The sequence below is a fragment of the Marinobacter bohaiensis genome (genome assembly GCF_003258515.1).
Taxonomy (GTDB): Bacteria; Pseudomonadota; Gammaproteobacteria; order Pseudomonadales; family Oleiphilaceae; genus Marinobacter_A; species Marinobacter_A bohaiensis.
In genome coordinates, this window is the sequence record NZ_QGEH01000001.1 from 1 (window position 1) to 56,584 (window position 56,584).

Annotated in this window: 53 protein-coding genes (1 of these 53 cut by a window edge); 26 read left to right on the forward strand and 27 right to left on the reverse strand. The window is 64.5% G+C overall.

Features of this window, described 5'->3' with window-relative positions:
- The 6 genes from DKK67_RS00005 to DKK67_RS00030 all read left to right on the forward strand — a co-directional run.
- Positions 1-1,068: type VI secretion system Vgr family protein (locus DKK67_RS00005; RefSeq protein ID WP_162628691.1), on the forward strand; the 1,068-nt coding region annotated here is incomplete at its 5' end.
- Positions 1,069-1,082: 14 nt separating this feature from the next.
- Positions 1,083-1,646 carry a DUF4123 domain-containing protein gene (locus DKK67_RS00010; RefSeq protein WP_162628692.1) on the forward strand — a complete coding sequence of 188 codons (564 nt, stop codon included), beginning with the start codon at positions 1,083-1,085 and terminating at the stop codon, positions 1,644-1,646.
- 12 nt (positions 1,647-1,658) lie between these two features.
- Entirely contained in the window at positions 1,659-5,723 is a 4,065-nt protein-coding gene (locus DKK67_RS00015; RefSeq protein WP_111493184.1) for a hypothetical protein, read from the forward strand.
- Positions 5,716-6,771, forward strand: coding sequence for a hypothetical protein (locus DKK67_RS00020; protein WP_111493186.1), 1,056 nt, complete (start codon positions 5,716-5,718; stop codon positions 6,769-6,771). Before DKK67_RS00015 ends, DKK67_RS00020 begins: the two co-directional genes overlap by 8 nt.
- Before the next feature lie 227 nt (positions 6,772-6,998).
- Positions 6,999-7,478: an acyl-CoA thioesterase gene (locus DKK67_RS00025; RefSeq protein ID WP_111493188.1), complete on the forward strand. Its 480-nt coding sequence runs from the start codon at positions 6,999-7,001 to the stop codon at positions 7,476-7,478.
- A gap of 91 nt (positions 7,479-7,569) precedes the next feature.
- On the forward strand, positions 7,570-8,436 hold the full coding sequence (locus DKK67_RS00030; RefSeq protein WP_111493190.1) for a DNA ligase: 867 nt from the start codon (positions 7,570-7,572) through the stop codon (positions 8,434-8,436).
- Between the two features lie 80 nt (positions 8,437-8,516).
- Here DKK67_RS00030 and DKK67_RS00035 read toward each other — a convergent pair whose 3' ends face one another.
- Together DKK67_RS00035 and DKK67_RS00040 are read right to left on the reverse strand one after the other, a co-directional pair.
- The gene (locus tag DKK67_RS00035; protein ID WP_228160473.1) at positions 8,517-9,692 is read right to left on the reverse strand and encodes an ABC transporter substrate-binding protein; all 1,176 of its coding nucleotides are present in this window, start codon (positions 9,690-9,692) and stop codon (positions 8,517-8,519) included.
- Positions 9,693-9,706: 14 nt separating this feature from the next.
- Positions 9,707-10,324 carry an ANTAR domain-containing response regulator gene (locus tag DKK67_RS00040; protein ID WP_111493192.1) on the reverse strand — a complete coding sequence of 206 codons (618 nt, stop codon included), beginning with the start codon at positions 10,322-10,324 and terminating at the stop codon, positions 9,707-9,709.
- 415 nt (positions 10,325-10,739) lie between these two features.
- Here DKK67_RS00040 and DKK67_RS00045 point away from each other — a divergent pair, with 415 nt between their 5' ends.
- Positions 10,740-13,379 carry a nitrate reductase gene (locus DKK67_RS00045; protein ID WP_111493194.1) on the forward strand — a complete coding sequence of 880 codons (2,640 nt, stop codon included), beginning with the start codon at positions 10,740-10,742 and terminating at the stop codon, positions 13,377-13,379.
- 52 nt (positions 13,380-13,431) lie between these two features.
- Here the strand turns inward: DKK67_RS00045 and DKK67_RS00050 are convergent, their stop codons facing one another.
- Positions 13,432-14,127 carry a hypothetical protein gene (locus tag DKK67_RS00050; RefSeq protein WP_111493196.1) on the reverse strand — a complete coding sequence of 232 codons (696 nt, stop codon included), beginning with the start codon at positions 14,125-14,127 and terminating at the stop codon, positions 13,432-13,434.
- A gap of 321 nt (positions 14,128-14,448) precedes the next feature.
- Between DKK67_RS00050 and DKK67_RS00055 the strand changes: the two genes are divergently transcribed.
- Genes DKK67_RS00055 through DKK67_RS00065 form a run of 3 tightly spaced genes read left to right on the forward strand, consistent with a single transcriptional unit; the run spans position 14,449 to position 17,760 of the window.
- A complete protein-coding gene (locus DKK67_RS00055; protein ID WP_111493198.1) occupies positions 14,449-14,910 on the forward strand; it encodes a (2Fe-2S)-binding protein in 462 nt (153 codons plus the stop codon).
- A gap of 3 nt (positions 14,911-14,913) precedes the next feature.
- Complete coding sequence (locus DKK67_RS00060) at positions 14,914-17,109, forward strand: xanthine dehydrogenase family protein molybdopterin-binding subunit (protein ID WP_111493200.1); 2,196 nt, start codon at positions 14,914-14,916, stop codon at positions 17,107-17,109.
- Between the two features lie 12 nt (positions 17,110-17,121).
- Positions 17,122-17,760: an Isoquinoline 1-oxidoreductase subunit gene (locus DKK67_RS00065; protein ID WP_111493202.1), complete on the forward strand. Its 639-nt coding sequence runs from the start codon at positions 17,122-17,124 to the stop codon at positions 17,758-17,760.
- Positions 17,761-17,773: 13 nt separating this feature from the next.
- Here DKK67_RS00065 and DKK67_RS00070 read toward each other — a convergent pair whose 3' ends face one another.
- The 4 genes from DKK67_RS00070 to DKK67_RS00085 are packed head-to-tail and all read right to left on the reverse strand — an operon-like array spanning position 17,774 to position 20,226.
- Positions 17,774-18,640 carry an energy transducer TonB gene (locus DKK67_RS00070; protein WP_111493204.1) on the reverse strand — a complete coding sequence of 289 codons (867 nt, stop codon included), beginning with the start codon at positions 18,638-18,640 and terminating at the stop codon, positions 17,774-17,776.
- Positions 18,637-19,050, reverse strand: a complete 414-nt coding sequence (locus tag DKK67_RS00075; protein WP_111493206.1) for an ExbD/TolR family protein — start codon at positions 19,048-19,050, stop codon at positions 18,637-18,639. The genes DKK67_RS00070 and DKK67_RS00075 overlap by 4 nt, the downstream gene beginning before the upstream one ends.
- Entirely contained in the window at positions 19,047-19,463 is a 417-nt protein-coding gene (locus DKK67_RS00080) for an ExbD/TolR family protein (protein WP_111493208.1), read from the reverse strand. Before DKK67_RS00080 ends, DKK67_RS00075 begins: the two co-directional genes overlap by 4 nt.
- Positions 19,450-20,226, reverse strand: coding sequence for a MotA/TolQ/ExbB proton channel family protein (locus DKK67_RS00085; RefSeq protein ID WP_204355692.1), 777 nt, complete (start codon positions 20,224-20,226; stop codon positions 19,450-19,452). The genes DKK67_RS00080 and DKK67_RS00085 overlap by 14 nt, the downstream gene beginning before the upstream one ends.
- 208 nt (positions 20,227-20,434) lie before the next feature.
- Between DKK67_RS00085 and DKK67_RS00090 the strand changes: the two genes are divergently transcribed.
- Complete coding sequence (locus DKK67_RS00090; protein ID WP_162628693.1) at positions 20,435-22,807, forward strand: sensor domain-containing diguanylate cyclase; 2,373 nt, start codon at positions 20,435-20,437, stop codon at positions 22,805-22,807.
- A gap of 56 nt (positions 22,808-22,863) precedes the next feature.
- Positions 22,864-23,760 carry a DMT family transporter gene (locus tag DKK67_RS00095; protein ID WP_111493212.1) on the forward strand — a complete coding sequence of 299 codons (897 nt, stop codon included), beginning with the start codon at positions 22,864-22,866 and terminating at the stop codon, positions 23,758-23,760.
- On the opposite strand, the gene DKK67_RS00100 is transcribed toward DKK67_RS00095, so the two are convergent.
- Both DKK67_RS00100 and DKK67_RS00105 read right to left on the reverse strand, forming a co-directional pair.
- Positions 23,753-24,520: a sulfite exporter TauE/SafE family protein gene (locus tag DKK67_RS00100; RefSeq protein ID WP_111493214.1), complete on the reverse strand. Its 768-nt coding sequence runs from the start codon at positions 24,518-24,520 to the stop codon at positions 23,753-23,755. The two genes, DKK67_RS00095 and DKK67_RS00100, sit on opposite strands and share 8 nt — an antisense overlap.
- 46 nt (positions 24,521-24,566) lie before the next feature.
- Entirely contained in the window at positions 24,567-25,673 is a 1,107-nt protein-coding gene (locus DKK67_RS00105; RefSeq protein WP_228160474.1) for a transglycosylase SLT domain-containing protein, read from the reverse strand.
- Positions 25,674-25,844: 171 nt separating this feature from the next.
- On the opposite strand from DKK67_RS00105, the gene DKK67_RS00110 reads away from it, so the two are divergent.
- The 3 genes from DKK67_RS00110 (at position 25,845) to DKK67_RS00120 (ending at position 28,771) form a co-directional block, all read left to right on the forward strand.
- Complete coding sequence (locus DKK67_RS00110; protein WP_111493216.1) at positions 25,845-26,384, forward strand: glutathione peroxidase; 540 nt, start codon at positions 25,845-25,847, stop codon at positions 26,382-26,384.
- Between the two features lie 78 nt (positions 26,385-26,462).
- On the forward strand, positions 26,463-27,971 hold the full coding sequence (locus DKK67_RS00115) for an amidase (protein WP_111493218.1): 1,509 nt from the start codon (positions 26,463-26,465) through the stop codon (positions 27,969-27,971).
- A 203-nt stretch (positions 27,972-28,174) separates the two neighbouring features.
- The gene (locus DKK67_RS00120) at positions 28,175-28,771 is read left to right on the forward strand and encodes a hypothetical protein (protein WP_111493220.1); all 597 of its coding nucleotides are present in this window, start codon (positions 28,175-28,177) and stop codon (positions 28,769-28,771) included.
- Between the two features lie 59 nt (positions 28,772-28,830).
- Here DKK67_RS00120 and DKK67_RS00125 read toward each other — a convergent pair whose 3' ends face one another.
- The 4 genes from DKK67_RS00125 to DKK67_RS00140 all read right to left on the reverse strand — a co-directional run bounded on the left by DKK67_RS00125 (position 28,831) and on the right by DKK67_RS00140 (position 32,915).
- Entirely contained in the window at positions 28,831-29,943 is a 1,113-nt protein-coding gene (locus tag DKK67_RS00125; RefSeq protein ID WP_111493222.1) for a HupE/UreJ family protein, read from the reverse strand.
- Positions 29,940-30,911 (reverse strand): tetratricopeptide repeat protein, encoded by a 972-nt coding sequence (locus tag DKK67_RS00130; RefSeq protein WP_228160475.1) that lies wholly within the window; start codon positions 30,909-30,911, stop codon positions 29,940-29,942. The genes DKK67_RS00125 and DKK67_RS00130 overlap by 4 nt, the downstream gene beginning before the upstream one ends.
- Positions 30,912-31,128: 217 nt before the next feature.
- Positions 31,129-31,371, reverse strand: a complete 243-nt coding sequence (locus DKK67_RS00135) for a hypothetical protein (RefSeq protein WP_111493224.1) — start codon at positions 31,369-31,371, stop codon at positions 31,129-31,131.
- Between the two features lie 14 nt (positions 31,372-31,385).
- Positions 31,386-32,915 (reverse strand): DUF4331 domain-containing protein, encoded by a 1,530-nt coding sequence (locus tag DKK67_RS00140; protein WP_111493226.1) that lies wholly within the window; start codon positions 32,913-32,915, stop codon positions 31,386-31,388.
- A 212-nt stretch (positions 32,916-33,127) separates the two neighbouring features.
- On the opposite strand from DKK67_RS00140, the gene DKK67_RS00145 reads away from it, so the two are divergent.
- Both DKK67_RS00145 and DKK67_RS00150 read left to right on the forward strand, forming a co-directional pair.
- Positions 33,128-33,685: an RNA polymerase sigma factor gene (locus DKK67_RS00145; RefSeq protein WP_111493227.1), complete on the forward strand. Its 558-nt coding sequence runs from the start codon at positions 33,128-33,130 to the stop codon at positions 33,683-33,685.
- Positions 33,682-34,377: an anti-sigma factor gene (locus DKK67_RS00150; RefSeq protein WP_111493228.1), complete on the forward strand. Its 696-nt coding sequence runs from the start codon at positions 33,682-33,684 to the stop codon at positions 34,375-34,377. The genes DKK67_RS00145 and DKK67_RS00150 overlap by 4 nt, the downstream gene beginning before the upstream one ends.
- 7 nt (positions 34,378-34,384) lie before the next feature.
- Here DKK67_RS00150 and DKK67_RS00155 read toward each other — a convergent pair whose 3' ends face one another.
- Positions 34,385-35,785 (reverse strand): HDOD domain-containing protein, encoded by a 1,401-nt coding sequence (locus tag DKK67_RS00155; RefSeq protein WP_228160476.1) that lies wholly within the window; start codon positions 35,783-35,785, stop codon positions 34,385-34,387.
- A gap of 158 nt (positions 35,786-35,943) precedes the next feature.
- On the opposite strand from DKK67_RS00155, the gene DKK67_RS00160 reads away from it, so the two are divergent.
- The 3 genes from DKK67_RS00160 (at position 35,944) to DKK67_RS00170 (ending at position 38,465) form a co-directional block, all read left to right on the forward strand.
- The gene (locus DKK67_RS00160; RefSeq protein WP_111493231.1) at positions 35,944-36,951 is read left to right on the forward strand and encodes a methionine ABC transporter ATP-binding protein; all 1,008 of its coding nucleotides are present in this window, start codon (positions 35,944-35,946) and stop codon (positions 36,949-36,951) included.
- On the forward strand, positions 36,951-37,616 hold the full coding sequence (locus DKK67_RS00165) for a methionine ABC transporter permease (protein ID WP_111493233.1): 666 nt from the start codon (positions 36,951-36,953) through the stop codon (positions 37,614-37,616). The genes DKK67_RS00160 and DKK67_RS00165 overlap by 1 nt, the downstream gene beginning before the upstream one ends.
- Positions 37,617-37,682: 66 nt before the next feature.
- Positions 37,683-38,465, forward strand: coding sequence for a MetQ/NlpA family ABC transporter substrate-binding protein (locus tag DKK67_RS00170; RefSeq protein WP_111493234.1), 783 nt, complete (start codon positions 37,683-37,685; stop codon positions 38,463-38,465).
- A 75-nt stretch (positions 38,466-38,540) separates the two neighbouring features.
- On the opposite strand, the gene DKK67_RS00175 is transcribed toward DKK67_RS00170, so the two are convergent.
- Both DKK67_RS00175 and DKK67_RS00180 read right to left on the reverse strand, forming a co-directional pair.
- Positions 38,541-39,194: a peroxiredoxin gene (locus DKK67_RS00175; RefSeq protein WP_111493236.1), complete on the reverse strand. Its 654-nt coding sequence runs from the start codon at positions 39,192-39,194 to the stop codon at positions 38,541-38,543.
- Between the two features lie 154 nt (positions 39,195-39,348).
- Complete coding sequence (locus DKK67_RS00180; protein ID WP_111493237.1) at positions 39,349-40,701, reverse strand: alanine/glycine:cation symporter family protein; 1,353 nt, start codon at positions 40,699-40,701, stop codon at positions 39,349-39,351.
- 210 nt (positions 40,702-40,911) lie between these two features.
- Between DKK67_RS00180 and DKK67_RS00185 the strand changes: the two genes are divergently transcribed.
- Positions 40,912-41,838, forward strand: coding sequence for an alpha/beta fold hydrolase (locus DKK67_RS00185; RefSeq protein WP_111493239.1), 927 nt, complete (start codon positions 40,912-40,914; stop codon positions 41,836-41,838).
- A gap of 19 nt (positions 41,839-41,857) precedes the next feature.
- On the opposite strand, the gene DKK67_RS00190 is transcribed toward DKK67_RS00185, so the two are convergent.
- From DKK67_RS00190 to DKK67_RS00195, 3 genes are all read right to left on the reverse strand, one after another.
- Complete coding sequence (locus DKK67_RS00190; RefSeq protein ID WP_111493240.1) at positions 41,858-42,298, reverse strand: VOC family protein; 441 nt, start codon at positions 42,296-42,298, stop codon at positions 41,858-41,860.
- Positions 42,299-42,549: 251 nt separating this feature from the next.
- Positions 42,550-42,711 carry a hypothetical protein gene (locus DKK67_RS21460; RefSeq protein WP_162628694.1) on the reverse strand — a complete coding sequence of 54 codons (162 nt, stop codon included), beginning with the start codon at positions 42,709-42,711 and terminating at the stop codon, positions 42,550-42,552.
- Between the two features lie 276 nt (positions 42,712-42,987).
- Complete coding sequence (locus tag DKK67_RS00195) at positions 42,988-44,022, reverse strand: GAF domain-containing protein (protein ID WP_111493241.1); 1,035 nt, start codon at positions 44,020-44,022, stop codon at positions 42,988-42,990.
- A 185-nt stretch (positions 44,023-44,207) separates the two neighbouring features.
- Between DKK67_RS00195 and DKK67_RS00200 the strand changes: the two genes are divergently transcribed.
- From DKK67_RS00200 to DKK67_RS00210, 3 genes are all read left to right on the forward strand, one after another.
- A complete protein-coding gene (locus tag DKK67_RS00200; RefSeq protein WP_111493243.1) occupies positions 44,208-44,639 on the forward strand; it encodes a CBS domain-containing protein in 432 nt (143 codons plus the stop codon).
- A 208-nt stretch (positions 44,640-44,847) separates the two neighbouring features.
- Positions 44,848-45,684 (forward strand): S-formylglutathione hydrolase, encoded by an 837-nt coding sequence (fghA, locus tag DKK67_RS00205; RefSeq protein WP_111493244.1) that lies wholly within the window; start codon positions 44,848-44,850, stop codon positions 45,682-45,684.
- A 144-nt stretch (positions 45,685-45,828) separates the two neighbouring features.
- Positions 45,829-47,895, forward strand: a complete 2,067-nt coding sequence (locus DKK67_RS00210; protein ID WP_111493246.1) for a bifunctional metallophosphatase/5'-nucleotidase — start codon at positions 45,829-45,831, stop codon at positions 47,893-47,895.
- Positions 47,896-47,926: 31 nt separating this feature from the next.
- On the opposite strand, the gene DKK67_RS00215 is transcribed toward DKK67_RS00210, so the two are convergent.
- The 7 genes from DKK67_RS00215 to DKK67_RS00245 form a co-directional block, all read right to left on the reverse strand.
- Entirely contained in the window at positions 47,927-48,778 is an 852-nt protein-coding gene (locus DKK67_RS00215; protein ID WP_111493248.1) for a DUF6279 family lipoprotein, read from the reverse strand.
- Positions 48,779-48,788: 10 nt separating this feature from the next.
- Complete coding sequence (locus DKK67_RS00220) at positions 48,789-49,157, reverse strand: thiol-disulfide oxidoreductase DCC family protein (RefSeq protein WP_111493250.1); 369 nt, start codon at positions 49,155-49,157, stop codon at positions 48,789-48,791.
- 79 nt (positions 49,158-49,236) lie between these two features.
- The gene (locus DKK67_RS00225) at positions 49,237-50,202 is read right to left on the reverse strand and encodes an NAD(P)H-quinone oxidoreductase (RefSeq protein WP_111493251.1); all 966 of its coding nucleotides are present in this window, start codon (positions 50,200-50,202) and stop codon (positions 49,237-49,239) included.
- A gap of 4 nt (positions 50,203-50,206) precedes the next feature.
- A complete protein-coding gene (locus DKK67_RS00230; RefSeq protein ID WP_111493252.1) occupies positions 50,207-50,887 on the reverse strand; it encodes a type 1 glutamine amidotransferase domain-containing protein in 681 nt (226 codons plus the stop codon).
- Positions 50,888-51,028: 141 nt separating this feature from the next.
- Positions 51,029-51,832, reverse strand: coding sequence for a phosphotransferase (locus DKK67_RS00235; protein WP_111493253.1), 804 nt, complete (start codon positions 51,830-51,832; stop codon positions 51,029-51,031).
- 48 nt (positions 51,833-51,880) lie between these two features.
- Positions 51,881-53,017, reverse strand: a complete 1,137-nt coding sequence (locus DKK67_RS00240; RefSeq protein WP_111493254.1) for an HD-GYP domain-containing protein — start codon at positions 53,015-53,017, stop codon at positions 51,881-51,883.
- Positions 53,018-53,150: 133 nt separating this feature from the next.
- Positions 53,151-53,594: an acyl-CoA thioesterase gene (locus DKK67_RS00245; RefSeq protein ID WP_111493255.1), complete on the reverse strand. Its 444-nt coding sequence runs from the start codon at positions 53,592-53,594 to the stop codon at positions 53,151-53,153.
- Between the two features lie 243 nt (positions 53,595-53,837).
- Between DKK67_RS00245 and DKK67_RS00250 the strand changes: the two genes are divergently transcribed.
- Complete coding sequence (locus DKK67_RS00250; RefSeq protein WP_322873896.1) at positions 53,838-54,863, forward strand: GGDEF domain-containing protein; 1,026 nt, start codon at positions 53,838-53,840, stop codon at positions 54,861-54,863.
- On the opposite strand, the gene DKK67_RS00255 is transcribed toward DKK67_RS00250, so the two are convergent.
- Positions 54,787-56,190, reverse strand: coding sequence for an MATE family efflux transporter (locus tag DKK67_RS00255; RefSeq protein WP_111493257.1), 1,404 nt, complete (start codon positions 56,188-56,190; stop codon positions 54,787-54,789). The genes DKK67_RS00250 and DKK67_RS00255 overlap by 77 nt on opposite strands.
- 253 nt (positions 56,191-56,443) lie before the next feature.
- Here DKK67_RS00255 and DKK67_RS00260 point away from each other — a divergent pair, with 253 nt between their 5' ends.
- Positions 56,444-56,584, forward strand: partial view of an alpha/beta fold hydrolase gene (locus DKK67_RS00260; protein ID WP_111493258.1) — the 5' end (the start) only. It continues 723 nt past the right edge of the window; only the first 141 of its 864 coding nucleotides appear in the window; its start codon is at positions 56,444-56,446; the stop codon falls past the right edge of the window.

Consider the following 56,584-nt stretch of genomic DNA (forward strand, 5'->3'; position numbering starts at 1 on the left):
ATCCCCGGCGACAAGACCTGGCGCCCCAAGACGCCGAACCGCCCGATCATGGACGGCCCGCAGATCGCGATCGTCACCGGCCCGGCCGGCGAAGAGATCCACTGCGATGCGCACGGCCGGGTCAAAGTAAGATTTCCCTGGGATCGCTACAGCCAAAATGACGAACACAGCAGCGCCTGGCTGCGGGTCAGCCAGGGCTGGGCCGGGGGCAACTACGGCTTCATGGCCCTGCCGCGCATCGGCCACGAAGTCATCGTCTCCTTCCTGGACGGGGATCCGGACCAGCCGATCATCACCGGGCGCACCTACCACGCCACCAACACGCCGCCCTACGCGCTGCCGGAGCACAAGACAAGAACCACCCTGAAAACCCAGACCCACAAGGGCGAAGGTTCCAACGAACTGCGCTTCGAGGACGAGGCGGACAAGGAACAGATCTACGTCCACGCCCAGAAAGACCTGGACCTGCTCACCGAGAACGACCGCACCGAAGTGGTCCACAACAACAGCCACCTGACTGTCGACCAGGACCGTTACACCCAGATCCAGGCCAACGACCACAGCACCGTGACCGGCGAGAAGCGGGAGAAAGTCGGGGCAGACCACAGCTTCGACGTCACCGGCAGCCTCCACATCAGGGCCGGCACCGCCTGGCTCAGCGAATCCGGCCAGGAACTGCACGTCAAGGCCGGCCAGAAAGCCGTCATCGAAGCCGGCGCCGAAATCACCCTCAAAGGCGGCGGCAGCTTCGTCAAGATCGACCCCAGCGGCGTGGCACTGAGCGGCCCCGCGATCAACCTCAACGCCGGCGGCTCGGCCGGGAGTGGCTCGGGGCAGGCGGCGAAGGTGCCGGAGGTGCCTCAGGGGTTGGCGGCGCATACGGGGGCGAAAGTAGAGCCCGTGGCTCTGGCCGAAGTCGCCCAGCGCGCCGATGCCAAACCGGTGGTTGCGCACCGCCTGAAACAGGGCCGGATTCAGCGTACAGCCTTGGTCGAACAGTGCCAGGAACAGCCGGACGGTACGTGCCCGCTCAGTGATTGCCCCTGTGGCAAATCGGCCACGGCATAGAAGGGCTGATGATCATGAAGCCGAAGCTGAACAGCAAGACCGTGTTCGTCATTATCGAGGGTCATCCAAAGCGGCCCGTATTACCTGTTTTGTACGAACTGGAGCCAAAGCCTCAATGGCAGTATCTGTTTGCGGACACCGAATGGAGTCCCTACCAATCGGAAAGTCCCTTCCTGGTAGCCACAGAAGCCGGCTCCGCTTTTCTGAGCCATGTCATCTCCGAAATGCAGGATCCTGACGGTTGGCGCGGCCTGATCCTGGAATCTTCAGAGGATTTTGATGCGGTTATGGGCTGGGCCCGGCAGCGCCTGACGGTTGCCTTTGATCCGCCCCGCACGGGCTTGCTGCGTTACTACGATCCGCTCATCTGGCATGAGCTCTGTTCAGTGAATGAAACGGCCAGCCGCATGATCCAGCAGGGGCACTATTGGTTGGAGGAGGGCGATTCAGGCCAGTGGCGCTCCATCGAATACCCGGAACCCGTTTCAGATCCAGCAGGGCCCAGCCTCAGCCCGGTTCAGCTCCAGGCGCTTTCAGCCCTCGCCAGCCGCCGCAACAGCGGCCAGTCCCCCAGTTAAAGGAAGACAAGGATGTCGGAAAATCAATCGAGCCAAGCGTCTGCCAGCACCGGTCCGGCCTGTGAAGGCGAGAACCTGATCATTGAAGTGATTGGCAAACAACACCCTGAAGGTCAGGCGTTTCGCCTTTACGACACCACGGACATGGTTCAGCAGGAATGGCTGGAGAGCCAGGTCAAACAGGAAGAGCTGGACGATAGCATCCTGCACGTCTGGCCGATGAAAGGCGAGGCCGACAAAAACGTCTGGCTGGAGATAGCGGCTGACGAAGGTGCGCCGATCCGGGTGCCGTTTCTGAAGGAGGAAGGGGCTGTTGAGCGGCAGGAAGAGCGCCAGAAGCATGTGATCCTTCCCGTGGTTCCGGCGACATTGATCCAGGGCGTCACTCTGAAGGAAAGCAACCCAGCCCATCACGTCATGCTGCGTGCAGGTTTTCTCTATTTATTTCATCAGGGAAAACTCTGGAGAGAAATTGAAATCCGAATCTCCGAACAGGGTGTGACCACTTACCACGACGTTCCAATATCGCAGTACCGTGCAGATGGTGGGTTCGAGTACGGTTCCCGAAAAGCGACGGGCAAGGGTTTGTCGGAGATCTGGTTGCCTGCCCGCATAGATGGTGCTTGGCTGGATATCCAGGTGGCCTACAGTGAGTTTCAACTGCCTTCCGCCCGTTTGAGCTATTTCGAGAAAACAGGCCGAAATCGAGAAGACCGGTTCAATCTCATTAATCTTGAGATCAGAGCGCCGGAGACTGAAGAGGGTGAAACGCGCCGGCTCGGCACCGGGCCTGAACATGCTTTTCTCGCCGAGAAACTGGATCCCCAGCGGTCTCGCAAACCGGCAGCAGAGTGGCAGTGTGACCGCCCTGAACGCTACCTGTGTGATGTTAATGGTGAATACCCCACAACGAGTTGGAATGACGCCAAAGCCATACACCAAAGGCAAGAGTCCCAAGAGCCACAGGATGAGATATATGACGACGAACGCCCGGAAATGGGCGCTTTATCGCTTTGCCTTGAAAGAACCTTGGAAGAACTGGAAAGCAGCAACGACAACGCAGACGAAGCAACGCAAGAGGATCAGAGCGATAACGCCGGGGCTTCGGAGCCTTCACTCTGGGAATCAGGCGGTCAGTGTGTTCCTGACGCTTTGCAGGATGCACGGGATCGAGGCATTGGATGCATCTCGGTAGACGATGGCATTTATCGTCTACGCTATCTTACCCAGCGAAAGTTGATTGCTGACTGGTTCAACAGTGCGGCGGTAAGAAGGGCCAAATGTCGGCCCTATTTCGATTCGGCATTTCTTGTCCATTCCACCATCGTGCCTTCCGACTTCGATGGTAAGCCAAACCCTCTCCACAAGTTTATTTCGGAGCTGTCTTCAACCGGCCGCAATGAAATTGATCGTTCGGTTGCGAACTCTGAACGGACGATGGCGCAACGGTATTTTGAGCATCTCCAGCGTGACTTATTGGTCGCCGTTAACAATATTGGAATACAAAGCGCGTTGACCGATATGTTTACGTGCGATGGTTTCGACTACGCCGGAGCGTTTCAGTTCGTCAGCGGTATCATGAAGGATCTGGTAAAAGACTCTCGCGAAGCCGATGCACTGAACCTGCACAAAGGCGACACCTCAGAAAACGATGCAAAGCAATGGTTTCGAGGCTTTTGTCGGGGCGAGAACAGTGCTTCGCTCTATAGCATTCTTTTCCCCAAGGCAACTCCCGAAACGCTCGAATCCCCATACGTTGTGCCAGGTGAGCTGGAAGAAAACGATGGCAGCGGTCTGTTTCGCGGGACCGAGCTAGCGAAGTTGGAGAATGCGGACTTGCCTAAGGTGGAAGACGTCCAGTCGTTTCACGGTCTCGAACTCGTTGCGGCCGCAAGTGAGGGCGCTTTCACGTCGATGCTGGCATTCTATGTGCGGGCTGGCAGTGGGATTCTGATGAATATCCACGGCGAACTTTGGTCAGCCATTCATGACGCGGAGAAAAAGCTGACCGATGATCCTGAATTCAAGAAGAAGCGCCAGGAGTTGGCGGACCTCGACAAGCAGCTGAAAGAAGTCAATGACGAGCGAGGGAACCTGAGGAAACAAAGAGCGGACGCTAGAAATACCGTCGCAAGAGCCGATGAACTGTATGAAGAGCTTGGCGAACAAAAAAGGAACTTGCAGCAAGCCAGACAAGTAAAAGCAAGGCAGTTGAACGCGATCAATAGCAAGGCCATAACCGCAAAGATGCGTTTGTACGCAGGATCCTTACAGCAGATTCGAGCCTCACTACCCAAATTTTGGGGTGAAATGACGTTTGAGCGACTTTCCAAGGCTCTGCAAAGTGATTATTACGTGATTGGCTGGCTGGATGATTTGGCCGATGAATCGAACATGAACCAAGGTGTTCGAGTTTTTGGTGACATCTTTGATGACAGCACCGGAGAACGAACGGCTGTCGCATCGACCAATCGAAGGCGGGCGAACGCTCAGGGGATTGACTCGGAAGTGCCAGAAGAAGCGCGGCTTCTCGTCTTACCGAAGAGTGCCAAGGCGGCAAAGGCTCTGTTCGAACTCAGCAGCAAGGAAAGTGCGGTCATCGCGGCAGAGAAACAGGCAGAGGCGGCCAGGAAGGCTTTCGTTGAAGGGGGAGAAGCGAGTATCAACGCCCGGCAGCGTCTTCAAACTGCAACTGAACAACTTGATGAGGCAAGTAAAAAATTCAAGTCGCTTACATCACGGATGGGTTCGCTGCGAGAGGATATAGATGCTCCGAAAAAGGTCATTGCCGAAACTAGGGGTGGGGTAGCATATCGCTCTTTGAATACTCCTGTTTTGCCGGCATTTGTCATGTTAGTAGAGGCATATAACGTTACCGCTAACTCAAGCTCCTTTTCCGCCCTAACCAGGAAGCGGGGCGGAAACAGAGCTATGGCGGGGATGGGGAGTGCTTTGTACGATTTTACTGTTACGGCAAGCATTCTTGCAGAAAGATTCAAGAACGCGATACCAGCACAACTTGGCCGGACGAGTCGATTCGTTACGGCTATTTCAGCAAAGTTGGACAGAAATGTTGGCGGTTTGGTCGGAATAGTGCTGGAAAAGTTGGTGGGCGGACCGGTTGTTATGAGAGCTGCACTGGGTGCAGCAGGCGCTTTTGCTACCGGCGTTATATTTTTGTTCGATGCTTCTCATGCTTTTGACATGGGCAACACCGGTCTCGGCATTAGTTACAGTCTGCTTGCTGCCGGCAGTTTCGCTATGGTGATCAACGGCATTTTTGGCGCGGGCCTTATACTGGGCCCCATATGGTGGCTGGTCATTGGAATTGCACTATCGGTTGCGGGAGCACTTGGTGTTTGGTGGTTTAGCGAGGATCCAATCGAGACCTGGATGCGTCACGGGCCGTTTGGTGATTTGACGGAACTGGCTTTTCTTAAAGATCCTGACGAAGCGTACTACCGATTGATCAGTTTGTTAATGGGAGTACGAATATCTCTTGAGCCGAACGATAAACGCTCTGACGTGCTAAATGGAACCATCGAGAGCGAAGGTAAGCTCCTGGAAGCACAACTTGCGGCAGATTCCTGTTTGCGGATTGAGAGTTCCATTCCTGGTTTGTTCGAAGATGCCGAGCACAAAAGAGTGGACGCTTACTTGCGTCTGATAGAAAAAGTTGATGCACACGTCGATTCCAACCCCTCTGAAAAAACGGGTCGAGGCCGGGTTGAATTGCCTCCAGGGGAACGCCTTATTGGGGGCGAGGAACTGAAAAGGTATGCCTTGTATGAAGAGAAGATAGATAACGGATGGCTTGTTTATTTAAAGGCTCCCCAGCCCCGTAGAGTTGAAAATAGAACCTGGTTTGGAGGCACACGAACAAGTTTGTATACCTATGTTTGGAGCGTAAGGGCCCAGATTCACGTCCAGGACGAAGGGCGTGAGGTGGTATTCCCGGCACCGCCACCAGACGATCCATTGAAGTATGATAAGACAGATCTGGACCATACAACGCCGGACTTTTCGGAAACGGGCAAAGATTTCTGGTTCGATGAGAAGGTTAATCAAAATGGATGATTTGGCGGCAATGAAAGACGGGGTTGATGGTTATTATGGGAATTCAGCCTACCATCCGGATAAGCTGCCACGGCAGCGGCCGCAACTCTCGGATCCCAATCAGTCGGCGCTAAAACGCATGACGGCAGTCCGCTTACCGTGGGGGCATGCAGAAGACGTTGTACCCGACAGAGTTTATAACGTCGCAACGCCGGAGTTGCTGCGTAAGATTGAGCAACATGGCAGTTTGCTCGACAGCATTAATGATCAGGGGGAAATGGATCATGAGTGCTTCCGTTTTGCGCCGCTGGCCAGGCGAGTTCTGCTCTTGGATCTAGCAGAGGGATTTTCCAGGCTTGCCTTGAAGATTTTGTTTCCTCTTACCATTGCTACCGTATTGTTAGGTTGGTTTTCTTCTTCGGAAATGCATTACTGGCAACGAACGATAGGTGATTGGGATTTTTTCGTTTGGCTGTTTGGTATACCCGGAGGAATTTGGTTAATCTCACGCCTGCTTATTAAGTACTGTCTCCGCTGGGTGTTGAAAGCCGGAAAAGGTCCTATATGGGAGCTCAACAGACGCACCGGTATCGTGACCGTCTGGAAGTACCCATTCAAAATCCCGTTTATTCCGCGCGGCAAACCAGATGCCAAACAGTTCCCGTTTATCGAGTTCGATGCCTGGGTCAGCGCCCGAGCAGACCGCTATGGTGCGTTGAACCGGCTGCGGCTTTTCCACCGGTACAGCCAGTGCGAAGTCGACATAGGAGCGGCGACGGGCGATCACAGCCTGCCCGAGTCCTGTTATGCCATGTGGGATTTTATCCAGAACTACATGGACGTCAGCCGACCCCTGCCTGATATTCCGGTATTGGAACCCTATCGCCACAAGGACCCGGTGACCGCCGAGCACGATCGTCAAACCAACCGCCCGGAACGCTATTGGCGTGATATGGACGATGAGACGTTCAAGGCCTGCGAGAGCGAAATGAACCTCAACGTGCGAATGATGAGCATGCTGAGCCGGGAAAATATTATGGCCGGCAAGGTCGTATACTCAAGTAGTTAGGCCATGCGTTTTTATGGCGAGCAAAGCGAGCACGGGAAGTTCGTTTTGCTTCCCACCCCGTTAATGATCTCAGTCGGCAAGCCGAAGGCCGTTAAACCGTTGCTTGGCCCGCGATATTCCTCGAAACTGTAGCCACCTCGCAAAACCCGCCCCCATAACCGATCCTTACCGCTATGGAAGCGGACAAACCCGCATCAGACAGCCGTCAACAACAGAGGCCAACCGCCATGCCCGGAACCCAACGTGAAGTAACCCTGAGATTCCTTGCCGAGCCGACCGACCAGAACTTCGGTGGCAAGGTCCACGGCGGGGCTGTGATGAAGTGGATCGATCTGGCGGCCTATGCCTGCGCCGCGGGGTGGAGCGGTAAGTACTGCATCACCGCCTACGCCGGCGGGATCCGGTTCGTGAAGCCGATCCTGGTGGGCAATCTGGTGGAGGTGAACGCCAAGGTGGTGCTCACCGGGAACACGTCCATGCACATCGCCATCGATGTGGAGGCCGGGCACCCGACGGAAACGGAGCGTTCGACCACCACCCGCTGCATCGTGATCATGGTGGCGGTGGACGATCAGGGCCAGCCGAGTCCGATCCCGGCCTGGGTGCCGACGGATCCGATCGACATCGAGCAGCGGGATTCCGCCCAGCGGCTGATGGACATGCGCAAGAAGCTGCAGGAGGAGACGGTGCACGTGCACGGGCTTTGATCGCCGCCTGTAAACTGCCGATGGGCAGCCGGCCTCACGGAGGGGGCCGCTGACCACACGCGTTTTCATTCAATGACACAGGGAGTGTGCCATGACCCATACCCACCCGCGCCCGTGGGCGCCCTTTCTTGTTCTCGTTCTCGTTTTTCTGTTGGCCGGGCCGGCGATGGCCGGTGTCCCGCAGCTCACGTTGGCCCAGGTGTACGAGCAGGGCGTGCCCCTGGAAGACTACTGGGTCAGCGAAAAGCTGGACGGCGTGCGCGCCTATTGGGACGGTGACAAGCTCGTCTCGCGCCAGGGCCACCGCTTTCACGCGCCCGACTGGTTCACCCGGGATTTTCCGGACACGCCCATGGACGGCGAGCTCTGGTTGGGGCGCGGCACCTTCTCTGAGCTGTCCGGGGTGGTGCGTAAGCTTGAGCCGGTGGATGCCGAATGGCGCCAGGTCCACTACGAGATCTTCGACCTGCCGGCGCATCCCGGGCCCTTCTCGGAACGCGTTGCGGCGATGCAGCGCCTGCTGCAACCCTCGCCATCGCCCTACCTGTCGATGATCGAACAAACCCGGGGCACCACTCACGCGGCGCTAATGGGCCGACTCGACGATGTGGTGGCCGCTGGCGCCGAAGGGCTGATGCTCCATCGCGGCGACAGCCGCTACCACGCCGGCCGCAACGACGATCTGTTGAAGGTGAAAAAGTACCAGGACGCGGAAGCCGATGTGGTGGGCTATTCACCCGGCAAGGGCAAATACGAGGGCATGCTGGGTGCGCTGGTGGTGGAGCGGTCGGACGGGCGGCGATTCAAGCTGGGTACGGGCTTCAGCGACGAGCAGCGGGCGCATCCGCCGGCGATGGGGGCGACGGTCACCTACAAGTTCTACGGCTACACATCCACTGGCCTGCCGCGTTTCGCCAGTTTTATGCGGGTGCGTGACGACGAGCCAGCGGAAGAATAGTCGCCGGGTTGGGAGCGGTCGGGGCAGGGCGCTTTCAGAGGTTTTTAAGCGGTTCTTCAGAGGGTTCACCGCACGGCGGGCTAGCCCGGCCAGCGGTGAATCTGCTCGCCGATCAGCGTATCGCCCGCCACGTTGACCGGCCCTTCGCGGCCTTCGATGACGTGGCTGAGGTAATGATTGCCCTCGGTCTTGGCGTCCACCTTGGGCGTGTCGATGCCGGCATCCCGGGCAGCTTCCCGGAAGATGGCCGGTTTGACGATGGTGCGGATGTCCTCGGCACTGGCGTCGTCGAGTTGGCCCCAGCGCGCCAGGCGCGTGGTGAGCCAGTGAGCCTGGGACAGCCAGGGGAAGTTCGCACTGTCGCGGAAGAAGTGCTGGTGCAGGCGCGGGTGGAACAGTGAGAACGGGTGACCGTCCAGGGCCTGGACCTGGTTACCCAGGTAGCGTTCGTCCGAGAGGATGTCGCGCAGGGCCGGATGGTGGTCCGGGTCGTCCAGCCACTGGCAGGCGCGCAGCAGCACGCGGATCAGCCGGCGATGGATCTCGGGATGCTGTTCGGCCCAGTCCTGCCGCATGCCCAGCACTTTCTCCGGGGAGTTCTGCCAGATCTGGTGACCGGCGTGCAGGATGACGCCCAGGTCCTGCCATTCCAGCAGGCTGTTCCAGGGCTCACCCACGCAGCAGCCCTCGATGGCACCGGCGCGGAACGCGTCCATCATCTGGATGGGGGAAACCGGAACGATCTGGATGTGCTGGCGGGCGTCCGGGCCGGCCGATGCGACCCAGTCGCGCAGCTGCAGGTCGTGACTTGACCAGGGCGCGACCGACGCCAGCTGGATCGGCGAGCCGCGACGCTGGGCCACATCGACCAGCGCGCGGGCCGAGGCCAGCGGGTCGTTGCGATCGGCGCCGGCGGACACCAGCTTGGGATAGAGGGACGTGGACACGGTGATGCCGTTGCCGTTGCGGCTCAGCACCATGGCGGTGGTGATGGGCACGCGCGGGCGATCCGTGGCCAGGGACATGGCCAGCGGCATGGGCGCCAGCATGTGGGCGCCGTCCAGCAGGCCAAACGACACCTTGTCGCGCAGGGACGCCCAGGACCCTTCACGGACCAGCTCCACGTCCAGGCCTTCGCGGAAGAACAGCCCCAGTTCGTGGGCGATGATCAGCGGCGCACTGTCGAGCAGCGGAACGAAGCCCAGCCTCAACTTGAAGCCCTTGCGGCGGTGCAGCGGAATCGGGTCGGCCACCATCGGTACCTCCCGCGTCAGGATGCGCGCTGGAGGTTGCCGGCGTCATCCTTGCCGAGCATGTCGATCACCCGCTGGGCAATCTGCCCCATGCGCAGGCTGTGGTCCATGGCGGCTTTCTGCAGCACGCGGTAGGCCTCGGCCTCGTCGCACTGTTCGCGTTTCATGATCAGGCCCTTGGCGCGGTCGATCAGCTTACGCTCTTCCAGCTGTGTGCGGGTCTCCTGCAGCTCTTCGCGCAGGGACTGGAACGCCTCGAAGCGGGCCACGGCGGTGTCGATGATGCCGCGCACGTGCTGCGGCTGGATGCCGTCCACCACGTAGGCGCTCACACCGGCGCGCACGGCGGCCTGGATGGTGTTGCGGTCGCTCTGCTCCTGGGCGAAGAACACGATCGGGCGCGGCGCATGGTCGTTGAGCGTGCTCATGTTTTCCAGGGTGTCGCGGTCCGGCAGGTCCATGTCGATGATGACCATGTCCGGCTCGTCGCGGGCCACCGCAGCGGTCAGACCGACCGCGTTGGGGCGGTGGCTGATGACCTCGTGACCTTCCGCCTCAAGCGCCTTGCGGACGGTGTCGGCCCGCTCGGTGTCGTCGTCGATCAACAGGATTCGGAGTGGGTCAAAAGCGTTCATGGCTATGTCCTCGGATGTCTGTCCGGGAATAAGCAACTTCCTGACCAGATCCCGGGGTTATTTCAGTAAGTCCCTGAAATGCTGATTTTTTACGATAATTGAGAAAGTCAGGGGTTGGCGCCGGGCCGGTTTTGGCTGATCCAAACCGGTTCAATTTTGGGCGCTTTGCACTGTTTTGGGTGCTGGCTGGGCCGATTTGCCCGGGAATCGTGGGGTTTCGTCTGGCCTTAAACTTGCTTTCGAGAGGGACAGATGCATTTTGCGCAGGCTGCGGCGACAATCGCCGGCCGGCGCCGACAAGGTCCAGGCAACGAAGCCCGGGCGTGACGAGGCCAATATTCCAGGCCGTCGTCGCGCCCGGGTTTTTTTATGGGTGCCGGGCCGGGAGCAGCAAAGGTCCGTGAGTAACGAGGCAATGACAACCTGCAAAACCACCTGTCCCTACTGCGGCGTCGGCTGCGGCGTACTGGCTGATCCCAGAGGCGCGGTCCGTGGCGACGACAGCCATCCGGCCAACCGTGGGCGCCTGTGCGTCAAGGGTTCCAGCCTGCACGAGACCCTCGGTGACCACGGGCGCCTGCTGGCGCCGCGTGTCGATGGGCACCGGGTGTCCTGGGACCAGGCCATCCAGGCCGGCGCCGACGCCATCCGCGAGGCGGTCGAAACTCACGGGCCGGGGTCCGTGGGCTTCTATCTGTCCGGCCAACTGCTTACCGAGGACTACTACGCCGCCAACAAGCTGGCCAAGGGCTTCATCGGCACGCCCCACGTGGATACCAATTCGCGGCTGTGCATGTCGTCCGCCGTGGCCGCCCACAAGCGGGCCTTCGGGGCGGACGTGGTGCCGGGCTGCTACGAGGACCTGGAGCTGGCCGACCTGCTGGTGCTGGTGGGCAGCAACGCCGCCTGGAACCACCCGATCCTGTTCCAGCGTATGAAGGCCGCCGCGCGGGACGGCCGGCGCGTGGTGGTGATCGACCCGCGCCGCACCGCCACCAGCGATCTGGCCGACCTGCATCTGAGCCTGCGTCCGGGCAGCGATGCCCTGCTGTTCAACGGGCTGCTGGCCTGGCTGGCGGAACAGGGGCGGCTGGACAAGAACTATATCGACGATCACTGCGAAGGCTTCGACCGTGCGCTCGCCGCCGCGAGAGAGAGTGCGCCCAGCGTGGCCGCGGTGGCGGCCGGGTGCGATCTGGACGAAGCCGAGGTGTTGCGGTTCTTCCAGTGGTTTGCCGAGCACGACCGCACCGTGACGATGTTCTCCCAGGGCGTGAACCAGTCCAGCTCGGGCACCGACAAGGGCAACGCCCTGATCAACTGTCACCTGGCGACCGGTCGGGTGGGCAAGCCCGGGGCGTCGCCGTTCTCCATCACCGGCCAGCCCAACGCCATGGGCGGTCGGGAAGTGGGTGGCCTGGCCAACACCCTGGCGGCACACATGGATTACGACGAGCCCGCCGACCGGGACCGGGTCACGCGTTTCTGGCAATCGCCGGGACTGGCGGGCGGGCCGGGCTACAAGGCCGTGGACCTGTTCGACGCGGTGCATCGCGGCGACATCAAGGTGCTCTGGATCATGGCGACGAATCCGGCGGTGAGCCTGCCCGACAACGACCGGGTGCGCGAGGCGCTGGAACGCTGCCCCACGGTCATCGTCTCCGACTGCGTTGCGGACACCGACACCGCCGCCTACGCCCGCATCCAGCTACCCGCCGCCGGCTGGGGCGAAAAGGACGGCACGGTGACCAATTCCGAACGCTGTATCTCCCGGCAGCGCGCCTTCCTGCCGCTGGCCGGCGAGGCAAAACCCGACTGGTGGATCATCAGCCGGATGGGGCAGGCGCTGGGCCATGGCGCGGCGTTCGACTATCAGGCGCCTGTGGATATCTTTCGGGAGCACGCGGCGCTGTCGGCGTTCGAGAACGACGGGCAGCGGGCCTTCGACCTGGGCGGCCTGAGCCGGATTCCGGCCGCCGATTACGACGCGCTGGCGCCGATCCAGTGGCCGGTCAACGCGCAGCATCCGGAGGGGGGCGCGCGTCTGTTCGGCGACGGCCGGTTCGCTACCGCGGACCACCGGGCCCGGTTTGTTGCCATAAGCCCCGAATCACCGCATCAGCGCCCGGACGCGGACTACCCGCTGATCGTCAACAGCGGCCGCATCCGCGACCACTGGCACACCATGACCCGCACCGGCCGTGCCGCGCGTCTCTGGCAGCATCGCGCCGAGCCGTTCATCGAGGTGCATCCCGACGATCTGGCCCGGCTGGGTCTGGAGGCCGGGCAGTTGGGCCAGCTCGACGGACCCTGGGGGCGTTTCGCCGGCCGCATCCAGTCGGTACCGGAACAGCGCCGGGGCGAGGTGTTCGTGCCGATCCACTGGAACCGGCAGTTCGCCAGCGACGCCCTGGCATCCCGGCTGATGGGCGCGGTGGTGGACCCCGTATCGGGGCAACCGGAGTCCAAGCACGGCGTGGCCCGCCTGACGGCGCTCAACACCCGCTGGGAAGCGCGCCTCCTGTGCAGTCCGGATTTCCCCCGCTACTGGCAGGCGGAGCAATGGGCCCGGGTGCCGCTGGATGGCTGCGAAAGCTGGTGGCTGGCCGGGGAACAGACACCCGACTGGCCGGACTGGGCCGGACGCTGGCTGGGCGGGCGGCCCCAGATTGAAATGGCTGATGCCCGGGTCGGGCGCTACCGGGCGGCCCGTTTTCATCAGGGCCGGTTGTTGGCCCTGCTGATGGTCGAGCCCGCCGGGTGCGCGTTTCCGGATCTGGGTTGGCTCGCCGGGTGTTTCGCCCGCGAATCACTGTCGGTGAACGAGCGCCGCGCCATCCTGGCCGGGCGCGATGCCGACCAGCCGGACATCGGCCCGGTGGTGTGCAGCTGCTTCCAGGTGGGGCAGAAGCAGATCGAGGCGGCGGTCGAGGCGGGTGCCGACTCGGTCGAGTCCCTGGGGGACAAACTCAGGTGCGGGACCAACTGTGGCTCCTGCCTACCGGAAATCCGCAAATGCCTGGCCGAGCCGTCGGTGACGCAGGAAGCCGGGTGAATAATCCCCGTTTATAGAGAAAGGGGCTCAGGAGCAGGAAGGGTGAGGGACGCTAGCGGTGCGTCAGCATCGACAGCGGCACCCGGTAGCGCGCGCCACGCCAGCGGCCGGTGCCCTGCACCGTGCAGGTACGGCGATTGACTCGAATCACCCGCCCTTCCCGGGGGCGCTCCTCATGACCGAAGCGCACATCATCCCCCACCGCAAACCGGCGGCTGTCGGCTTCCGCGGCGACCAGATCCATCCCCTCCCGCGGTAAAACGATGCCCCGACCTTCGCACTGATCGACCAGGTGATGGCGCACCGCGCGGGCGCCGCCGCTGGCGTGCAGTTCATCCAGGATCTTGTAGAACGCCGCGTTGTGAACCGACCCGTGCCGGCGCCCGCCGCTGATGCTCTGCAGCAGGTGCGCGAACTCGTGGCAGCAGGTGTGGGCAAGCAGGTTGGCGGTGGACACCTCGCCGTCGAAGTAGCCGCGCCGCTGGATTTCGCGGGTGGAGAGCCAGCCCTGGCTGCTGTGGGCTTCGAACTTGGCGGCCACCATGCGCTGGCCGTAGGTGATCAGGTGCTCGCCGTTGGCCGGATCGAAGCGGTGGTAGGTGGCCTGTCCGCGGCCGGCGCGGCAGGTCAGCTCGCTCTTGCGTGAGCGCTGGCGGACCCAGTCCCGGGCCGGTTGCCAGAGAACGTTTTCGGTGGCGCGGCCCATAAGCTGGGCAATCTGCTGTGCGGTTTCCGGGCTGACTGGCATGAGCTCGATGGTTAGGTGTGATCGGTAGGCGTGACTCCCGAAAACGATAATCGCCCCGGGTCGTCGAGGCAACCCCGGAAGTCCGGCTGGCTTGTCCAAACCTGCTGCAGGATTTGCCAAGGATTGGGTTTGTAAGCGCTACGTCGCCTGACTAGCTTTAAAGGAACGCTCCAAACAGCAATGACTGGCCGAGCATGCTTTCTGCCCCGAGCCGGGATCCAGCCAGTCGTTCCCGATAATAAAAGAGCCCGACGGTTGCCGGTGTTGGCCTTTTTCGAGGGCAGCGCCGATCAGTCGGGCCGTTCCTGATGGGAGGCCGTTATGGCATTCACGTTCCAGCTCAATGGCAAAGAGGTGACCGCGGACGTCGAGCCCGACACCCCGTTGCTCTGGGTGCTCCGCGATCATTTTGGACTGACCGGCACCAAGTTCGGCTGCGGCATCGCCCAGTGCGGCGCCTGTACCGTCCACATGAATGGGCTCACCCGGCGTTCCTGCATCACGCCCATCTCGCAGGTGGACGGTGGTCAGGTGGTCACCATCGAGGGGCTGGGCGGGCGCGAAGCCCAGGCCGTGCAGGATGCCTGGGTGGCGCTGGACGTGCCCCAGTGCGGATTCTGCCAGTCCGGTCAGGTGATGTCCGCCGCCGCCCTGCTGCGGGAAATCCCCAAGCCCACCGATGACAACATCGACCAGGCGATGGCCGGCAATATTTGCCGCTGCGCCACCTATGTGCGCATCCGCAAGGCCATTCACCAGGCGGCGCAGACGCTGGAGGGCTGATCCATGACGTATCCATTTCGCGTTGAGACGCCGCAGGAGCGGGGGCTGACCCGTCGCGGTTTCCTCAAGGGCTCGGCGGCGGTCGCCACCAGTCTGGTCATCGGGGCCCACCTGCCGGGGCGGGCGTTCGCAGAAGCGGCCTCATCGGCGGCTGATAGCGGGGCCATGGCGCCCAACGCCTTCGTCCGGATCGATCCGGACAGCACGGTGACGGTCATCGTCAAACACATCGAGTTCGGCCAGGGGCCGGTGACCGGCCTGGCCACGCTGGTGGCGGAAGAGCTGGACGCGGACTGGGGCCAGATGAAGGCGGAACTGGCCCCGGCCAATACCGAAAAGTACACCAACGCGCTGTTCGGCTTACAGGGCACCGGCGGCTCCACCGCCATGGCCAGTTCCTACGAGCCGATGCGCAAGGCCGGGGCGGCGGCTCGGGTCATGCTCGTGCAGGCGGCCGCCAAGCGCTGGCAGGTGGAGCCTTCGGCGATCACCGTCGAGAGGGGCGAAGTCCGTCACGGTGATCACAGCGCCTCGTTTGGCGAACTGGTGGCGGAGGCGGCGCAGGTAGCGCCTCCCAGCGATCCGCCGCTGAAATCACCGGACGACTTCAAGCTGATCGGCACCCAGCTGACGAAGCTGGATTCCCGCGACAAATCCGACGGCAAACAGATGTTCACGCTGGATCGTTATCCCGAGCAGCTGGTGGTCGCCACCATCCTGCATCCGCCGGTCTTCGGCGCCACCGTGGCCTCTGTGGACGATGCCGACGCGCGGGCGGTGAAAGGGGTTATCGACGTCAAGACCGTGCCCGCCGGCGTGGCCGTCTACGCCGAGAACACCCACGCCGCATTGAAAGGCCGCAAGGCGCTGAACGTGTCCTGGGATGAGAGCCAGGGGGAAACCCGCTCCACCCAGCGGATGGAGCAGGATTACAGCCAGGCCGTGAAACAGCCGGGGCTGGACGCCCGGCTTGAAGGCGATGTGGAGGCGGCACTGGCCTCCGCCGACACCGTGATCGAGGCGGAATACTACTTCCCGTTCCTGGCGCACGCACCGATGGAAACCCTCGATGCTGTGATCCGCTTCCGGGAGGGCCTGGTTGAGGCCTGGATGGGGACGCAGATCCAGACCATGGACCATGGCGCCATCGCCCAGGTGTTCGGCGTGCCGCCGGAGAAAGTGTCGCTGTACACCGAATACGCCGGCGGCAGCTTCGGCCGCCGGGCGCAGCCGGGCGGCGAGTTTGCGGCGGAAGCGGCCCAGGTGGCCAAGGCGCTGGGCTCGGAGCGCCCGGTCAAGCTGATGTGGACCCGGGAAAACGACATCCAGGGCGGCCGTTATCGACCGCTGGCGGTGCATCGCCTGCGCGGCGGGCTGGACAGCGACGGCAACATCGTCGCCTGGGATCAGCAGATTGCCGTGCAGTCCTTCATGAAAGGCACCGCGTTCGAGCAGTTCATGATCAAGGACGGCATCGATGCCACGGCGGTGGAAGGCTCCAAGGAACTGCCGTACGGGGTGCCCAACCTGCGGGTGGGGCAGCATCTGATGGACAACGGCGTGTCTGCGCTCTGGTGGCGGTCCGTGGAACACACCCACAACGCCTACGCCAACGAAACCTTCCTCGATGAGTTGCTGGAACGAGCCGGAACCGATCCGGTGAAAGGTCGTCTGGCGCTGCTGGGTGACAAGCATCCGCGCCACAGCGGCGTGCTGAAAAAGGTGGCCGACATGGTCGACGCCGCCGGCAGCGTGCCGGACGGGCGCGCCCGAGGGGTGGCCGTGCACAAGAGCTTCGGCAGTTTCGTGGCGCAGATCGCGGAAGTGTCCGACAACGGCGCGGGCGAACCGCGGGTGCATAAGATCTGGTGTGCGGTGGACTGCGGCGTGCCGGTCAATCCGGACGTTATCCGCGCCCAGATGGAAGGCGGCATCGGTTATGGCATCGGCGCCGTTCTCTACGACGCCATCACCCTCGGCGACGGCGGCCGGGTGGAGCAGGCCAACTTCGACCGCTACCGCTCCCTGCGCATCAACGAGATGCCCGATGTGGAGGTGGAAGTGATTCGCTCCGCCGAACCGCCCACCGGTGTGGGGGAGCCCGGCACACCGCCCTCCGGCCCGGCCATCGCCAACGCCTGGCGACGGCTGACCGGCAAGAGCGTTTACCGGTTACCCCTGGTTCCGATCGTCAGCTGAGGAGGCGACACCATGACTCGTACCATCATAGCCATCGCCTGTGCCGCCCTCGTGTCGCTGGCCCTGAGCCTGAAAATCGGCTCCGCCATTGCCGCTGACGAACCGGTGGCGAAGAGCGAAACACTGCGCTCGCCCGAATCGTTTGCCGACATCCAGGAGCCTGCCGAGCGCTCTGTCGCGATGTTCAACGAAATGGGCAAGGTGCTGACCCATCCCCGCTGCGTGGCCTGCCATCCCAAGGGCGACACGCCGCTGCAGGGCATGAGCCTGCAGGCGCACCAGCCACCGGTCGTCCGGGGCGTGGGTGGCATGGGCGCTGCGGGCATGCGCTGCTCCACCTGCCACGGCGAAGAGAACGTGGCCTTCGACACCGCCGAGGGCTCCATTCCCGGACACCCGGGCTGGCGGCTGGCGCCGGCATCCATGGCCTGGGAGGGCAAGAGCCTCGCCCAGATCTGCGAGCAGCTCAAAGACCCCGAACGCAGTCACATGACGCTGGAGGAACTGCAGAAACACAACGCCGAAGACGGCCTGGTCGGCTGGGGCTGGCATCCCGGAGAAGGGCGGATTCCCGTGCCCGGGACCCAGGCCATTTTCGGGGAACTGACCCAGGCGTGGATTGATACCGGGGCGGTCTGTCCGGAGGGCTGAGCGCGATTGGCGCCTACCGCAACTGATACCGGATCGGGATGGTAAATGCGAAGCTCTTGCCCTGCATGCTGTCCGGCACGGCCGGTAGCGGGTCGCTGGAGCGGATGATCTCCAGCGCGGCTTCGTCCAGGATGCGAAAGCGGGAACTGTTCGCGATGGACGCGGAGATCAGGTCGCCGTGGCGATCGAACTCGAAGCGCACCACCGGTGTGCCTTCCTGTCCACGGCGCCGCGCCCGGCGTGGGTATTCGTAATGCTGCGCCAGGTGCCGGTTGAGTTTCGACAGGTAACTGTCCTCGGCGTCGGAGCGCCCGGCGGTCAGCTCCACCTGTTGCGGCTGGGACGCACCCGGCTCGCCTTGCGTTGACGAGCTGGATGTCTTCTCGGCCGTTGTCGCGCTTGGGGCGGTTGCGCTGTCGGTCGTCGCCCGGGCGGTTTGTTCCGGCTCTGGCTTGGGCTCCGGTTTTGGATCGGGCTTGGGTTCCGGTTTGGGCGTGGGCTCGGGCGTCGGCTCCGGCTTGGGCACTGGTTTCGGATCCGGCTTTGGCTCGGGTTTTGGTTTAGGCTCCGGTTTCGGCTCTGGCTTTGGCTTGGGTTCCGGTTCCGGCTTGGGTTCGGGTTTGGGTTCAGGTTCAGGCGGCTGTTCCGCCTGCGGTTCCGGTTTGGGTTTCTGGGGTTCCGCCGTCGGTTCGGGGTCGCCGGTGGCGGCCTGCTCGGCGTTGGGGCTGGCCAGGCTGAGACTGATAACGGCCTGTGCCGTAACGTTGCCATTGCCTTTGGGCGCCGGGATGGTCTCCGACGAGCGTGCGAACAGGTAGCCCACGCCCAGGGCGATGGCCAGGGCGACAATGGCGAAGACGAAGCGGATAGCGGTGCTCACAGTCTGGGCTCCGTCAGCAGGGTGACCTTGTCGTAACCGGCCTGTTCCAGGGTGTGTAGCAGGCTCTCCAGATCGTCCAGGGTAATGCCGGCGTCGGCCGCAATACGCAGCGGCCGGGCGGCATCGGGCCTGGGCAACTGCTGCAACAGTTGCTCGCGTGGGACGACCTGCTTGCCGATCTGCCAGTCGCCGTCGGCGGTGACCATCATGTCGGCTTTCGGCGCACTGCTTTCGCCTTCCTCTGCCGTGCCCGGCAGCGTCGGCAACGGATCGTCGGTCAGGTGCCCCGCCACGATGAAGAACAGCAGCAGCAGGAAGACCAGGTTAATCAGCGGCAGCATCGCGTCTTCCACGCGATCGAGCAGGTTACGGCCGTCACCGTCCTGGGATTGGGGGAGCAGTGGCTTCATTGGGGATCGTTTACGTCTGTATCGCTCTGTGAGGTCCGCCGCCAGTGGGTGTTTATGCCCGCTGACTGGAGCTGGGTCAGGCCTGCGGTGAAGGTGCCCAGCGGGACGTCGCCTTCGGTTTCCAGGTTCACTTCGCGTTCGCCGGCGCGCAGCAGGGCTTCGGCCAGCGACGTCGCGCTCAGGGTGCGTTCATTCCACTGGATCCGGCCGTCGGCTTCCATAACCAGCTCCGGCAGGGGCTCGCCTTCTTCACCGCCGCCGCTGGTCCCGGTGCGGTTGTCCAGATCCAGGTGGCTGGTGGGCGCCAGGCGCGACGTCACCATAAAGAACACCAGCAGGATAAAGACAACGTCGATCAACGGGGTCATCCGGATCGGCAGGCGCCGACGCGGACGGGGATCAACCAGCTGCATGGGCGAACCGCTTCTCCTCGCCGGCTTCCCTGAGTTCGACCTGCTCCTGCCTGGTTTCGCTCTGTACCTGCGGTTGAGGGGCCTGGTGCATGTCCTCGGTGACCGACAACACCCGCACCAGCAGGTCGTTCATGTGGCTGCTCAGGCGGCGCAGGCGGAACTCGATCCAGGCGGCCATGGCCGCCATGGGGATGGCGATGACCAGGCCCGCCGCGGTGGTCATCAGCGCCTGGTAAATACCGCCACTGAGCTGGCTGGCACTGGCGCGCCCTTCCGTGGACGCCATGGTGCTGAAGGCCTCCATCATGCCCATCACCGTGCCCAACAGGCCCAGCAGGGGCGCCAGGGCGGCGATCACTTCAATAATCTTGAGAGGCGACTCGAACGGCTGCAGGGCGCGCTGGGCAAGGCGTGCGATATTTTCACGCTGCTGGGTTTCCGACGCGCTGCCCAGGGCGCCGCGCATGGCCGTTTCGACCAGGGCCGGCAGCGGGTTGAACCGGTTCAGGCCGGAGCGGGTGGCATGGATGTCGTCAGCCAGTTCCGGGGAGGGCGCGGATTCCCACTGATCGACTTCGGCGCGAATCCGGCGTGAGCTGCGCGGCGCAAACAAGGCGCCGACCAGTACGACGTAGATGAAGGTCGCCAGGCCAATCAAGGCGAGGACCAGAAGCACGCCCATGACCGGGCCGCCGTAATCCAGGAGCTGACTGATGGGGCCAAACTGACCTGCGGCGCTGACAGTGGCGGATGATTCAGGCACGGTGGATTCTCCCGGGAATAAAAGCTGAAGTTCAAATAATAACGATTCTTATTAGACTACGCTACCTAAAGGATACAGGCAGGTCATGACGGGTCTGTTAGACTGGGTATCGAAGGTTAAGGGTCGGAGATAAGGCGAACCCGGCCCGGTGATGCCCGTTCGCCGGCCGTGCCGGCGGATGACGACAGCAGTAGGTGGAGGTACATCATTGATTGACAGGATTCGACGCTGGTTCGATAGCCTTAAGAACCGGGCCGTCGTCATGGTCGTCCTGCTTGTCGTCCTGATCACCGTAACCGCGACGGTGATCGCCGTCTCCCTTGGCCAGTCGGAACTTGAAGCCCAGGCCCGCAACCAGCTACAGACCCACGCGATGATCATTGCCGACGACGTGGACGAGAAGCTGGCCGAGCGCTTTGATGCCATCACCCGGGTGGCCGCCGGGCTCACCATGTACGAAGAGGCGCTTTTCAGCCGTGCCCAGGTGATCCTGAACCGCCAGACGGCCCTCAACTCGCTGTTTCACCGACTCTATCTCATCAATCACCAAGGCCATGTCCAGGCCGTGCTGCCTGAGGACAAGCCCGCGCGCGGTATCGATGTGTCGGATCGTCCCTACTATCGCCAGACCCTCCAGCAGATGACCACCCTGATCTCGAAGCCGATCTTCTCTCGCGACGAGGGCGAGCCGGTGGTGGTGGTAACGGCACCGATCTTCGATCACAGCCAGCGCCTGATCGGTATCCTGGCCGGGTCGATCAAGCTGAGCGAAGACAGTTTCCTGGGGGCCCTGGCTGATCTCAGTATTGGCCAGACCGGTTTTGTGGCGATGGGCACCCGCTCCGGGGTGATCCTGGTGGAGCCGTTCGATTATCCGGACCTGGGACGCCTGAACGACAACAGCCCCCTGCACCAGGCCGCGCGACGGGGAGAGGAAGGTGTGACCGTGGTGCCCATGAATAGCGGTGGCAAACGGGTGGTGGCGTACCGGCAGCTGAACCAGGCGCCCTGGTTCGTGACCGTGTCGTTGCCCACGCGGGAGGCGTTCGAACCCATCCGCACCCTGACCAACGTCATGGGATGGGCGGCGCTGATACTGCTGATTCTGTTTATCCCCCTGTCGCTGCGGATGTTCAGTGACCTCCTGTATCCGCTGCAGCGCCTGGCGGTGCAGATCCGGGCGTTGCACGAGGGGCGTCAGGAGCGCCCGGAGCCGGTGGGCGGCGGGCGCGAGATCCGCGAGCTGGAGCGCACCTTTGCCGAGGTGCGGGAGGAACGCCAGGCGGCCCGCCAGGAGCTGGAGCAGAAGGAGGCTTATTTCCGCTCCCTGTCCGAGCGCGCCCCCATCGGCATCATCCAGACCGACGTGCTGGGCCGGATCGAGTTCGCCAACCCGGCGTTCGAGGCGATTGTCGGCCAGCCGCTGGCGCGCATCCGCAACCAGCCGTTCCTGCCGTTTATCTACCGGCCGGACCAGGAGCAGGCCCGTATCGAGTGGGAACGGGTGCAGCGCCAGGGGGAAGTGGCCCGCGGCGAGCAACGGCTCTACGATCCCCGCACCGAACGCATTATCTGGATCTCCTACATGCTGGCCCCGATCCAGACGCCGGACCGGGCGCTGGGGACCGTGTGTGTGGCCCGGGACATCACCCACGAGCTGGAAATCGAGGCCGAGTTGCGCGGCGCCCGGGCCCGGGCGGAACGCATCCTGGAAGTCCTCGATGAAGGCGTGGTGATGACCGATAATCATGGTTTCATCAGTTTCGCCAACCCCACGTCCTGGCCGTTCCTGGGCAGCCAGAGCACGGTGGTCGGCTTCAATCTGTTCGACCTGGTCCGGGTGACCATCGATGGCAGCGACTGGACCTTCGACGACTTCCGCTGCCATCCCCAGGTCAACGAGCTGGACGCGGTCATGACCAACCGCCAGGGCCAGCCGTTCGAGGTGGAGCTGACCATGTTGCGGCTGGACGGCGAGCAGGCCGAGCAGTTCGTTTTCGTCATGCGCGACGACAGTGAACGCCGCCGCCAGGAAGAGCGGCTGTCCTGGGAAGCCAGTCACGACCCGCTGACCCGCCTGTCCAACCGGCGTGGATTCAACTCGGCGCTCGCCAGCCTGCTGCAGCAGGAAACCCGGGAAGGCAATCCGTCGGTGGTGATGATGATCGACCTGGACCACTTCAAGCCGGTCAACGACAACGGCGGCCACCTGCTGGGGGACGAGCTGCTGCGCCACATCGCCGATATCCTGCGCAGCCGGGTGCGCCAGTCCGACATGGTGGCGCGGCTGGGCGGCGATGAGTTCGGTGTGATCCTTCCTGCCTGCGGCGTGGCGCGCGCGCGGGATATTGCCGAAGCCCTGCGGGTGGGGATCGAGCGACTCATCCTGGAGGACAACGAGCGCCAGTACGGCGTGACGGCCAGCATTGGCCTCACCGCCATCACGCCTGCCGATGTCGTGGCCAAGGATGTGGTGGCCCGCGCGGATGAAGCCGCCTACGCCGCCAAGGCGCAGGGGCGCAACCGGGTCATCGTATTCGGCGAGCACGATCAGGCCTCCGAGCCGCTGATCCGCCTCTAGCGTTCACGTTGGGCAGGCGGCCGAACTTCCCCAGAACCCGATCGAAAAGGTGATTGATGTCAGAACAGGCCCTCCGATTGCGAGGCTTTATGATCGTCGGGCTGGGCGTGCTGCTGCTCTCGCCCGACGCGCTGCTGGTCAAATCCACCAGTGTGTCGTCGGAGGTGTTCCTGTTCTGGCGTGGCCTGCTGCTGGCGCTCAGTTTTGCGGTGATCCACAGCGTTCGCTACGGCCGGGAGCTGTTGCCCGCCATGCGCGCCTGCGGCCGGCGCGGGTTCTACTGCGGCCTGGCCTTCGCCGGCAGTACCCTGGGCTTCGTGACCGGTATGAAACACACCGCCGCCGGCAACGTGCTGGTGATTCTCAACACCGCGCCGGTCATCGCCGCGCTGCTGGCCTGGCTGATCTGGCGCGAGCGTCTGCCGCTGCGCACCTGGGTGCTGATCCTGGTGTGCGTGTCCGGGGCCACCCTGATGGCGCTGGGAGAGATGGGCAAGGGCCAGCCGCTGGGGCTGCTGATGGCGGGGTTGGCGGCGTTTTCACTGGCTTCCAACCTGGCGGTGGCCCGCTCGCGACCGCAGGCGGACATGAGTCTGATGCTGATTTTCGGTGCCTTGCTGATCTGCGGGGCCGCGGCGCTGTTCGGCGGCATGCAGTGGCCCGGTTGGCCGGACTTCGGGTTCATCGTCCTGCTGTGCATCGGTTTCCTGCCCGCGGCCAGCATTCTGATCCAGACCGGGCCGCGTTATCTGCCGGCGGCTGAAGTCAGCCTGTTCCTGCTGCTGGAGACGGTGATTGGCTCGCTGCTGGTGTGGCTATTCCTCGATGAATTGCCCGGCCCGCTGGCCTTCGCCGGCGGCGCCATCATCCTCTCCGCCCTGGCCATCAACGGTGTTATCGAGCGGCGTCGCCAGCGCCGGGTGGCGACCCTGGCCACGACCGACCTCAGCTGATCCAGCCGGCGGTTTGCGCCGCCTGCCACAGCAGGCGCAGGGCCAGTGCCGTCAGCAGCAGGTTGAAGAAGAACTGGAAACGGCGGTTGCTCAGCCGCTGCAGCACGTGCAGGCCCAGCCAGGTCCCCACGAACCCGCACAGGATCATGCCCAGGATGAACGGCAGCCACTCGCCCAGGGCGAAGCCGGCCAGGCCGAACACCACTGCCTTGGCCGTGTGCTGCAGCGTCATGGCGGAGGCGAAGGTGGACACCGTGCGGAAGCGGTCGCCGTGCACCTGCTTGACGAAGGCTCCGACCAAAGGCCCGGTGGCGCCCACAAACAGGGTCAGGAAGGTGGTTGCCACCGCTGCGGCGAAGGTGCCCGCCGGCCCCAGGATGGCCCGGGGCAGCGCCGGCCCCCAGCACAGGTAGAGAATGAACAGGGCGATGGTCAGTTCCCAGATCGCCGGCGGCAGGTGCACCAGTACCAGCGCCCCGAGGCCGGCGCCCAGCAACACGCCGGGGAGGAAGGCCAGGATCAGCTTCCAGTCGATATGGCGCCAGGTCAGGCTGGCGCGGCCCGCGTTGGAGCCCAACTGGATCAGCCCGTGCACCGGGATGATGGCGGCGGGCGGCAACCATAGCGCCATCAGGGCCAGCAGCATGGCGCCGCCGCCGGCACCGAGGCTGGCGGTGATCATGGAGGTCACGGCGGAGGTGGCGAACAGGGCGAGCGCCAGGGGCAGGCTCAGGGCATCGGGCAGGGACAGCAGCTCCAAACGGTCACTCCTGGTATCGGTTGTTTCGGATCAATACGCGCCCGGGTTACGGTGCATCGGCACAGAGCGTGTCGTCGGCCATGCGCGGCAGCCGGCACAGGGCTTCGCCGGCCAGCTCCACGTCCGCCACATAATACAGGGACGACAGCCCCAGACGATTGCGCCCCAGGTTGTGGTAGACCAGCCCGAAGGCGATGTCGCCGGCACTGAAGCGTTCCGGATGATCGGCGAAATAGGCGGCTGGCTGGGCCAGTTCCTCATCTTCCAGCAGCGTCAGCACGCGCGCGGCACCGCCATGATACGCCTGCACCAGCAGCAGCGTGAACAGCCGGTCGCGTTTGGCCGGCGGCAGCTTGCCGAAGCGTGCTTCGAACGCCGGGCGCAGGTTGCGGGCGTTCTGGCTGGTCAGACGCATGGCGCAGTCCAGTTGCGCCAGCCGGTGCCAGTAGTTGCCTGGACTGATACCGCAATCGTCCAGCACCATGTCCGACAGCTGCATGATGCCACGGGCATTGGCCGCGGAATGGGCCTTGCGCTGGCCGCCGCTCTCGATCAGCAACTGACCCGCCAGATAGCGCGGCATTTCCGCCGGCAGGTTGAGTCGCTGCTGGTTGTTGCGGGTGTCGTAGATATAGCGCAGGGCGGCGTGCAGCGATTTCGGATCGTCGGCGGAGGCGAAGGTGAGGTCGTCCCAGTCGCCCCAGATACGGTCCGCCGGCAGGCTGCCCACATAGCGTGCCAGGGCGTCATCCATGTTGACGTGGGGCTGGTCGCAGGCCAGGGCGAACGGGTAACCGGTGGTCTGCGGGTCGCCCGCCACCCAGTAGTCCGCGCGGCCGTTGGCCGCCATGCGTTGGCGGGTGTCGTTGAGCTTCCGCTGGGTGCCCTGCCGGGTGGGGGCATTGTTCATGTAGCCGAGGAACTGGCCGCGCCGGTCGAAGAGGATGTGGCGCTCGATCTCGCTGCAGTAGCCGCTGCTGTCCAGGATCCAGCGTCGGATGGTGAGGATGTTGCTGTAGACCCCCTGGCTTTCCCAGTAGGGGGATTCGCGGATCACCGAGGTCCAGTCCTTCAGTTTCTCCGCGGCGGCCGGGCTGGCACCGAGGGCAAGCAGGGGCAGCAACAGCAGGCAACGGGCTGTCCGCAGGGGCATGGTGAATCTCCGCAAAGGGCCGGTTATTGGCGGTGAATGCTCCAGAGTTTGGCGAGCGGTGCGGTTCCCTGCAACTGTCTTCGATTGCGCGCGGTCGTGAAACCGCGCAGGCCTGTAGGACGTATGATGGAGACCTGAGAAAGCCTGCAGGGCGAAAGGGAGGAAGGTGCCATGGCTTGTCGTCTGTTCCTGGGAGCGGTGATCGCGGCCGCGTCATTCACCGTCGATGCCGCCTGTCCGGAGTGGCTGGACCATTCCGTCAACCGACTGCGGTCCACCGAGACGGTCAATTTCTGCGATCTGCAGGACGGCCGCCCCATGCTGATCGTCAATACCGCCAGTTTCTGTGGCTATACCGGCCAGTTCCGCGAGCTGGAGACGGTCTACCAGACCTATCGCGAACAGGGCTTCACGGTGGTCGGCGTGCCGTCCAACGATTTCCGCCAGGAAGCCTCCGACCCCTCCAAGACCGCCGAAGTCTGTTTCGTCGACTACGGCGTTACCTTCACTATGACCGCGCCCCAGGCCGTGAAGGGGGAGGGCGCCCATCCGGTGTTTCGGGCCCTGGCCGAACGGAGTGGCGCTGAGCCGGGCTGGAATTTCAACAAGTACCTGGTCAGCGGCGATGGCGACCGGGTCTGGCATTTTCCCAGCCGCACATTGCCGGATGGGCCGGAAATCACCGCTCAGGTTGAGGCCCTTCTTAAATAAGCTGAACGCAGTGTCATTTGTTTGGACCCCCGGGTATGCTGATGTCGAATCCGCTGCGAATGAACCAAACGCCTATCCATGAAAGTCAGCGATTACTTGCAGTTCGACGCCGTCGGACTGGCGGATCTGGTGCGCCGCAAGAAAGTCACCGCCCGCGAGGTCTTGAACGCCGCGATCCAGCGCGCCGAGACCGTCAATCCGGCCATCAACGCCATCTGCCTGCCGCAGTTCAGCGATGCCATGAAAGCGTCGGTGCCGGAGGGTGGGGCGTTTGCCGGTGTGCCTTTCCTGCTCAAGGATCTGGCCCAGGAGCAGGCGGGCAAACCCTGCAGCTACGGCAGTCGCGCCCTGCGCGATCAGGTACCGGAGCAGGATTCGGCCTATGTGCGGCGTGCCAAGGCGGCGGGGCTGGTCATCATGGGGCGCACGGCGACGCCCGAGCTGGGCCTGAAGGCGGTCACCGAGTCGCGCCTCTGGGGGGCGACCCGTAACCCCTGGGATCTTCGGCTGACGCCGGGCGGCTCCAGCGGCGGCTCCGGCGCGGCGGTGGCGGCGGGTATTGTCCCCATGGCCGGGGCCAATGACGGCGGCGGCTCGATCCGCATCCCCGCCGCCTACAACGGCCTGTTCGGTCTCAAACCGTCGCGCGGCCGGGTCTCTGCGGGTCCGGGCATGGGCGAGCACTGGAATGGCGCTTCCACCGATCTGGTGGTCAGCCGCAGCGTGCGGGACAGTGCGGTGATGCTGGACTGCCTGGCGGGCGCCGAGCCCGGCGACCCCTTCCGGATTCCTCCGCCTGAATGGCCGTATGCCGACTGCGTTCGGCAGGCGCCGAGACCGCTGCGCATTGGTGTGTTCACCGAGTCGCCCTATGGCAGCGACGTCGCGCCGGAGTGCGTCGAGGCGGTGGAAGCGACGGCCCGCACCCTGCTGGAACTGGGGCATCACGTGGAATACGCCCGCCCCGGGGTCGATGGCCGCGACCTGGCGCGCAGCTATCTGGGGCAGTATTTCGGGGAGGTCTCGGCCATGATGGACCAGGCCCGGGAACAGTACGGCGCCCGCGACCGGGATTTCGAGCTGGAAACCCGACTGCTGGGCATGCTCGGCCGGACCCTGCCGGTGCCGGAATACGTCCGCCTGCGCCAGCAATGGAACGATTTTGCCCGCGCCCTGGGGGCGTTCTTCGAAGGTTTCGATCTCTACCTGTGCCCCACCACCGGCCAGATGCCGGCCCGCATTGGCGAGCTGGACACACCGGGCCACTTGCAGGCGGCCAGTCGCCTGATGCTGTTGCTTCGGGCCGGCCGCCTGGTGCACCGCAGCGGGATGGTCGACGACCTGGCGATGGAGAGCCTGGCGCGTACGCCGTTCACCCAGTTGGCCAACCTGACGGGCACGCCGGCGATGTCGATGCCCCTGCACTGGACCGCCGAGGGCTTGCCGGTGGGCGTGCATTTCGGGGCCGCGCACGGGGGCGAGGGCGTATTGTTCGGGCTGGCCGGTCAACTGGAAGCGGCGTTGCCCTGGTGGCATCACTACGAGCGCCTGGCGGAATTGGGGCGTGGTGAACGCGCGGCCGGGTAAAGAATGACCGCCGTGGGGTTGTGATCCGGTCCATGCGTCTCCACGTTTAACCTTTTGCGGAGACACGCTATGCTGTAGTTGGGAGTTGCCCGACTTCCATGGCGATCACTGAATAGACGACCTGTCTGCCGTGAGTGCGCCGGACAGGCGGTTTTGTCCAGTGTCTCCCCCTTCCCTGATGGCACCGAGGAGGCGAGCGTACCATGAACCAACCGATTGCGATCGACGAGCTTGTATCTGTCGCACAGGGCGAAGCCATGGGAGAGCTGGATGCTCCCATGATGGCGATTGTCCTGTCGTCAGAACAGAGTTACGACTTGCCCATCCAAAGCCTCGAGACCGAAGCCGACAAGGCTCGCTGGGCGTTGATCCTGCGTGCCGCGCGGGAACACGTCGAAGCCGACGCCGTTGCTGTGCTTTATCCGGCCTGGACGACTATCAAGTCCAAGCCTGAGCCGGAACCGGAGCCGGCGGTTGAAGAGATCAACGACGACACACCCAGCCCGATCGACACGCTGTTTGTGCAGCTGCACACCCGGGATCGGGTTTACTGGCGCGGCTTCGAGCAGATTCGCGATCCGCGCCACCAGCGCATCATCGGCTTCCGTCGGATCGGCGCCCTGTCGACCGATTACGACCGGGATGACGTGCCATCGGTGGCGGCCTGGCTCAACACCCTGTTCGAGCCCCTGCCGGACGAAGGCGAAGAAACCGAAGTGGATCGCGAGCTGGCCGATCTGCTGGAAGAGCCGGAAGTCAGCGCCGCCCTGTACCCGCGTCAGATGCGTAATCTGCACTGACCGCCTGAAAGAAAACCTGTTGATGGCTGTGCGCTCGCCGCCCGGGAAGGGCGGCGACGCTAGGCGATCGACAGCCCCGCCACGCGCTCGACCACCCAGTACAGACTGATCGCCGACACCGCCAGCGCCAGCGCGGGCACCATCGCCCGCTGGTACAGGCGCAACCGGCTGCAGGCGTAGAGCAGCGGGAAGACCAGAAGCAACAGCGCAATCTGGCCCAGCTCCACGCCGATGTTGAATCCCGCCAGGGCCAGCACCGTCTGTGACGTGCCGCTGGTCAGGTCGCCCAGCACGCTGGCGAAGCCGAACCCGTGGATCAGCCCGAAGCCGAAAGCCAGGCGCCAGGTGTGGCGGCCGAATATCGGGAAAAACAGGTTGAGGGCCGCCAGGGCGATCGACAGGGCGATGACGATTTCGATCCAGGCAATGGGCGGGCGCATCACATCCATTGCCGCCAGGCCGAGCGTAATGGAGTGGGCAACGGTGAACGCGGTGACGATGCCGGCCAGCTCCCACAGCCGGCGCCGCGGGCCTCGTTGTGGCTCGTTCCGGCGCACCAGGGTGGCGGGCAGGATCAGGACCAGCAGGAACAGCACGTGGTCGAAACCGAACACCAGGTGCACGATGCCCTGGTAGAGGAAATCGCCGAACAGCGTCAGCGGCGATGCGGAGACGGTGGTCAGGTCCAGTGCGTTCTGGTCGGGCCCCAGCACCGCCAATTGTTCCGAGTCGCCCAGCCGGCGCTGGACCAGTCCCCGGTGCAGGCTGTCCACCTCGAACAGCAAGCGGTAGGTCAGTCGCGTCGGGGCGGCGTCGCCCGGACAGTCGATGGCGTAGCGCGCTGCCGCGTAGGGACCGTCGCTGTGCCGGGTGAGGCCCCATTGCAGGCCATTCAGGGCGCAGGTTGCGTCGCCGGCCGCCACGGTCACGCCGGTTTCCAGGTAGTGGGTGATTTCGGCCCGCGCGTCCTGTAGCTCGCGGCCGGACACCTGTCGGTCGTCATCGCGGTCCAGCGGCACGACCAGGGCCAGGTCGCGCAGGGCCAGGTCAATCCGTAGCTGGGGCGGCGTGTTCGTCTGATCGAGGTAGACGAACCCGTCGCTGGCCTTGTGAGCCCAGCAGGCGGGGGCGAGCAAGAGGCCGATCAGCAGGCCGGTCAGGAAGCGCGTCATGGGGTGGTCTCCGGATAGCGGGCATCCGTCTGGTTGTTGTCCGCGAGCCAGTCGCGCACCTCACGTTCGACGTCCGCTGCATCGGCGGCCCGTGCGGCCCGAAGCAGCAAACGGGTGTCCAGCGGTTCACGCTGCTGTTGCCAGTTGTCCCTGGCCACCTGCAGCGCGTCGTCGGGCTGGTTCTCCACATCGAGCAGGAAACGACTGTAATCGCGACGGTGCAGCAGGTTGCCGCGCCAGCGAGCCTCCGCGAAACGCTGACGCAGATGCGCCACGAGCTCGGTGTCGTCCCGTTCCAGCTGCGTCAGGGCGATGGCCCGCAGGACCGCCAGGCTGTCCACCGCGTCGTAGCCTTCGGTCAGGGCGAGGGCGGCGTCGGGGCGGCTGTGCTGCAGCAACCAGTCGGCGTATTGGGTGCGGGCGTAGAGGTCTCCGGGGGTCAGGGCCAGGACCTGCTCCCAATGGTCGGGCGCGGCAGGCTGGCCCAGTTGGGCGGCCAGGTCCGCCAGGGTGCCAAGCGTCCAGGCGGCAGCGGTCCGGTCGCGGCTGGGATTGGACCTGTCCAGCTCCCGCTGCAGGGCCTGGTAAGCCGCGTCGGCATGGCCGGTGCGCGCGGCCACCTGGGCCTGGCAACTGGCGGACATCAGGCCGGGCCGGTCCTGCGCGAGATCCGAACAGGCGTCACGGGCCGCCGGATAGTGGCCGCGCACCAGTTCGATGGTGGCCCGGGTCAGGTGCGCCTGGGCGCGTAGCGCCGGTGATGTCGTTGTCTCCAGCACCGCTTGCAGTTCCTCCAGCGCCGGATCGAACCGGTGCAGGCTCTGGTCCAGCGTCGCCTGCAGCAGACGCAGTCGGGGCGGCCTGTCTGCGCCCGACCATTGCTGTAAGGTCCGTTGCGCGTAGCCGAGATAGCGCGGATCCCCTTCGCGCCGGGCCAGCTCCAGATAGGTGCGGGCCTGCCGGGCCAAACCCTCGGCGCTTGTGGCCCGAGGCTGGACGCCCAGGGCCTGGTCGGGGAGTCGCGCCAGGACGGCCTCGGCGTCGATCGGCTCGATGGCAGGGGCGGCCCATACCGGCCCGCCGGCCAGGGCCAGCAGAAGACATCCGAAAAAGACCCCGCTCCGAAGAGCGGGGGCAGGGTCGGCCGGCTTCCTGCCTCGTGAAAGCCGGCCAACAGGTACCCGGTTACTCGAGCACATCGTCGAACGCGTCCTCGTCGTCCTGATTGTTGAACTGGAAATCCAGCTCGTTGATGGCCACCGCGTCGCGGTCGTCACGGGTGTTGTCGATCTCAGCCTTTACGAACTGGTTGAAATCGACTTCCGCATTGCCGTTATCTTTGCCGTTGTTGTGCCCGTCGCTGTCGGCGCATCCGGCGGACAGGCATGCCGCCAACACCAGGCCGATGAGTGCTGTTTGCTGTGTCATGACAACCTCCGCGCTCAGGGCGTGTTCGGATTCGGCGAGCCGGGCAGCGGTGTCCCGAGGTACGGGAAGCCGTCCAGCAGCAGGGTGCGATCCACCACGGCGCCGTCGGTCAGCGGCGCGCCGCCGTTGGGATCGGTTTCACCGAAGAACGGCAGGGTCGCACCGATGGCCACCCGCAGGGCGATGTCCACGACGTCGTCTACCGGACGTCGGCCGTTGGGAAAACCGGTGGCGTCGGGGCTGCTCGCCAGCAGGCCCAGGTCGGACTGGTTGTTCACGTCCGGATCGGCCGCCGGCAGGTCGGTATTCAGACGCAGCATGTCAGAGGCCTGCACGCCGGCCGGCTCGTTGGAGAAGATCACGTCGCCGCCACCGTCGGTCAGGGTCAGACCCGTAAGGAAGGCCGCGACCAGGTCGACCCGCGGATAGACCTCGGGCTCCTGGATCGCACCGCCGGTCACGATTTCCAGCAGTTGCGGCAGGGTCGGGTTGGTGACGTAGGTGGCGAACTGGGCGTCGTCGGCCGGCTCACTGGCGTTGAAGCGGTCCTTGTCGGCCAGACCGATGACTACCTCGTTGACCAGCGGCATGCCCAGCCTTGAGACCTGGGTGTAGGCACCGCCTTCCACGGTGGCGCCCTTGCCGTTACGGGTCGGCGCCGGGTTCAACACCCGCGCCTGGCGCACGCTGGCCGTGGTCCAGGCGCCGATGACCGGATCGCCGTCCGCGGTCTGGGACGAGCCGGTCACGCAGTCGATGGGCACTTCCAGGGCGAACGAGGTCACGTTGGCCCCGGTCAGGGTATCCAGATCCTGGTCGCGGCTGCCCAGGGGATCGGCGATGTTCACCAGATCGAAGATCTCACCCAGGTTCACCGCAAAGGCGTCCTTGCGCTGGCCCACGAACACCCGCCCGTTGGCGGAACAGCCCGGCAGCGCCACGTCGTAGACATGGTTGGCGGCGTAGGCGGCGTAATCGCTGATCGAATTCGTGCCGATATTGTCCACCGGTTTGCGGAAATCGCCGGTGCCGGTGGTCACGTTGGTGGCGGTCTGCACCTGTCCGCTGCGCCGGTCGCCGCGGATCACGTCCAGGCTGTACTCCTGGCGCACCTGAACGTTATCCGTGGCGGTGGCGGCCGGGCCGATGCCGCCGATGTTCTTCAGCGGCACCGACACCATCTCTCCGCCCACATCGAGCTGCAGGTCCTGGGTCACGTCGCTGAGTGAGAAGCGGAAGGTGATGTCCTCTTCCGCGTCGGCGGTGTTGTCGATGTGAATTTCGTAGATGGCGTCCTCATCCAGATCGAAATAGTTCGGGCCACCGTATGGATCCTGGAGCGGCAGGTAATTCGCGATGAGGGTCACCGTGTCTTCGCGCCCCGGCTCATAGCTGCGAAACAGGTAGAAGTCGGTGCCGTCCACTTTCGGAACTTCGGTGATGAAGGGCGCTTCCCGGTGGCTGGAAGCGTTCGCAGCGCCGCTGGCAAGGCACAGTGCGGCCAGGGTGGCTGAGAGGGCTGACCGTTGTGGTTGGAAAGTCATGGTCTGTTCCTCTGCTATGGTTAGGATGCGAGTCAATGTGGAAGACAGCGTCAGCGAGTGGCTGTCCTGAGGCGGTTACGGCCCGGCATCCGGAATGGTTGCACTTCGGAAATAAATTATTCAGGTGGTGTCCTGGCCGCATCTCGACGGCCCGGTCAGACGTAATGTGGCTACCTGATCTGCATCGGTGATGGAACGCGAGAGCAAGCAAAATGGCAGTTGAGACAGGTCAGGACGAAGAGTTGATGGCGCTGCTGGCCCGCGTGGCGCAGCACGACAGGGCGGCTTTTCGGGCGCTCTACGAACGTATGGCCGGCCGCATGTTCGGGGTTTGCCAGAAACTGGCGAACCAGCCGGAGCTGGCGGAGGAAGCCTTGCAGGATGCGTTTGTGCGTATCTGGCACCACGCCAGCGAATACCACAGCGAGCGGGGCACGCCGCTGAACTGGATGCTGACGATCGCGCGCTATCGCACCCTGGACCTGATCCGGGCGCGCAAGGTGCGGCAGACCGCCGGCGACGACCGGCTGGAGCAGGTGGCTGACGACAGCGCCAATCCGCTGGATGCCTCGCTCCAGGCGGATGGGGCGGCCGCGTTACAGGGTTGTCTGGAGGAACTGAGTGAAGACCAGCGTGACAGCATCCTGCTGTCCTACTACCGCGGTTTCACCCATGAGGAGCTGGCGACGGCGCTGAGTACGCCGATCGGCACGGTCAAGAGTTGGATCCGACGTGGTTTACTGGCGTTGAAGAGGTGTCTGGAACAATGAAACGAACGCCGGAACGGATTGAACGGCTCGCCGCCGAATACGCCCTCGGAGCCCTGAAGGGCCCTGCGCGCCGGCGCTTTGAGCGCTGGATGATGGAGTCCTGGTCGATTCGCCAGGAAGTCTGGTACTGGGAAAAGCAGCTGGCGCCGCTGGCTGAAGCGGTGCCCGCCGAAGACCCTCCGGAACGGGTATGGCGTGCGATCGAACAGCGCCTGTGGCCGGAGACGGCGGCCCCGCGGCGAACCGGCCCGAGCTGGCTCTGGGCCGGCTGGAGCCTGGCCGCCACGGCGGTTGTGCTGGTGCTGGCGGTGTTGCTGGTGAACCAGCCGCAGGCGCCGGAAGGGCCGCTGTTGTCGGGCGCGGTGGTACCGGAAGAAGGACAGGATCCGCTCTGGCTGGTGTCCGAGGGCGGTCCGGCTGGCCAGCTCAGCCTGCAGCCGGTGGCGGCCCAGCCCGCGGAAGGGCAGCACGACTACGAACTCTGGGTGGTGCCCAAGGACGGCAACCCGATGTCCCTCGGGGTGATCCCGGTCGGCGAAGACAGCGTGCGGATTACCCTGACCCCGGAAACCCGGGCGGCGCTGGCGGCTTCCCGAACTCTGGCGATCAGCCTGGAGCCCAAGGGAGGCTCGACCACCGGGGCGCCGACCGGGCCGATCCTGCACATCACCCGACTGCACGAACTGCAGTAGCGGGTGGTTACCGCGCCAGCAGGCTGATGCAGAGCTGGGCCTGCTGCACGAAATGGCTGAAGGCGACCAGTTGGTCGTCGCTCAGCCTGGCCTGCAGGTCGCCGTTGTCGGCGTAGAACAGCCCGACCCGCCGCGGCCCGGCAAACAGCGGTCCGACCAGGGCCGGCCGGGTGCCAATCCAGGCGTCGCAGTCGGGCAGCAGCGGGCGATCGCCGGCCTCGATCAGCGCGCATTGATCGGTGAGCAGGCACTGCAGGTCACCGGCGTCGTCGCGGTTCACCACGAAGTGATCGGGCCAGGCGTCGGTGCCACTGCCCAACCTTTTGCGGGACACCAGTTGGTTGCCCGTGCGATCGGCCATCAGCAGCCCCACCCGGCGCAGCCCCACGGCCCGGTGGATGCCTTCCACCACCATCTGGCAGATGCCGTTCAGGTCGAGCTGGGTCGCCAGCGCGGCGGAGATATCCCGCAGGATACTCAGTTGCAGCGTGGGGTCGCCCTGGGGCGCCTGCGGTGTTTCGTGGCTGTCCGCGTCGTCGCTGCCGGGCAACAGGCCGCGGATCTGGGGGATGCCGAAGGACACCGCAATCTCTTCCGCCTCACCGGCATTGAGGCGAACCTGATCGCGCACGCTGGCGGGCTGTTCACCGATGGCCGCGGCGATCCGGGCCAGGCGTTTGTCCACGGCCTTCGAGCGCCAGCCGTTCTCGGCCTCCCGCGCCAGCTCCACCGATTCCCGGACCAGGGCGACCGCCGGCGAGCTGGCCCGCCCGGCGCTGACCACGTCCTGGATGAAGCGTCCGAGCTTCCAGCTTTCCACCAGCCCGCGGGTGATCTCCACAAAGGTGGTGCCCAGGATCTCCTGTTGCAGCTCGGCCGGTTTGTCCGCCGGCAGCCGGGCGGCCAGTTCGCCGGCCTGGTCGGTGGGGCAGGACCAGAACGCCAGCTCGCCGATGTTGGTCAGCAGGGCGCCGATGAACGCCTCTTCGTGGGCCTGCTCACTGTTGCCGGGCAGCAGGCAGCGCGCCTGGACGGCGGCGTGGAGCGCCCGGGCCAGGGCCTTGAGCAGGTGCGGCCGGGGATTGCGCTGGATCAGGCTGTCGATCAGCAGCGACGAGATCGCCATGGACTTCACCGCGTCGAAGCCGATCAGAGTAATGGCGCGGCTGACGGTGCTGACCTGCACCCGGCTGTGGTTGTAGAACGCCGAATTGGACAGTCGCAGAACCTGGGACGTGAGCTGGGCGTCGTTGAGGATCACCGCGGCCAGCTCACTGACGGTCGAGTTGTTGCTCTCGGTCAGGTGATTGATGCGGCGCAGGGTATTGGCGAGAACGGGCAGTTCCACCTGACTCAGGTAATCCACCCAGGCGTGGGTCGACTGCAGGCGGACGGGGGATTCGCTCAAGGCGTGTACTCCAAAAAATATGACTTCTTGTTCATGCAATAAGTCTAGCGGATTGCGACCTGCGCGCCGAGCCGGGCGTTGCGGCATGCCCCGATTCGGGTTTGATGGCCGTCTGCGGTATACTGCGCGGCCATTTTTCGGTATTGCAGAGATGCCCCGTGATTGAATTCGTCGAGGTCCACAAGGCCTACACGGTGGAAGGCCGGGAGATCCCCGCGCTGCAGCCCACCAACATGGCCATCGAGAAAGGCGAGGTGTTCGGCATCGTCGGCCATTCCGGCGCCGGCAAGTCCACCCTGGTGCGCCTGATCAACCGCCTGGAGGACCCCAGCGGCGGCCGTATCCTCATCGATGGCGAGGACGTGACCGGCTACGACGCAGGCGAGCTGCGCGCCTTCCGCCGCAAGGTCGGCATGATCTTCCAGCACTTCAACCTGCTGTCCTCCAAGACGGTGGAAGACAACATTGCCTTTCCCATGAAGCTGGCGGGCATCTATTCCCGGGATGAGATCCGAACCCGTGTGGACGAGCTGCTCAAGCGGGTCGGCCTGAGCCACCACGCGCGCAAGTTTCCCAACCAGCTCTCCGGCGGCCAGAAGCAGCGGGTCGGCATCGCCCGCGCGTTGGCCTGCCGTCCCAGCATCCTGCTGTGCGACGAGGCCACCAGCGCCCTCGATCCGCAGACGACCCAATCCGTACTGCGCCTGCTGGCGGACCTGAACCGCGAGCTGGGCCTGACCATCGTGCTGATCACCCACGAGATGGACGTGGTGCGCCGGGTCTGTGACCGGGTGGCGGTGATGGACGCCGGCGAGGTGGTGGAAATGGGCCCGGTGACCGACGTGTTCCTGCACCCGCAACACCACACCACCCGCGACTTCGTGTTCGAAAGCGAGCACGTGGACGAGCGCGAGCAGCAGGCGGATTTTGCCCAGGCCGAGGGCCGCATCCTGCGCCTGACGTTCCGCGGCGAGTCTACCTACAAACCGCTGCTGGGGAGCGTGGCGCGGGAGACCGGGGTGGATTTCTCGATCCTGTCCGGCCGTATCGATCGCATCAAGGACACGCCCTACGGGCAACTGACCCTGTCCCTGGTGGGCGGTGACCTGAATGCTGCCCAGCGCGCCTTTGAAGACGCCGACGTGCACGTGGAGGTAGTACGCTGATGGAAGACCTGCTGAGTAACGTGGACTGGGGCGAAATCGGCTACGCCAGCTGGGACACCCTGATCATGGTGGGCGCGTCGCTGTTCTTCAGCGTCCTGTTCGGCCTGCCGATCGGTGTGCTGCTGTTCCTGACCGGCAAACGCCAGTTGCTGGAGCAGCCGGTGGCCTACGCGGTGCTGTCGTTCGTGGTGAACGTGCTGCGTTCGGTGCCGTTCATTATCCTGCTGATCGTGATGATCCCGTTCACGGTCATGCTGATCGGCACTTCCCTGGGCGTGGCCGGTGCGATTCCGCCGCTGGTGGCCGGGGGCGCGCCGTTCTTCGCGCGGCTGGTGGAAACCTCCCTGCGCGAGGTGGACCGGGGCATCATCGAGGCCACCCAGGCGATGGGCGCCACCGTGCGCCAGGTCATCTTCGGCGCGCTGCTGCCGGAGGCCCTGCCAGGCATCATCGCCGGCATCACGGTGACGGCGATCACGCTGGTGTCCTACGCCGCCATGTCCGGTGTTATCGGCGGGGGCGGTTTGGGTGACCTGGCTATCCGTTTCGGATATCAGCGATTTCAGACCGACGTCATGGTGATTACCGTGGCGCTTCTGGTTGTTTTTGTGCAAGTGCTGCAAATGGTGGGCGACCGGCTGGTATTGCACTTCAGCCGTCGCTGATCCACGTGCGCCGTTGTGGTAACGGCGCAAAGAAAAAGAACACTCATCGTAGACACGAGGAAGATTATGAAACTGACAAAGATTCTGGCGCTGGCTGCCTCCCTGGTGGCTTTCTCATCCGCCCAGGCGGCGGACAAACTGACCGTGGCGGCCACCGCCGTTCCCCACGCGGAAATCCTGGAATTCGTAAAGCCCATGCTGGCCAAGGAAGACGTGGATCTGGATGTGAAAGTCTTCACCGATTACGTCCAGCCCAACATCCAGGTGGCGCAGGAGCGTATGGACGCCAACTTCTTCCAGCACCAGCCGTACCTGAGCGAGTTCAACGACGGCAAGGGCACCAACCTGGTCAGCGTTATCGGCGTTCACGTCGAGCCGTTCGGCGCCTACTCCAACAAGATCGAGTCCCTGGACGACCTGGAAGACGGCGCCACCATCGCCATTCCCAACGATCCGACCAACGGCGGCCGTGCGCTGCTGCTGCTGCAGAAAGCCGGTCTGATCACGCTCAAGGACAGCAGCAAGATCACCGCGACGCCGCGTGACATCGCCGAGAACCCGAAGAACCTGGACTTCTACGAGCTGGAAGCCGCCACCCTGCCGCGGGTGCTGGGTCAGGTCGACGTGGCCATGATCAACACCAACTACGCGCTGGAAGCGGGCCTGAACCCGACCAAGGACGCACTGATCATCGAGGGTGCCGATTCTCCGTACGTCAACATCCTGGTGGCCCGTCCGGACAACAAGGACAGCGCGGCCATGCAGAAGCTGGCGGACGCCCTGACCAGCGATGAGGTCAAGCAGTTCATCAACGACAAGTACAAGGGTGCCGTGGTTCCGGCCTTCTGAGTCAGCGCGTTGATCGACGCCTAAAAAAAGACCCCGGCCTCGGCCGGGGTCTTTTCGTTTCGGGACGGGAAACGGTTACTCGCCGTTCCAGTTGGCTTTCGGGTCCGGCGTCATGCGCAGGTAGGGGCGCACCGCCTTGTAGCCTTTGGGGAAGCGCTGCTTGATCTCATCCTCGTCCTGCAGGGACGGCACGATCACCACGTCGTCGCCGGCTTCCCAGTTGCCCGGGGTGGCCACCTTGTGGCTGTCGGTCAGTTGCAGGGAGTCCACCGCCCGCAGCACCTCGTTGAAGTTACGGCCGGTGCTGGCCGGGTAGGTGATGATCAGGCGCACCTTCTTGTTCGGGTCGATCACGAACAGCGAACGCACGGTCATGCTGTCGTCCGCGTTGGGGTGAATCATGTCGTACAGGGTGGATACCGTGCGGTCACCGTCCGCCAGGATCGGGAAGTTGACGCTGCAGCCCTGGGTCTCGTTGATGTCGTTGATCCAGGATTTGTGCGACTCCACGTCGTCCACGCTCAGCGCGATGGCCTTGATGTTGCGCTTGGTGAACTCGTCCTTCAGTTTGGCGGTCAGGCCCAGCTCGGTGGTGCACACCGGGGTGAAATCGGCCGGGTGCGAGAACAGGATGCCCCAGCCGTCGCCCAGCCACTCGTGGAAGCGGATGCGGCCTTCGCTGGAATCCTGTTCAAAATCGGGTGCGGTATCGCCTAGACGTAAGCTCATGAATACTCCTCCTCTGGATCGGTGACGCCGACCGGCGTCGATCTTCCTGTAACCGTCTGTCTTGACTCACTGAATGCCGTGACTGTCAGAGACTATTGGGCCGGCGGCGGATTTATCAAAAGACTGTTTCGTTCTGCTTTATAACCTTATGTTATTACGGGGTTTTGACGCCTTCACGCTCGAAATGTTCCCGAGTCAGACGGAAGATCACCGGGCTCAGCAGCGCCAGCGCCACCAGGTTGGGCAGGGCCATCATCGCGTTCAGGGTGTCTGCTACCAGCCAGATAATGCCCAGGTTGGAGGTGGCGCCGACGGGAATGGCGATGATCCACAGCACCCGATAGGGCCAGATGGCCTTTACGCCGAACAGGAACTCGATGCAGCGCTCGCCATAGAACGACCAGCCCAGGATGGTGGTGAAGGCGAACACCGCCAGGGCGATGGCCACCAGGTAGTTGCCGACGCTGGGCAGGGCGTGGGCGAAGGCCATCGAGGTCAGGGCGGCACCGGACTCGCCGCTGGTCCAGACGCCGGAGGTGATGATCACCAGGCCGGTGATGGTGCAGATGATGATGGTGTCGATGAAGGTGCCCAGCATGGCCACCATGCCCTGCTTGATCGGGTTGTTGGTCTGCGCCGCGGCGTGGGCGATGGGTGCCGAGCCCAGGCCCGCTTCGTTGGAGAAGATGCCGCGCGCCACACCGAAGCGGATAGCGGCCCACACGGCGGCCCCGGCGAAACCGCCCTGGGCGGCGATGGGGCTGAAGGCGTGCTCCACCACCAGGGCGATGGCGGCGGGAATCTCGGTGGCGTTGATGGCCAGTACGATCAGCCCGGCCACCAGGTAGGCGATGGCCATCAGCGGCACCAGCGAGGACGCCACCTGGCCGATGCGCTTGATGCCGCCGATCAGGACCAGGCCCACCAGCACCGCCAGTACCAGGCCCGTGACGATGTGCGGCACGTTGAAGTTGGTTTCGATGACGTCCGCCACCGAGTTGGCCTGCACGGTGTTGCCGATGCCGAAGCCAGCCACCGCAGCGAACACGGCGAACAGCACGCCCAGCCAGGTCCACTTGTGGCCCAGGCCGTTGCGGATGTAGTACATGGGCCCGCCGACGTGGTCGCCGCGCTCGTCCACCTCGCGGTAGTTCACCGCCAGCACCGCTTCGGAGTACTTGGTGGCCATGCCCACCAGGGCGGTCAGCCACATCCAGAACAGTGCGCCCGGACCGCCGAGGAAGACCGCCGTGGCTACACCGGCGATGTTACCGGTCCCGACGGTGGCCGACAGCGCGGTCATCAGGGCCTGGAACGGCGGAATCTCGCCGTCGTCGCCGGACTGGCGGCCCTGCCACATCAGCTTGAAGCCGGTGCCCAGCTTCAGGATCGGCATGAGCTTCAGGCCCAGGCTCAGGAACAGACCGACACCCAGGATCAGGACCAGCATGGGCGGCCCCCAGACCAGGCCGTTGATCGCGGTGATGACATTCGACAGGGCTTCCATGGACGTTTCCTCCGTTGAATCCAGTGCTGATCGGCAGAGTATAGACCGATCCTTATTGTTGTTGATAAAGGGCCTTTCAGAATAACAAGTTACAACGATAATGCACTGTTTTTGTGCGGGCAATTGGCCGGTCTGGCGTGGCGAGAGTCAATGGAGACATGGCGGCGCCCCGGGAATCCAGTATCCTCGGGGTAACGGAAGGAGAACCCTGTGAATGTAGCCTTGAAGCATTACCCGCCCGAATCGCGCCGTATCGGCGCCAATGGCCTGGAATTCTGCGTCGAGACCCGGGGCAACCCGAGCGGCGAACCGGTGGTGTTCATTATGGGCCTGGGCGCCCAGATGACCCTGTGGCCGGAGAGTCTGCTCAACGCCTACGCCGAAGCCGGCTATTGGGTGGTTCGTTTCGACAACCGGGACATCGGCCTGTCCACGCACCTCAAGGCGCACCTGCAGGATCATCCGCTCAAGGCCATGTTGAACTCCCGCCTGGGGCGGCCCGTGGCTGCGCCCTACACGCTGCACGACATGGCGGCGGACGTAGGCGGCCTGATGGACGCGCTGGAGATCGGGCGCGCGCACCTGGTGGGCGTCTCCATGGGGGGCATGATCACCCAGGTGCTGGCGGGGGATTATCCACAGCGGGTGCGTTCGGCCACCCTGGTGATGACCTCCACCAACAGTCCGCGCCTGCCCATGCCCAAACTGGGGCTGGTCTGGCGGTTATCGGGGATCGGCGTGAAAGGCCACGATGAGGACGCGGTGGTAGCCCGCTCGCTGGACTTCTGGCGCGCCATCCAGAGCCCGGATTATCCCACCGCGCCGCACACCGTGCGTGAACGACTCATTAGCGACTACCGACGCGCGTACCACCCGGCCGGCATCCTGCGTCAGACCCGGGCGATTCTTGCCAGCGGCAGCCTGTCCTCCATCACCCGCCGCATCCAGGCGCCCACGGCGATCATCCACGGCGCGGCGGACCCGCTGATCCGGCCGGTGGCGGCGGAGCAGCTGCAGTACCTGATTCCCCACGCCCAGGCGCGGCTGATTCCCGGCATGGGGCACGATCTGCCGGAGCCGCTGGTGGCCACGATCGCCGAGACGAGTCTGGGCGTGATGGGTTTGGCCAGCCGCTGAAGTCGGGCGGCGCCGGGAGTTACCAGCTCCCGGTATTTTCCATGCTGGCCCAGGGCTCCTGCGGCGGCAGGGCGTCGCCTTTCTGCAGCAGTTCGATGGAGATGTTGTCCGGCGAGCGCACGAACGCCATGTGACCGTCCCGCGGCGGGCGGTTGATGGTGACGCCGCCGGCCTGCAGTTTGTCGCACAGCGCGTAGATGTCATCCACCCGGTAGGCCAGGTGGCCGAAATTGCGGCCGCCGGTGTATTCCTCGGGATCCCAGTTGTAGGTCAGTTCCACCATCGGCGCCTTGTCCGCCAGGGCGCGCTCGCGATCTTCCGGCGCGGCCAGGAACACCAGTGTGAAACGGCCTTTGTCGTTGTCCATGCGCCGGACTTCTTCCAGACCCAGCAGGTTGCAGTAGAAATTCAGGGACGCATCCAGGTCGGCGACCCGGACCATGGTGTGCAGGTATTGCATGGTGTTGTCCTCATCAGGATGACGTGGGTTCTTTGTCGCGCATTGTCTCACATCGGCCGGGGGGCGGCGGAAGAGGTGCTAGACCGGAGCGATGAGATGGATCGTGGCGCTGGAATGAGTGGGAGAAACGGGAGGGGAAAATCAGGGCGCAGAAAATAAAATAGCCAGCCCAAGACATCTTGAGCTGGCTATCAACTGGGAATACTCAAAATGAGATCCCTCCGTGTTGTTTTATCTTCTTCGCGTCCCGATTAACGCTGGCGCAGAGCGGCCTTGATGCTGCGGGACTGAGCCGGACGATTGAGCGCTTCAAGGCTCATGGTCTGGCGGCGGCTGACGGCTTCTACCCGGCTGTTTTCGGGCATGGCGACCTGGTTACGCCGGAACCGGACGACGATGTTGCTCAAACGCATATTTCACCTCCAAATGGAACTAGGATCTCCGGGTCTACATGGAGCGACCCGTCATTTAAAACGCCTTGGCGATGTACTGTGTAAAGACGTTGCTGTGGAGGCCACGCACGTCGCCCTGAAGGACTTCAGGGCACGTTTCAGGGAGGATCCCCGAAACGCAGGAGAAATGTACATTAATCAAACAGCTTAGGGAATAAGTAGTAGGCGAACATTGTTAAAAAGTGTTGCCTGACCGGTGATCCATCGTTGCGTTGAGGCCGCGGCGGTCTCCAGAAGTCAGAGCAGCGGGATGCGCGAGCGCTGTCGGCCATTCATCAGCACCAGCGTGCCCGAGTCCGATTCGGGTTCCGGCAGGCCCTTCTCCAGTTGTTCCAGGATCTCGGCCACGCCCATCCGGCCGTCGATGGTTTTCAGCGCCGCAAAAGCCAGGTGATGGGGCGGCGTATAGGCGGGGTCGCCATTCTGCGTCAGCCGGTTGGCCACCATGCCCAGGCGAACCAGCAGTTGGGCCCGCTCGCCCTCATGGACCATGAGCAGGAAATCGCGTGTGTCCAGGGTGCCCACCGTGTCGAAAAAGTCCAGGGCGCCCAGCAGGCGTTCACTCCAGTCACGGCGGACGGCGTTGTCGGCCTCGGCGGAGGTGTTCCCGGTGTCCGCCGGCGTCACCCGCAGCCACACCAGCGTGATCTCACCGCCGATCATCTTGATGCGCTGGGTGGACTCCTCCAACTGGCGGGTGATGCCGGCCCAGTTCCACAGGCCGGTGACCTCGTCCAGCAGGTTCTCACGGGGGCCGCCGTGGATCGTGTCGCGGCGGTTGGCGGGGCTTTCGAAGGCGAACTCGCGCTCGGCCAGGGCGGCCAGGTCCCGCAAGACGCTGAAGTCGAATTCGCTGGTGGCGTGGGGCCGGGAGTCGATCACGCACAGGGTGCCGACCGGAATCCGTTGCTGCACCCGCAGCGGCAGGCCGGCATAGAAACGGATGTGGGGTGGGCCAGTCACTAGCGGGTTGTCGTCGAAGCGCTCGTCCCGCAGGGTGTCCTCGACGACGAAAATATCGTCCTCCAGCAGGGCGTGACCGCAGAAGGAAACGCGCCTTTCGGTGGCTTTCGCCTCCAGACCCTGGATCGACTTGAACCACTGGCGATCCTCGTCCACCAGGGTGATGGCGGCGATGGCGACGCCATAGAATTTCTGTGCCAGCCGGGTAATGCGCTCGAAACGCTCTTCCACCGGCGTGTCCAGCACGCGCAGGGCACGCAGACTGTCGATGCGTTGAGGCTCGTCGGGAGCAAGGGGCGGTGCTTTCATTGCGGATCCGGCGTGTTCGGACGAGTGTCCATTATAGACAGATCCGGGCGACGGGTTAACGGGCGATGAAGTCTCGGCTCACTTCGGCGCACTGGTTGACTTCCTGATGTTTCCATCCCGCCGATCTTTGCCTAGCTTTAGGGGAGGGCGGTTTGAATGCCGGCCCCTGAACAGGAGGCACGCTTATGCGATCACTCAAGGTCAGTGACGTCATGTGGAATCACATTGAGCCCGTGCGTTGCGGCACCTCGTTGTCGAAGGTGGTGAATGTGCTCTTGCGCAACCACGTGAGTGGGCTGCCGGTCGTCGACGAGAAACGCCATGTGCTGGGATTCGTTTCCGAGCAGGACTGCATCCACGCGCTGCTGGTCACGAGCTATCACCACGAGGGCGAACCGGTTGTGGATGATGTCATGTTTGCTGATCCGCTGACGGTACCCCCGGAAATGGCCATGGTGGACCTGGCACAGAATCTCGGCCGCAACAAACCCAAGATCTACCCGGTGGTCGATGGCGGTAAGCTGGTGGGCATCGTCACCCGCGCGGCGATCCTCCAGGCACTGGCCAAATCCGGTTACGGCTCCCAGGTTCCCCGTTTCGCCACCGAGGACGATTAGCCACCGTCCGTTCCGGTCTGGATGAACGCCGGGGTGTGTTGTCGTTCCAGGCACGGGCGCGCCATAATGGCTGGATCGACAGGACAATCGGGCCCCGCGACGCTGGTCGTGCCGGGCTTTTTTATTGGGTGCGGTCCGCCGCGCGATCGTCACCGGTCAGGCGATCCGGTTCGGGCCCGCCCCGAGACAGCACTAGAGGAACCCCACCATGGAACTGCTTTCATCCAACCGCTGCTTTGATGGTGAGCATCGCCGGTATCGCCATCGCTCCGACGTGCTCAACTGCGATATGGAATTTGCCGTCTTCCTGCCTCCCCAGTCCCGCAAGGCGCCTGTGCCCGTGCTCTACTGGCTGTCGGGGCTGACGTGCACGGACCAGAATTTCATGCAGAAGGCCGGGGCCCAGAAGCGCGCGGCGGAGCTGGGGATGGCGATCGTCTGCCCGGATACCAGCCCGCGCGGCGTGAACCTGCCGGGCGAGGATGACAACTACGATTTCGGCAGCGGCGCCGGCTTCTACGTCAACGCCACCCAAGAACCCTGGTCGGCCCACTACCGCATGTACGACTACGTGGTCAGCGAGCTGCCCACGCTGGTGGAAACCAACCTGCCGGTGACCGAAACGCGCTCGGTCTCCGGTCACTCCATGGGCGGACACGGCGCCCTGATCGCCGCCCTCAGGAATCCGGGCCGCTATGCGTCGGTGTCCGCCTTCGCGCCTATCTGCCACCCCACCGCCTGCCCCTGGGGCCAGAAAGCCTTCCTGGGCTACCTGGGCAGTGACGAGTCCACCTGGGCCGAGTACGACGCCACCCTGCTGATTCCGGAGGCGGACGAACGCCTGCCGCTGCTGATCGACCAGGGGACGGCGGACCAGTTCCTGGAAGAGCAGCTCTATCCGGAGACACTGGCCGAGGCCTGTGAGCGGGTGCATCACCACGTCACCCTGCGCATGCACAGCGGCTACGATCACAGTTACTTCTTCATCGCCTCGTTCATCGACGAGCACCTGGAGCATCACGCCAAGGCTCTGGGTCTGCTGTAGCGGGGACATCCCGCTGTAACACCGGCGTCAACAAGCTGTCACGACAGTGCCATCGCACTGTCGTGTTCGGTCGCCAGCATGTCTATTTGTTACAGGCTGTTACAAAAGCGGCCGTGAACAAATGATTCGAGCTGGAGACGGGACATGAAGGGAACCAAAACGCTTTTGGCGCTTGCCGTCAGCGCGTCGGCACTGATCCTAACCGGTTGCAACGACGATGACGACCGAGATGAATACACGCTGCAGTTGCTGCACTTCGCGGATGTGGATGGTGCCCCCGGCGCCATCGACGAGGTGGATCGATTCTCCGCGCTGGTCAACGCCTTCCGCGCCGACCGGGACAACACCCTGCTGGTGAGTTCCGGTGACAACGTCATCCCCGGCCCGCGCTACTTCGCCGCCAGCGACGACGCCCTGGTCGAAGCGCTGGGTGTGCCGGCCAACGGCCGCGCCGACATCGCCTTCATGAACGCCATGGGGGTGTCGGTGTCCGCCATCGGCAACCATGACCTGGACGGCGGCACCGGGGAATTTGCCGCCATGCTCAGCGCCGAAACCGACGGCGACAACAGCTACCCGGGCGCCGCCTTCCCATTCGTGTCCGCCAACCTCGACGTCACCACCGACGACGCCCTGGCGCCCCTGGCCACCGACGCCGGGCAGGACAACGCCGCCATGGCCGGTCGTATCGCCGCTTCCACCGTCGTGACCGTCGGCGGTGAGCGCATCGGGGTGGTTGGCGCCACCACGCCGGCCCTGGCGTCGATCACCAGCACCGGCGGTATCACCATCACGCCGGACGTCGTGGCTGAGGAAGCCCAGCTCTATGACGACATCGCCGCGGTGGTGCAGCCGGCGGTGGACGAACTGACCGACGCCGGCATCAACAAGGTGGTGCTGGTGGCCCACATGCAGCAGATCGCCTACGAGAAAGCCCTGGCGCAGCGCCTGAACGGCGTGGACGTGATCGTGGCGGGCGGCTCCAACACCCTGCTGGCGGACGCCGACGACGTGCTGCGCGACGGCGACACCGCCGCCGACACCTACCCGCTGTCGTTCGAATCCCCCGACGGCGAGCCGGTGCTGGTGGTGAACGTGGACGGCGACTACAAGTACCTGGGGCGCCTGGTCCTGACCTTCAACGCGGACGGCGTCATCGACACCGACCGGCTCGACCCGGCGGTGAACGGCGCCTGGGCTTCCACGGAGAGCACGGTCGACCAGTTGATGGGCGAGGTGAACCCGCGCGTGGCGGAAGTCTCCCAGGCCATCCGCGAGGTGCTGGCGGCGCGCGACGGCAACATCGTCGGCCAGACTTCGGTCTACCTCGACGGCCGCCGCGGTCAGGTGCGCACCGAGGAAACCAACCTGGGGAACCTGAGCGCCCAGGCCAACCTGTGGTACGCCCAGTCCTTCGATCCGGACACGGTGATTTCCCTGAAGAACGGCGGCGGCATCCGTTCCGCCATCGGCCAGATCGTGCAGCCGGCCGGCTCCAACGACCCGGACGACGCCGAGTTCCTGCCGCCGGCGGCGAACGACAGCGTGGGCAAGGAAGAGGGCGATATCTCCCAGTTCGACATTGAAGGCTCGCTGCGCTTCAACAACAGCCTGGCCCTGCTGACCGTGACCGGTGCCGAGCTTCACGACCTGATGGAGCACGCGGTTGCCGCCACCGCGGACGGCGCCACACCCGGTCAGTTCCCGCAGATCGCCGGTATGCGCTTCAGCTTCGATCCGGCCCGGACCGCCCGCACCGCAGGCGATACCAACACCGGCGCCGCGACCACCGGCCGCCGTATCCAGTCGCTGGTGGTGGAAACCGGTAGTGGGGACGTGACCGTGGTTGAGAACGGCAGTCTGGTGGCCGCGCAGGCGTCGACCGGGTTCCGGATGGTGACCCTGGGCTTCCTGGCGTCCTGCGTGCAGACGGGCACCGAAGCCGGGGCGGACAGCTGCGGCGACGGCTATCCGTTCAAGAACCTGACCAACGACCTGCGAGAGGAACTGCCGGACACCGACGGCACCGACGACCCGGGCCTGACTGATTTCGCCGGCTACGGCAGCGAGCAGGACGCCCTGTCGGAATACCTCAGGGCCACCTTCGATCCGACCGGCAGCGTGTTCTTCAGCGAGGCGGAGACGGAAGCGGCCAACGACGAGCGTATCCAGAATCTGTCGGTCCGTGCCGATTCTGTGATCGTTCCCTGAGTCGCCGCCCGATTTCCCGCCTGAGTCAGCGTCAGCCGGCGGCCGCCGAGTCGCCGGCTATCCCCCGGGCGGGACAGCTCAAGGCCGTGAAATCCGTCCGCAGCTGGCGGATTTCGCGTGTCAGGTGGGTCCGTTGCGCGGGCGTGGACTGGTTGACCAGATCGGTCACCAGCCCGGCCAGCGCCTGGCGGCTGTCGGCGCGCATGGCCTGGTAGGCTTCGCCGCGGGCCGCACCGTCACGGCTCAGCAGCTGCCGGACCTGGCTGGGGAAGTGCGGCTCGTGGCGCTGCTCCAGACTCTCCATCAGGGCTGCCTGCCAGCGGCCGCGGCCCTCCAGCCAGATTTCCGTTATCGGCCCTCGCCCCTGATTCCAGTTCACCAGGGTGGCGCGCTGTTCACCGGTGAGCGGTCCCAGCCAGCGCTCGGCCCGTTCATTCATGCGCGCCAGCCGCCGGCCGGCTGGATCGTCGCCCAGCAGCTCCTCGCGCTTGTCCGCCTGGTTGCGGGCCATGGCCTGTCCCAGTGCGATCACCTGTTCGTCGCTGAGGGACGACAGCAGACGCGTGGCGCCGGGCTCGATCCGCGCCAACAGCCGGTCCAGGGCATTGAAGAAGCGGTTCTGCAGGTGCGCCACCTCGGTTTCCCGGATGGGGGGCTGGAGCGCGAGGCTTTCCAGGTCGGCTAACCAGGCGTCGTAGCGGGGCAGTTCGTGGCGGCAGTGCCATTGCCGGAAGGCGCGGACGTCCGCCTGCAGACGGGCGTCCTGGCGGTTGTCCAGGGGGATGTAGTCGTCCACCCACCAGGCCGCGAACCAGTCCATCTGCTGATAGGCGAATCGGGTGGTGCTGCAGCCGCCCAGCAGCAGGGCCAGCGCCAGCAGCACGGCGACGCGCCTAACGGTCGCGGGTTGGCGCTGAGCAGAGGCTGCAGTCATAGCGTCGCTGATAACGGCGGTGGGCCCAGGTGGTGTAGAAGCGGTCGGCCAGTCGGCGCAGGCCCGGCCAGCGCAGCGGACGCAGCAGCGCTCCGAACGGGGTGTGGGACCAGGCCCGGACGGTGGCGTCGAGCCCTACCAGCCAGTGCCCGTCGTCCGTGCGCAGATGCAGCCGGCGCAACAGGCTCTCACGGTCCGGGTGCTGCGGGTCCGGGACAAGCGTGTGGATGTCGGCCAGGTTCAGGCCGCCGGTCTGCCAGCGGCCCAGGAGGTCGATTTCGTGACGGCACAGCGGGCAGCGGCCGTCGTAGTAGAGTGTGTCAGCCATGGTCGCGGAATCCAGAGAGGCTTCTTCCAGTGTACGTCATTTTTAACGTACGCCGCGTGACGATGGCTGGATGAGCGGTTCAGGTCGCCACTTGCAAGAGCACTTTGCCCTGGTTCTCGTTGGCCTGGAGATAGGCCATGGCCGCTTCGGCATCGGCGATGGGGAAAACCCGGTCGATCACCGGCCGGATCTGGCCGCTGGCCAGCAGTGGCCAGACCGTCTCGTACAGGGCATCCATCACCTCGCCTTTGAGCGCGACCGGCTGCGAACGCAGGGTGGAGCCGATCAGGCGCTGGCGTTTCATCAGCATCACGCCCAGATCCACCTCGCCCTGGCGCCCGCCCATCAGGCCGATCAGCACGATGCGGCCGTTCAGGTTGAGCACCTTCTGGTCATCGCCGATGTAGGCTCCGCCAACCGGATCCAGCACCATATCGACGCCGCCCCAGTCGCGCACCGCGTCGACGAACGGACCGTTGTGGCGGTTCCAGCCCGCCTCGGCGCCCAATTCCTTGCAGGCCTCGATCTTGGTGTCGCTGCCGGCGGTCACGAACACCGGATTGTCCAGTTCCCGGGCCAGTTGGATCACCGCGGTGCCGACGCCGCTGGCGCCGGCGTGCAGCAGGATCCGCTCGCCCGGTTTGAGGGCCGCTTCCATGTACAGGTTGAGCCAGGCGGTGGCGAACACCTCCGGCAGGCCGGCGGCATCGCGCAGGGAGACGCCGTCGGGCAGCGGCAGCACCTGCACCGCTGGCACACGGACACGCTCGGCGTAACCGCCTCCGGTCAGCAGGGCGCACACCGGATCTCCGGGTTGCAGGTGGGTGACGTCTTCGCCCACCGCGCGCACGTGGCCGCTGACCTCCAGACCCAGAATCGTCGAGGCTCCGGGCGGCGGCGGATAGGCGCCCGCCCGCTGCATCAGGTCGGCCCGGTTCATGCCAGCGTAGGCCACGTCGAGGGTGACCTCGTCCGCCGCCGGTTCGCCCGGCGCGTCGTGGTCACGCCACAGGAGGCGTTCCCCGTCAATCGCGATGGCTTTCATGGGCTTACCCCTTGATGGCCTGGACCACCGCCTTGGCCGCGGCTTCCGAGGACGCCGGGTTCTGGCCGGTGATCAGTTTGCCGTCGATTTCCACGTGGCTGCCCCAGTCGTCGGTGCGGCCAAAGTCCGCGCCGTTTTCCTTGAGCATGTCTTCCACCAGGAACGGCACCACGTCGGTCAGCTGCACGCCGGCTTCCTCGGAGTTGGTAAAGCCGGTCACACGGCGGCCCTTGACGATGGATTCGCCGTCGGCGCCCTTGACGTGGCGGAACACGCCCGGGGCGTGGCATACGGCGCCGATCACCTTGTCACTGCCGGCCGCGGTTTCCAGCAGGTTGATGGAGACCGGATCTTCCGACAGGTCCCACAGCGGGCCGTGGCCGCCGGGGTAGAAGATGGCGTCGTAGTCGGCGCTGGACACGGCATCGAGCTTCAGGGTGTTGGCCAGCGCTTTGCGCGCCTCGGTGTCCTGCTTGAAACGACGGGTGGCATCGGTCTGGGCGTCTTCGGCGTCGCTGTTGGGATCCACCGGAGGCTGACCGCCGGCGGGGGAGGCCAGGGTCACGTCGATGCCGGCATCGACAAACGCGTAGTAGGGTGATGCGAACTCTTCCAGCCAGAAGCCCGTCTTGTGGCCGGTATCGCCCATCTGGTCGTGAGAGGTCAGAACCATCAGTACTTTCATGTTGCTCCTCCTGAGTCCGGTTAGTGAGAGCTGAATGGAATGGCCTTACCGTAACGATTATTAGACCGGTCGTCTACTTAATGGGTCCAGTGCAGCGCGTTTGACCTGTCGTGGAAACCCGCAACCCGTCTGCGTTGCGGTTCAGAGCCGCAGGTTGCCGTCGAGCCAGTCCGCCAGGTCACCGGCCCGCTCCGGCGCGAGATCCGGGTTGGCCGCGTACCAGACGATCTCCATGACTTTCATGATCGTCGAGGCCTGCGTCAGTTCCTTTACGGGGAAACCGGTCAGGCGGCTCAGTGACGTTATCTGTCTCGCGTCCAGGGCAAAGCCGTTGATGGCGCCGCCGATGTCCAGCCTTGGGTCGCCCAGGCCGGCGAACTCCCAGTCCAGCAGCGTCCAGCCGCCGGGCCCGATCACCAGGTTACCCGGATGCCAGTCATTGTGGCAGAGAACCCGGCGGTCTGTGGCGGGCAGGTCGGCCAGGAGCGGTTCGATGCGGGCCCGGGTGCGGCTTTCCGGCATGCCGCAGCGGCTGATCAGGCGGCGCAACTGGTCGGGAATGTCCAACGCGGGCCAGTCACCGGGGCACGTGTGGACGCTGTTGAGCGCGTGGGCGAGCCAGTGCAGGCGGGCCCCGGAGCCGCCGGCGGGCGGGCTGCCCTGGACCCAGTCGGTGAGCAGGCAGTGGCGGTCCCGGTAGCGCACCCGTGGGGCCCAGGGCTGGTCGGCGATGCCGTCGAGAATGGCGCCTTCGCGCGCCGGGTCGATGCCCAGGGCATCCGGCGCCGGGTTGTTGAGGCGCAGGGCCAGACTTTGCGGGCCGCTGTCGACGCGATAGACGTGGTTGCACAGGCCGGCCGGCAAATGTCGGACCCGGGCGCCGGCCAACGCCGCCTGCCAATCAGCGGGCAGCGCCTCTAGCGGGCGTTCCTGTGGGGCGTTCATGTTCGGGGGAGAAAGGGCGTGTGCATGGGCGCGGTTATCGCACAGGGATCAGGAGCGATCAAATCCCCACAGCTGGCCGAAATCCATGGAGGGCAGGTCATCGGGCACTTCCACCTGCTGGATCTGGTACTCCGGGCGGGTGCAGTCGCGTTTGAAGGCGCCCACGTAACGGTTGCCGGTGGGATTGACGATGGCCTGGGCCACGGCGCCCTGCAGGCCGGTGGGGCGATGGGTAACGACCGCCACCTCGTTGTTGGCCAGCCGCACCAGGGCGCCGGGCGGATACGGGGTGAGCGCCCGCAGCAGGGCCTGGTGCAGGGAACGGTCCTGTAGCCGGTGGCTGGCCTCGGCCAGGGCCTGGCGCGCTTCGGTGATGTTGTAGCGGTTGCGGTAGGCGCGCCGGGTGATCATCGCCGTGTAGCGTTCGGCCAGGGCGACGATGCGGGCTTCCGGCAGGATGTCCGGGCCCGACAGGCCGGCCGGGTAGCCGGAGCCGTCCGGTTGCTCGTGGTGCTGGGCGACGATGGTGAGCAACAGCCGGTTGTCGATCCCGGCGCGTTCCAGGGCCGCCACGGCCAGCTCCGGATGCTTGTGGATGATGGCCCGCTGGGATTCGCTGAGCCGGTGGCGTGACTGGTTGAGCTTGTCGGAAAACGGCAGCAGGGCCAGGTTGGCGGTGAGCGCCGCGCCGATCAGAACACGCAGGCGTTTGTCCTCCATGCCCAACTGGTCGCCGACGAAGTAGCAGATGATGGCGTAGAACAGCGTTTGCTCGTAGGCGGTGGGCTCGACCGAATACAGGTGGACCAGCGCCAGGCAGGGATCGGGCGCTTCCCGGCAACAGCGTATCACCAGGTTGGCCAGCCCCAGCACCCGTTGGCGGGCGTCCGGCGCGGGCCTGTCGATGGCACGCAGCGCCAGTTCCAGGGTGTGCAGCAACTGCGGGTAGTCGCTGAACGGGTTGCGTGGGCGCTCATCGATGTCGTTGGCGGCCGGCTCCGGGGCAGGGGCGTCGCTGCGTCTGGGATAGAACAGCCCGCGTTCGAACAGCTGCTCGAGCTGGACATCGGTCTGGATGACGTAGCCCTGAGTGAGCAGCACATTGCCCTCGGCGTCGTAAACCGTCCACGGCAGCGGTTTGCCGATGACCAGGGCGCCGGGAGCAATTCGAACCAGGTTTGACACAGCGGGTAGGCCCTTCAACTGAGCGAACGGATACTATTAATAGTGTTTTTTCTAATCTATCGCATCTGTTGATAGTTTGTAATTGAAAAAGCCGGTCCCGCCCAGACCCTCTGACAATGTTTTGCGTTTCCCGTCAGGCCTCTCCGGCATGGCTGATCCGCGTTTCCGGAGCGCCCCGGGCCAGTTTCTCGCGGATGGCGTCGGGCACCGGCGTCTTGCCGCCGGCGCTGGGGGCGATCATGACGTAGGTAATGTCGGCGGTCGCTACCGGCCGCTGTTCGCCCAGCTCGACAAACGCCAGGTGCAGGGTGAACGACGTAGTGCCGATCCGGCCCGGCTCGATCCGCGCGCACAACACGTCGTCATAGCGCGCCGGTGACTGCCAGCTCTGGTTCAGGTTGACCACCTGGAAGTCCAGATCCTGCTCCAGCAGGTGCCGGTAGTCCCCGAACAGGGTGCGGATGTACTCGTTGACGGCGATGTCCACGTAGTCGCCGTAGCGGGCGTTGAACACCACACCCTGGGCGTCGCATTCGCCGTAACGGACGCGGAAGCGGAACTCGAAGGGGGCTGGCATGGGCACTCCTCAGTGGGTGTTACGGGTAAAGCGGGATTGCATCGCTTTTTTTAACATTTAACGGGAAAAGCCTACCTTTTTGCCAGGAAGTGGCTAGGCTATGGACAGTTTTACCGGTCTACTGTCCGCTCGGCCAAGGCCTGGGACGAGTCGGCCCGTTCCGGATGATCCACAACCAATAATAATTCGTGCGTCGTGCCCGCAGCTCGCGCCGGCATACTGGCCTGCCCTATGTTCTATCGATTGAGACACGATTTTCAGCTGTCGATCATTACCCTGCTGGGCGCCTGCGCGGTGTTCGGGATCACGCCGTTCGCCATCTTCCGTTTCGCCACCGGCAACCTGGTGGCGGCGATCGTCGATCTGCTGATCCTGGCGTCCATCTGCGTCACCGTGACTTATGCCTGGCGCACCGGCGACAACCGCCGCAGCGGCTTTTTCCTGGCGTTGTGCACCTGCGCCGGCGGTACTGCGGTGGCGACGGTGGTGGGTGGGGTTGGCCTGTTCTGGCTGTACCCGGCGATGGTCACCAACTTCTTCCTGACCCTGCCGATCATCGCTGTGGCGATCAACGGGCTGGCGGTGGCCGGCCTGATGCTGCACGGCCAGGCCTTCGAATCCAGCGAGCAGATGCTGTCGTTCGCCACGACCTGCGTCGTGGTCAGCGCCTGCGCCTATATTTTCGCCCGCCGCAACCAGCACCAGCGCGAGCGCCTGGAGCGGCTGGCCACCCACGATCCGCTCACCGGGGCGAAGAACCGGCGCGCGATGGAAGAGGACATGCAGGCGGCGGTGGCCGGCTTCGAACGCAACGATATGCCCCATGTGCTGATCCTGTTCGACCTGGATCATTTCAAGCGCATCAACGACCAGTTCGGCCATCGCCAGGGAGACGCCACACTGATGGAATGCGCCAATCTGATCCAGCGGTATATCCGGCGCACGGACACCATGTACCGGTTCGGCGGGGAGGAGTTCGTGTTGATCATGCCGGGCGTGCAGGAGACCGGTACCCGGGCGGTGGCGGAAAACCTGCGCCACAAGCTGGCCACGGAGCTGCGTTGCCCGGGCGGGCGGGTGACCGCGTCGTTCGGTGTCGCCTCGCTTTATGCCGGCGATGACGTGGACAGCTGGATGGCGCGCGCCGACTCGGCTCTTTACGAAGCCAAGGCCAGCGGACGCAACTGCGTGGTTATCCGGGAGCGAGTGCCGGTGACGGCGCCTGAAAACGGAACAGTCGCGTCCCCAGCATCACCCCGGCCGACATAAGGCCGATGGTCAGCCCCACCCAGAAACCGGCGGCGCCCATGGGCTCGACGATCAGGTCGGTGAAGGTGAGTGCCCAGCCCAGCGGCAGCCCCACGCCCCAGAACGAGAACAGCATGATGAACAGGGTCACGCGGGTGTCCTTGTAGCCGCGCAGGGCGCTGGCGCAGGTCACCTGGGTGACGTCGGCGATCTGGAACAGCGCGGCGAAGATCAGCAGGTGCGCGGTCACCGCCTGGACATCCGTCTCATGGGTGTAGAGCCGGGCAATCAGCGTGTTGCCGAAGCCCAGCAGGGCGGCGAAGACCAGCGCGATGGCCAGGGACAGCAGCAGGGTGCTGCGCCCCAGCAGGCGGGCGGTGTCGGGCTGCCGCGCGCCCACCAGGAAGCTGATGCGCAGGGTCAGCGCCATGCCCAGGCTCATGGGCACCATGAACACCAGCGACACCACGTTCAGTGCGATCTGGTGCCCGGCCACCACCACCGGCCCCAGCGGCGCCAGGAACAGGGCGATCACCGAGAACATGCTGGCCTCGATGAAGATGGTCAGGCCGATGGGCACGCCCAGACGCAGGATCTCGTTGACGATGTGCCAGTCCGGTCTGGCCCGCTCGCGCCAGAGGTGGAACGAACGGTAGGCGCGGCTGAGGTTGAGGTAGATCAGCAGGCCCAGCGCGGCGATCCAGCTCGACAGGGCCGTGGCCCAGCCGCAGCCCACGCCGCCCATGGCCGGCAGACCCAGCTTGCCGTAGATGAAGATGTAGTTCAGTGGCAGGTTGACCGCCGCGGCGATGATCGAGAACACCATGATCACCTTGGTGTGCCCCAGACCGTCGGTCAGCCCGCGCAGGGCGGTCATCAGCAGGATCGCCGGCACGCCCCAGCAGAAGGCGTCCAGGTAGCCCTGGGTGATCAGGGCGGTGTGCAGGTCCAGGTCCAGCACGTCGAGCACCGGCCAGACGTTGATCAGCAGCCCCACCATGACCAGCGTGGCCGCGAGGCCGATGTAGATGCCCTGCCAGGTGACCGGCATGATGCGGTGCAGCTCGCCGGCGCCGCGATGGCCGGAGATGATCGGCTGCAGCGCGCCGAGCAAGCCCATGAACATCAGGAACAGCGGAATCCACAGGCTGCTGCCAATGCCCACCGCGGCCAGATCCTCGGCGCTGGCGTGGCCGGCCATCACCGTGTCGATCACGCCATTGGCCACCTGCGCCAGCTGCGCGACCAGGATGGGGCCGCCCAGTTTGGCCAGGGTCCGCCATTCGGACAGCGTGCGGGCGAGCCGCCCTTGCTGGGCGACCGGTATGGGCTGATGGGTTTCGTCCACGGGATGATCCGGTTGATAGTGCCTGGTTGAGAATGCCCCGGTTGAGAGCGATCGGATCGACAGCGATCCGGTTAAAGGTTGTTCAGACAGCCGGCAAGCCTACCATGAAGCTACGCCGGCGAGCGGTTGTCCCGCATTGTGGAATCTACGGATCGCAAACGATCTGTTAGTCTCGGATCTCCGCCCCCGCAAACGCGCCAGAAGGAACTGGGCCATCGACCGTTTTGCCGCTTTTCGCAGCCACGATCACCTCATGATCCTGCCCGACGGGCGCCGTCTGATGTACGCCGACCTGGGCGATCCCGACGGCGTCCCGATCCTGTTCGCCCACGGCATGCCGGGTTGCCGCATGGAAGGCTGGTTCTTCCATCGCCAGGCCCGGCGGCACGGCTTC

Bases quoted from the DNA above. Each gene is read 5' to 3' on its own strand.
- DKK67_RS00010 (WP_162628692.1), top strand. From the start codon at position 1,083: ATGAAGCCGAAGCTGAACAGCAAGACCGTGTTCGTCATTATCGAGGGT.
- DKK67_RS00015 (WP_111493184.1), top strand. From the start codon at position 1,659: ATGTCGGAAAATCAATCGAGCCAAGCGTCTGCCAGCACCGGTCCGGCC.
- DKK67_RS00020 (WP_111493186.1), top strand. From the start codon at position 5,716: ATGGATGATTTGGCGGCAATGAAAGACGGGGTTGATGGTTATTATGGG.
- DKK67_RS00025 (WP_111493188.1), top strand. From the start codon at position 6,999: ATGCCCGGAACCCAACGTGAAGTAACCCTGAGATTCCTTGCCGAGCCG.
- DKK67_RS00030 (WP_111493190.1), top strand. From the start codon at position 7,570: ATGACCCATACCCACCCGCGCCCGTGGGCGCCCTTTCTTGTTCTCGTT.
- DKK67_RS00035 (WP_228160473.1), bottom strand. From the start codon at position 9,692: ATGGTGGCCGACCCGATTCCGCTGCACCGCCGCAAGGGCTTCAAGTTG.
- DKK67_RS00040 (WP_111493192.1), bottom strand. From the start codon at position 10,324: ATGAACGCTTTTGACCCACTCCGAATCCTGTTGATCGACGACGACACC.
- DKK67_RS00045 (WP_111493194.1), top strand. From the start codon at position 10,740: ATGACAACCTGCAAAACCACCTGTCCCTACTGCGGCGTCGGCTGCGGC.
- DKK67_RS00050 (WP_111493196.1), bottom strand. From the start codon at position 14,127: ATGCCAGTCAGCCCGGAAACCGCACAGCAGATTGCCCAGCTTATGGGC.
- DKK67_RS00055 (WP_111493198.1), top strand. From the start codon at position 14,449: ATGGCATTCACGTTCCAGCTCAATGGCAAAGAGGTGACCGCGGACGTC.
- DKK67_RS00060 (WP_111493200.1), top strand. From the start codon at position 14,914: ATGACGTATCCATTTCGCGTTGAGACGCCGCAGGAGCGGGGGCTGACC.
- DKK67_RS00065 (WP_111493202.1), top strand. From the start codon at position 17,122: ATGACTCGTACCATCATAGCCATCGCCTGTGCCGCCCTCGTGTCGCTG.
- DKK67_RS00075 (WP_111493206.1), bottom strand. From the start codon at position 19,050: ATGAAGCCACTGCTCCCCCAATCCCAGGACGGTGACGGCCGTAACCTG.
- DKK67_RS00080 (WP_111493208.1), bottom strand. From the start codon at position 19,463: ATGCAGCTGGTTGATCCCCGTCCGCGTCGGCGCCTGCCGATCCGGATG.
- DKK67_RS00095 (WP_111493212.1), top strand. From the start codon at position 22,864: ATGTCAGAACAGGCCCTCCGATTGCGAGGCTTTATGATCGTCGGGCTG.
- DKK67_RS00105 (WP_228160474.1), bottom strand. From the start codon at position 25,673: ATGCCCCTGCGGACAGCCCGTTGCCTGCTGTTGCTGCCCCTGCTTGCC.
- DKK67_RS00110 (WP_111493216.1), top strand. From the start codon at position 25,845: ATGGCTTGTCGTCTGTTCCTGGGAGCGGTGATCGCGGCCGCGTCATTC.
- DKK67_RS00115 (WP_111493218.1), top strand. From the start codon at position 26,463: ATGAAAGTCAGCGATTACTTGCAGTTCGACGCCGTCGGACTGGCGGAT.
- DKK67_RS00120 (WP_111493220.1), top strand. From the start codon at position 28,175: ATGAACCAACCGATTGCGATCGACGAGCTTGTATCTGTCGCACAGGGC.
- DKK67_RS00125 (WP_111493222.1), bottom strand. From the start codon at position 29,943: ATGACGCGCTTCCTGACCGGCCTGCTGATCGGCCTCTTGCTCGCCCCC.
- DKK67_RS00135 (WP_111493224.1), bottom strand. From the start codon at position 31,371: ATGACACAGCAAACAGCACTCATCGGCCTGGTGTTGGCGGCATGCCTG.
- DKK67_RS00140 (WP_111493226.1), bottom strand. From the start codon at position 32,915: ATGACTTTCCAACCACAACGGTCAGCCCTCTCAGCCACCCTGGCCGCA.
- DKK67_RS00145 (WP_111493227.1), top strand. From the start codon at position 33,128: ATGGCAGTTGAGACAGGTCAGGACGAAGAGTTGATGGCGCTGCTGGCC.
- DKK67_RS00150 (WP_111493228.1), top strand. From the start codon at position 33,682: ATGAAACGAACGCCGGAACGGATTGAACGGCTCGCCGCCGAATACGCC.
- DKK67_RS00165 (WP_111493233.1), top strand. From the start codon at position 36,951: ATGGAAGACCTGCTGAGTAACGTGGACTGGGGCGAAATCGGCTACGCC.
- DKK67_RS00170 (WP_111493234.1), top strand. From the start codon at position 37,683: ATGAAACTGACAAAGATTCTGGCGCTGGCTGCCTCCCTGGTGGCTTTC.
- DKK67_RS00175 (WP_111493236.1), bottom strand. From the start codon at position 39,194: ATGAGCTTACGTCTAGGCGATACCGCACCCGATTTTGAACAGGATTCC.
- DKK67_RS00180 (WP_111493237.1), bottom strand. From the start codon at position 40,701: ATGGAAGCCCTGTCGAATGTCATCACCGCGATCAACGGCCTGGTCTGG.
- DKK67_RS00190 (WP_111493240.1), bottom strand. From the start codon at position 42,298: ATGCAATACCTGCACACCATGGTCCGGGTCGCCGACCTGGATGCGTCC.
- DKK67_RS21460 (WP_162628694.1), bottom strand. From the start codon at position 42,711: ATGCGTTTGAGCAACATCGTCGTCCGGTTCCGGCGTAACCAGGTCGCC.
- DKK67_RS00195 (WP_111493241.1), bottom strand. From the start codon at position 44,022: ATGAAAGCACCGCCCCTTGCTCCCGACGAGCCTCAACGCATCGACAGT.
- DKK67_RS00200 (WP_111493243.1), top strand. From the start codon at position 44,208: ATGCGATCACTCAAGGTCAGTGACGTCATGTGGAATCACATTGAGCCC.
- fghA (WP_111493244.1), top strand. From the start codon at position 44,848: ATGGAACTGCTTTCATCCAACCGCTGCTTTGATGGTGAGCATCGCCGG.
- DKK67_RS00210 (WP_111493246.1), top strand. From the start codon at position 45,829: ATGAAGGGAACCAAAACGCTTTTGGCGCTTGCCGTCAGCGCGTCGGCA.
- DKK67_RS00220 (WP_111493250.1), bottom strand. From the start codon at position 49,157: ATGGCTGACACACTCTACTACGACGGCCGCTGCCCGCTGTGCCGTCAC.
- DKK67_RS00225 (WP_111493251.1), bottom strand. From the start codon at position 50,202: ATGAAAGCCATCGCGATTGACGGGGAACGCCTCCTGTGGCGTGACCAC.
- DKK67_RS00230 (WP_111493252.1), bottom strand. From the start codon at position 50,887: ATGAAAGTACTGATGGTTCTGACCTCTCACGACCAGATGGGCGATACC.
- DKK67_RS00235 (WP_111493253.1), bottom strand. From the start codon at position 51,832: ATGAACGCCCCACAGGAACGCCCGCTAGAGGCGCTGCCCGCTGATTGG.
- DKK67_RS00245 (WP_111493255.1), bottom strand. From the start codon at position 53,594: ATGCCAGCCCCCTTCGAGTTCCGCTTCCGCGTCCGTTACGGCGAATGC.